The organism is Synechococcus sp. W55.2 (assembly GCF_047461635.1).
GTDB lineage: Bacteria > Cyanobacteriota > Cyanobacteriia > Thermostichales > Thermostichaceae > Thermostichus.
The window spans coordinates 1-57,005 of record NZ_JANSHM010000007.1 but is presented as its reverse complement, the minus strand read 5'-3'; the positions used below and the strand labels follow the sequence as shown (position 1 = coordinate 57,005).

50 protein-coding genes and 3 pseudogenes (1 of these 53 running past the window's edge) are annotated in these 57,005 nt (G+C 59.0%); 35 read left to right on the top strand and 18 right to left on the bottom strand.

Annotation, left to right across the window (positions count from 1 at the left end; translation table 11 throughout):
* Nucleotides 1-340: the end of an HhoA/HhoB/HtrA family serine endopeptidase gene (locus NW828_RS03035; RefSeq protein ID WP_414381374.1), read on the top strand. Its footprint begins 902 nt before the window's first position; the window shows 340 of its 1,242 coding nt (coding positions 903-1,242); its start codon lies off the left edge, out of view; the stop codon is at nt 338-340.
* A gap of 67 nt (nt 341-407) precedes the next feature.
* Entirely contained in the window at nt 408-2,012 is a 1,605-nt protein-coding gene (locus tag NW828_RS03030; RefSeq protein ID WP_414381372.1) for a serine/threonine-protein kinase, read from the top strand.
* A 54-nt stretch (nt 2,013-2,066) separates the two neighbouring features.
* Here the strand turns inward: NW828_RS03030 and NW828_RS03025 are convergent, their stop codons facing one another.
* Nucleotides 2,067-3,419, bottom strand: coding sequence for an FAD/NAD(P)-binding oxidoreductase (locus tag NW828_RS03025; RefSeq protein WP_414381369.1), 1,353 nt, complete (start codon nt 3,417-3,419; stop codon nt 2,067-2,069).
* 373 nt (nt 3,420-3,792) lie between these two features.
* On the opposite strand from NW828_RS03025, the pseudogene NW828_RS03020 reads away from it, so the two are divergent.
* From NW828_RS03020 to NW828_RS03000, 5 genes and pseudogenes are all read left to right on the top strand, one after another.
* Nucleotides 3,793-4,800 (top strand): annotated as a pseudogene (locus tag NW828_RS03020) (HAD-IC family P-type ATPase); the annotation flags it as partial.
* A gap of 692 nt (nt 4,801-5,492) precedes the next feature.
* Nucleotides 5,493-6,680 (top strand): annotated as a pseudogene (locus NW828_RS03015) (HAD-IC family P-type ATPase); the annotation flags it as partial.
* Nucleotides 6,681-7,246: 566 nt separating this feature from the next.
* On the top strand, nt 7,247-7,702 hold the full coding sequence (locus NW828_RS03010; RefSeq protein WP_414381366.1) for an AbrB family transcriptional regulator: 456 nt from the start codon (nt 7,247-7,249) through the stop codon (nt 7,700-7,702).
* A gap of 135 nt (nt 7,703-7,837) precedes the next feature.
* Nucleotides 7,838-9,241, top strand: coding sequence for a 1-acyl-sn-glycerol-3-phosphate acyltransferase (locus NW828_RS03005; RefSeq protein ID WP_414381364.1), 1,404 nt, complete (start codon nt 7,838-7,840; stop codon nt 9,239-9,241).
* 178 nt (nt 9,242-9,419) lie between these two features.
* A complete protein-coding gene (locus tag NW828_RS03000; protein WP_041436260.1) occupies nt 9,420-9,623 on the top strand; it encodes a hypothetical protein in 204 nt (67 codons plus the stop codon).
* 103 nt (nt 9,624-9,726) lie between these two features.
* On the opposite strand, the gene NW828_RS02995 is transcribed toward NW828_RS03000, so the two are convergent.
* Nucleotides 9,727-10,257 carry a hypothetical protein gene (locus NW828_RS02995; protein ID WP_414381362.1) on the bottom strand — a complete coding sequence of 177 codons (531 nt, stop codon included), beginning with the start codon at nt 10,255-10,257 and terminating at the stop codon, nt 9,727-9,729.
* Nucleotides 10,258-10,283: 26 nt separating this feature from the next.
* Here NW828_RS02995 and NW828_RS02990 point away from each other — a divergent pair, with 26 nt between their 5' ends.
* From NW828_RS02990 to NW828_RS02975, 4 genes and pseudogenes are all read left to right on the top strand, one after another.
* A complete protein-coding gene (locus NW828_RS02990) occupies nt 10,284-10,616 on the top strand; it encodes an OmpA family protein (protein ID WP_414381405.1) in 333 nt (110 codons plus the stop codon).
* Nucleotides 10,617-10,939: 323 nt separating this feature from the next.
* Nucleotides 10,940-11,848: a hypothetical protein gene (locus tag NW828_RS02985; protein WP_414381359.1), complete on the top strand. Its 909-nt coding sequence runs from the start codon at nt 10,940-10,942 to the stop codon at nt 11,846-11,848.
* Between the two features lie 158 nt (nt 11,849-12,006).
* A pseudogene (locus NW828_RS02980) lies at nt 12,007-12,777 on the top strand (AI-2E family transporter); the annotation flags it as partial.
* Nucleotides 12,778-12,841: 64 nt separating this feature from the next.
* Nucleotides 12,842-13,261: an AI-2E family transporter gene (locus NW828_RS02975; protein WP_414381403.1), complete on the top strand. Its 420-nt coding sequence runs from the start codon at nt 12,842-12,844 to the stop codon at nt 13,259-13,261.
* A gap of 73 nt (nt 13,262-13,334) precedes the next feature.
* On the opposite strand, the gene NW828_RS02970 is transcribed toward NW828_RS02975, so the two are convergent.
* Nucleotides 13,335-13,562 carry a hypothetical protein gene (locus NW828_RS02970; protein WP_414355629.1) on the bottom strand — a complete coding sequence of 76 codons (228 nt, stop codon included), beginning with the start codon at nt 13,560-13,562 and terminating at the stop codon, nt 13,335-13,337.
* Complete coding sequence (gene rnc, locus NW828_RS02965) at nt 13,559-14,281, bottom strand: ribonuclease III (RefSeq protein ID WP_414381356.1); 723 nt, start codon at nt 14,279-14,281, stop codon at nt 13,559-13,561. The genes NW828_RS02970 and rnc overlap by 4 nt, the downstream gene beginning before the upstream one ends.
* Before the next feature lie 153 nt (nt 14,282-14,434).
* Here rnc and NW828_RS02960 point away from each other — a divergent pair, with 153 nt between their 5' ends.
* Nucleotides 14,435-14,767 carry a ribbon-helix-helix domain-containing protein gene (locus tag NW828_RS02960; RefSeq protein WP_240527902.1) on the top strand — a complete coding sequence of 111 codons (333 nt, stop codon included), beginning with the start codon at nt 14,435-14,437 and terminating at the stop codon, nt 14,765-14,767.
* A gap of 57 nt (nt 14,768-14,824) precedes the next feature.
* On the opposite strand, the gene NW828_RS02955 is transcribed toward NW828_RS02960, so the two are convergent.
* From NW828_RS02955 to lpdA, 5 genes are all read right to left on the bottom strand, one after another.
* Nucleotides 14,825-15,100 carry a hypothetical protein gene (locus NW828_RS02955; protein WP_414381353.1) on the bottom strand — a complete coding sequence of 92 codons (276 nt, stop codon included), beginning with the start codon at nt 15,098-15,100 and terminating at the stop codon, nt 14,825-14,827.
* A 100-nt stretch (nt 15,101-15,200) separates the two neighbouring features.
* Nucleotides 15,201-16,265: an A/G-specific adenine glycosylase gene (gene mutY, locus NW828_RS02950; RefSeq protein ID WP_414381350.1), complete on the bottom strand. Its 1,065-nt coding sequence runs from the start codon at nt 16,263-16,265 to the stop codon at nt 15,201-15,203.
* Between the two features lie 94 nt (nt 16,266-16,359).
* The gene (locus NW828_RS02945) at nt 16,360-16,497 is read right to left on the bottom strand and encodes a hypothetical protein (protein WP_011432392.1); all 138 of its coding nucleotides are present in this window, start codon (nt 16,495-16,497) and stop codon (nt 16,360-16,362) included.
* Nucleotides 16,498-16,892: 395 nt separating this feature from the next.
* Nucleotides 16,893-18,221, bottom strand: coding sequence for a class I SAM-dependent methyltransferase (locus tag NW828_RS02940; protein ID WP_414381348.1), 1,329 nt, complete (start codon nt 18,219-18,221; stop codon nt 16,893-16,895).
* A gap of 163 nt (nt 18,222-18,384) precedes the next feature.
* Entirely contained in the window at nt 18,385-19,767 is a 1,383-nt protein-coding gene (gene lpdA, locus NW828_RS02935; protein WP_414381400.1) for a dihydrolipoyl dehydrogenase, read from the bottom strand.
* A gap of 119 nt (nt 19,768-19,886) precedes the next feature.
* On the opposite strand from lpdA, the gene NW828_RS02930 reads away from it, so the two are divergent.
* The 12 genes from NW828_RS02930 (at nt 19,887) to NW828_RS02875 (ending at nt 30,839) form a co-directional block, all read left to right on the top strand.
* A complete protein-coding gene (locus NW828_RS02930) occupies nt 19,887-20,669 on the top strand; it encodes an HAD family hydrolase (protein ID WP_414381345.1) in 783 nt (260 codons plus the stop codon).
* Complete coding sequence (locus tag NW828_RS02925) at nt 20,666-21,520, top strand: M28 family peptidase (protein ID WP_414381343.1); 855 nt, start codon at nt 20,666-20,668, stop codon at nt 21,518-21,520. The genes NW828_RS02930 and NW828_RS02925 overlap by 4 nt, the downstream gene beginning before the upstream one ends.
* Nucleotides 21,521-21,948: 428 nt before the next feature.
* A complete protein-coding gene (locus NW828_RS02920; protein ID WP_414381340.1) occupies nt 21,949-22,884 on the top strand; it encodes a DnaJ C-terminal domain-containing protein in 936 nt (311 codons plus the stop codon).
* A complete protein-coding gene (locus tag NW828_RS02915; protein ID WP_011432385.1) occupies nt 22,881-23,162 on the top strand; it encodes a chaperone modulator CbpM in 282 nt (93 codons plus the stop codon). Before NW828_RS02920 ends, NW828_RS02915 begins: the two co-directional genes overlap by 4 nt.
* A gap of 36 nt (nt 23,163-23,198) precedes the next feature.
* The gene (locus NW828_RS02910) at nt 23,199-23,957 is read left to right on the top strand and encodes a photosystem reaction center subunit H (RefSeq protein WP_414381339.1); all 759 of its coding nucleotides are present in this window, start codon (nt 23,199-23,201) and stop codon (nt 23,955-23,957) included.
* Nucleotides 23,958-24,242: 285 nt separating this feature from the next.
* On the top strand, nt 24,243-24,668 hold the full coding sequence (gene rplU / locus NW828_RS02905) for a 50S ribosomal protein L21 (protein ID WP_414381337.1): 426 nt from the start codon (nt 24,243-24,245) through the stop codon (nt 24,666-24,668).
* 76 nt (nt 24,669-24,744) lie between these two features.
* A complete protein-coding gene (gene rpmA, locus NW828_RS02900) occupies nt 24,745-25,014 on the top strand; it encodes a 50S ribosomal protein L27 (protein WP_011432382.1) in 270 nt (89 codons plus the stop codon).
* 244 nt (nt 25,015-25,258) lie between these two features.
* Complete coding sequence (locus tag NW828_RS02895) at nt 25,259-26,731, top strand: cellulose synthase (protein WP_414381334.1); 1,473 nt, start codon at nt 25,259-25,261, stop codon at nt 26,729-26,731.
* A gap of 256 nt (nt 26,732-26,987) precedes the next feature.
* Entirely contained in the window at nt 26,988-28,763 is a 1,776-nt protein-coding gene (locus NW828_RS02890) for an MBL fold metallo-hydrolase (protein ID WP_414381332.1), read from the top strand.
* A gap of 54 nt (nt 28,764-28,817) precedes the next feature.
* A complete protein-coding gene (locus NW828_RS02885) occupies nt 28,818-29,573 on the top strand; it encodes an ABC transporter ATP-binding protein (RefSeq protein WP_011432379.1) in 756 nt (251 codons plus the stop codon).
* 202 nt (nt 29,574-29,775) lie between these two features.
* Nucleotides 29,776-30,351: a TIGR04376 family protein gene (locus NW828_RS02880; protein WP_414355617.1), complete on the top strand. Its 576-nt coding sequence runs from the start codon at nt 29,776-29,778 to the stop codon at nt 30,349-30,351.
* Nucleotides 30,352-30,428: 77 nt separating this feature from the next.
* A complete protein-coding gene (locus tag NW828_RS02875) occupies nt 30,429-30,839 on the top strand; it encodes a PipX family protein (RefSeq protein ID WP_414381329.1) in 411 nt (136 codons plus the stop codon).
* 61 nt (nt 30,840-30,900) lie between these two features.
* Here the strand turns inward: NW828_RS02875 and pheS are convergent, their stop codons facing one another.
* Both pheS and nrdJ read right to left on the bottom strand, forming a co-directional pair.
* Nucleotides 30,901-31,902, bottom strand: a complete 1,002-nt coding sequence (pheS, locus tag NW828_RS02870; RefSeq protein WP_414381327.1) for a phenylalanine--tRNA ligase subunit alpha — start codon at nt 31,900-31,902, stop codon at nt 30,901-30,903.
* Nucleotides 31,903-32,035: 133 nt separating this feature from the next.
* Complete coding sequence (gene nrdJ / locus NW828_RS02865) at nt 32,036-35,422, bottom strand: ribonucleoside-triphosphate reductase, adenosylcobalamin-dependent (protein WP_414381397.1); 3,387 nt, start codon at nt 35,420-35,422, stop codon at nt 32,036-32,038.
* A gap of 391 nt (nt 35,423-35,813) precedes the next feature.
* Here nrdJ and NW828_RS02860 point away from each other — a divergent pair, with 391 nt between their 5' ends.
* The 3 genes from NW828_RS02860 (at nt 35,814) to NW828_RS02850 (ending at nt 39,853) form a co-directional block, all read left to right on the top strand.
* The gene (locus NW828_RS02860; protein ID WP_414381324.1) at nt 35,814-37,028 is read left to right on the top strand and encodes a site-2 protease family protein; all 1,215 of its coding nucleotides are present in this window, start codon (nt 35,814-35,816) and stop codon (nt 37,026-37,028) included.
* A 170-nt stretch (nt 37,029-37,198) separates the two neighbouring features.
* A complete protein-coding gene (locus tag NW828_RS02855; RefSeq protein WP_414381321.1) occupies nt 37,199-38,503 on the top strand; it encodes a M16 family metallopeptidase in 1,305 nt (434 codons plus the stop codon).
* 60 nt (nt 38,504-38,563) lie between these two features.
* Nucleotides 38,564-39,853, top strand: coding sequence for a M16 family metallopeptidase (locus tag NW828_RS02850; RefSeq protein ID WP_414381318.1), 1,290 nt, complete (start codon nt 38,564-38,566; stop codon nt 39,851-39,853).
* Nucleotides 39,854-39,856: 3 nt separating this feature from the next.
* Here NW828_RS02850 and cynS read toward each other — a convergent pair whose 3' ends face one another.
* Nucleotides 39,857-40,306: a cyanase gene (gene cynS, locus NW828_RS02845; protein WP_414344350.1), complete on the bottom strand. Its 450-nt coding sequence runs from the start codon at nt 40,304-40,306 to the stop codon at nt 39,857-39,859.
* Between the two features lie 313 nt (nt 40,307-40,619).
* Here cynS and NW828_RS02840 point away from each other — a divergent pair, with 313 nt between their 5' ends.
* Entirely contained in the window at nt 40,620-41,660 is a 1,041-nt protein-coding gene (locus NW828_RS02840; protein WP_414381317.1) for an o-succinylbenzoate synthase, read from the top strand.
* On the opposite strand, the gene prfB is transcribed toward NW828_RS02840, so the two are convergent.
* A protein-coding gene (gene prfB, locus NW828_RS02835; RefSeq protein ID WP_414381314.1) for a peptide chain release factor 2 occupies nt 41,657-42,788 on the bottom strand; the annotation gives its coding sequence in 2 pieces (ribosomal slippage) (nt 41,657-42,715 and nt 42,717-42,788; 1,131 coding nt in all). The genes NW828_RS02840 and prfB overlap by 4 nt on opposite strands.
* Nucleotides 42,789-43,033: 245 nt before the next feature.
* Between prfB and NW828_RS02830 the strand changes: the two genes are divergently transcribed.
* Complete coding sequence (locus tag NW828_RS02830) at nt 43,034-43,435, top strand: DUF4359 domain-containing protein (RefSeq protein WP_414381312.1); 402 nt, start codon at nt 43,034-43,036, stop codon at nt 43,433-43,435.
* A gap of 52 nt (nt 43,436-43,487) precedes the next feature.
* Here NW828_RS02830 and NW828_RS02825 read toward each other — a convergent pair whose 3' ends face one another.
* Both NW828_RS02825 and NW828_RS02820 read right to left on the bottom strand, forming a co-directional pair.
* Nucleotides 43,488-44,609, bottom strand: coding sequence for a methyl-accepting chemotaxis protein (locus tag NW828_RS02825; RefSeq protein WP_414381309.1), 1,122 nt, complete (start codon nt 44,607-44,609; stop codon nt 43,488-43,490).
* Nucleotides 44,610-44,891: 282 nt separating this feature from the next.
* Nucleotides 44,892-46,109, bottom strand: a complete 1,218-nt coding sequence (locus NW828_RS02820) for an HD domain-containing phosphohydrolase (RefSeq protein WP_414381307.1) — start codon at nt 46,107-46,109, stop codon at nt 44,892-44,894.
* Between the two features lie 214 nt (nt 46,110-46,323).
* Here NW828_RS02820 and pth point away from each other — a divergent pair, with 214 nt between their 5' ends.
* The gene (gene pth, locus NW828_RS02815) at nt 46,324-46,998 is read left to right on the top strand and encodes an aminoacyl-tRNA hydrolase (RefSeq protein WP_414381304.1); all 675 of its coding nucleotides are present in this window, start codon (nt 46,324-46,326) and stop codon (nt 46,996-46,998) included.
* Between the two features lie 307 nt (nt 46,999-47,305).
* Complete coding sequence (locus tag NW828_RS02810; RefSeq protein WP_414381394.1) at nt 47,306-48,772, top strand: cation:proton antiporter; 1,467 nt, start codon at nt 47,306-47,308, stop codon at nt 48,770-48,772.
* 1 nt (nt 48,773) lies between these two features.
* On the opposite strand, the gene NW828_RS02805 is transcribed toward NW828_RS02810, so the two are convergent.
* Nucleotides 48,774-49,361: an FHA domain-containing protein gene (locus NW828_RS02805; RefSeq protein WP_414381301.1), complete on the bottom strand. Its 588-nt coding sequence runs from the start codon at nt 49,359-49,361 to the stop codon at nt 48,774-48,776.
* A 214-nt stretch (nt 49,362-49,575) separates the two neighbouring features.
* Here NW828_RS02805 and NW828_RS02800 point away from each other — a divergent pair, with 214 nt between their 5' ends.
* From NW828_RS02800 to NW828_RS02785, 4 genes are all read left to right on the top strand, one after another.
* Nucleotides 49,576-49,800 carry an NAD(P)H dehydrogenase subunit NdhS gene (locus NW828_RS02800; RefSeq protein WP_414375012.1) on the top strand — a complete coding sequence of 75 codons (225 nt, stop codon included), beginning with the start codon at nt 49,576-49,578 and terminating at the stop codon, nt 49,798-49,800.
* A gap of 34 nt (nt 49,801-49,834) precedes the next feature.
* Nucleotides 49,835-50,578 carry a low-complexity tail membrane protein gene (locus tag NW828_RS02795; protein ID WP_414381298.1) on the top strand — a complete coding sequence of 248 codons (744 nt, stop codon included), beginning with the start codon at nt 49,835-49,837 and terminating at the stop codon, nt 50,576-50,578.
* Nucleotides 50,579-50,686: 108 nt separating this feature from the next.
* Complete coding sequence (locus NW828_RS02790) at nt 50,687-51,481, top strand: hypothetical protein (RefSeq protein WP_414381296.1); 795 nt, start codon at nt 50,687-50,689, stop codon at nt 51,479-51,481.
* A 195-nt stretch (nt 51,482-51,676) separates the two neighbouring features.
* Nucleotides 51,677-51,934: a DUF2949 domain-containing protein gene (locus NW828_RS02785; protein WP_414381293.1), complete on the top strand. Its 258-nt coding sequence runs from the start codon at nt 51,677-51,679 to the stop codon at nt 51,932-51,934.
* 246 nt (nt 51,935-52,180) lie between these two features.
* Here NW828_RS02785 and NW828_RS02780 read toward each other — a convergent pair whose 3' ends face one another.
* The gene (locus NW828_RS02780; protein WP_414381291.1) at nt 52,181-55,390 is read right to left on the bottom strand and encodes an efflux RND transporter permease subunit; all 3,210 of its coding nucleotides are present in this window, start codon (nt 55,388-55,390) and stop codon (nt 52,181-52,183) included.
* Nucleotides 55,391-55,453: 63 nt separating this feature from the next.
* Nucleotides 55,454-56,752 carry an efflux RND transporter periplasmic adaptor subunit gene (locus tag NW828_RS02775; RefSeq protein ID WP_011432359.1) on the bottom strand — a complete coding sequence of 433 codons (1,299 nt, stop codon included), beginning with the start codon at nt 56,750-56,752 and terminating at the stop codon, nt 55,454-55,456.
* Between the last annotated feature and the right edge of the window lie 253 nt (nt 56,753-57,005).

Genomic DNA, 57,005 nt, shown 5'->3' with positions numbered 1-57,005 from the left:
CGGTCGGGTAGAACACGCCTTCTTGGGCATTCGCATGATCACCCTCAACCCTGACATTGTGGCGCGCCTCAACCGCGACCCCGCTCGTCCCACCACGCTGACAGTGGAAGAAGGGGTCTTGATCGGGCAGGTGATTTCGGGATCCCCGGCTGAGGAGATTGGCTTGCGGGAGGGGGATGTGATCACTGAAATCAATGGGCAGGCCATCCGCGATGCCGAGCAGGTGCAGCAGTTGGTGGAAGCCGCTGGGGTGGGCAATACGCTGACGCTGCGGGTCATCCGCGATGGACAGGCGCGCACCTTCCAGGTGAAAACTGGAGTGCTGCCCTCGGACTTCTAGGGGGCTCCATAGGCCAGCAACTCTCTGATCCCTGTGACAGAATGGCAGTAGGGGCAGGGATCCAGATATGGCTTGGGCAGTTGGTGAACAATTGCAAGGGGGACGCTACCGCATTGAGGCCATCTTAGGAGAGGGGGGCTTCGGCATTACCTACCGGGCCTGGGATAACGTCCGTGCCGACCAGGTGGTTATCAAAGTTTTGAACGACAGCCTTCGTGAGGATCCCGACTATCCCCACTTCCAGCAGAACTTCATGAACGAGGCGCTGCAACTGGCCCGCTGCCGCCACCCCCATGTGGTGAAGGTGGAAGAGGTGATCTGGGAGCAGGATCGCTGGTGCATTGTCATGGAGTACATCCGCGGCCAGACTCTGCACCAGCTTTTGCGGCAAAAGGGGCCGTTGCCCTTGCCAGAGGCCCTGCGCCTGACGCAGGAGGTGGGATCCGCCCTGATGGCCCTGCACGAACAGGGGATCCTGCATCGGGATGTGAAACCAGCCAACATCATGGTGCAGGAGGGATCCGGGCAGGCAGTTTTGATCGACTTTGGCCTAGCTCGCGGCTACACCCAAGGTCTGATCCAACGCCACACCTCCTACGGCACCGATGGCTATGCTCCTCTAGAGCAATACGACAGCTTGCGCCGCCGCGGCGCCTTCACCGATGTCTACGCCTTGGCAGCAACCCTCTACACGGCGCTGACGGGGATGGTGCCTATGTGTGCGCCAGTGCGGGCCACAGGCCGCCAGTTGGATACCCCTCGCAGCCTTAACCCCAACATTCCCGAGGTTGTGGAGGCTGCCATTCTCAAAGGGATGGCTCTCTACCCAGAAGAGCGCCCGCAAACCATGGCCGAGTGGCTGGCACTGTTACCGGCAGAAGCCTCTCAACAAGGGAGGAAGCCGGTTGCTTTTGAGCCAGCCATCCGCACCCAAGAGCTGAGGGAGCTGGAGCAGATCTTGGCCCAGCCTCCACAACCCCAAGACGAGCTGGAACAGCTCCTGTCCCGGCACTCGGCGGAAGAGCTAGAGCAACTGGTAGCACCTCCCACCCCTGCCACTGCCAAAAAAGCTGGAAGAGAAGAGGGATCCGGATCCCTGATTTTTCCTGAGGTCTGTCCAGAGGAGAGAGGGAAGGGGGGATCCCTGCCCGGAACTCTCTCTTGGCCAGAGTGGGTGGGGGAAGCAGCCCCTGCCTTGCAAGGTCTGTGGGATCGGCTGCGAGCGGGGCAGTGGGGGGAGGCGGATCGCTGGACGACAGCCCTGATGCTGAAGCTTGCTGGGCGCTCGCAAGTGGGCTTTTTTGATCCCAAGGATGTTCAGGCCTTCCCCTGCCCCATGCTGCGGCTGATTGACCAACTGTGGGTGCGGGCCAGCCATGGGCGCTTTGGCTTTACCGTCCAGAAGCAACTTTGGCAGGAGTGTGACCCGGAGGGAAGAGGAGGGATCCGTTCGGGCTCCTTCTCAGCCTTGCCCCGCGAAGACTGCATGGGGGAAAGAGTCGGCTGGCAGGTGCAGGGCCGCTGGCTGGGGTATGGGGAGCTCACAACCCGTCTGGCAGCGCCCAAGGGTCATCTGCCAGTGGGCTTTTTTTGGGGCTACTCAGGTGGCCTACGTGCGGCGCTGCTGATGCTGGATCGGGCGGTATTGAAAAAGTTCAAAGCCTGCCTGTAAAAAACTCCCCCCTCCCAAAGGGAGAGGGGCTGGGGAGTGAGGGGATAGAAAGCCCTAGTAGCGGTGCACCAGCTTGTTGATGGGCTTGAAGATGTCTGCCTCAAACTTTTTGCCCTTGAGCATGCGGTTCCAATAGAGCCAGGGTAATAGATGCACCTTGGCTAGGTACATGGAGTAGCGCTCCCGCGTTGGGTCCAGGGGGAAGGAGGGAGCTAGCTTTGCATTGTAGGCAAACTCAGCCATGATCAGGGAGTTGTAGCCCGTAATCAAGGGGCAGCAGGTGTAGCCGTCGTAGCGGGCCACTAGCGGCTTCGACTGCATGGCGGCCAAGAGGTTTTCCGCCAGTACCGGCGCTTGCTTGCGGGCGGCAGCCGCCGTTTTGGACGTTGGCAGAGAAGAGGCATCTCCCAAGGAAAACACGTTGGGGTAGCGGGTGTGCCGCAGCGTTGCTTTATCCACGTCCACCCATCCTCCAGGGCCAGCCAGGGGGCTGCGCTTGACGAAGTCCGGGGCGCTCATGGGCGGAGCCACGTGGATCATGTCGTAGTGCAGGCTCACCTCTTCTTTGCCATTGTCGGTGGTGACTTCAAAGATGGCTTCCTGAGTCTCAGGCCGGATGGCTTTGAGGTTGTGCTTGAATTTCACCTGGATCCCTCGCCGCTCTACCACCTTCTCCAGGGCAGCACTGTACTCCGGCACGGCAAAGAGAGTGGGAGTGGCTGTGCAAAAGAGAACCTTGGTGTTGACGCCAACCCCACTTTTGCTTTTGAAGACATCGTCGGCCAGGTACATGATTTTTTGAGGGGCGCCGCCGCACTTGATTGGCGTAGCCGGGTACGTGAAGATGGCTGTTCCCCCCTTGAAGTTGCGGATGGTCTCCCAAGTGTAGGGGGCGTAGTCCTTGGAGTAGTTGCTGGTTACTCCTCCTTTGCCCAGCGCCTCCGGCAAGCCCTCGATCAAGTGCCAGTCGATTTGGATCCCTGGGGCAACGATGAGGTAATCATATTCGATGATCTGCCCGCTCTCCGTGATCACGCGGTTGTGATCCGGATCTAGCTCCGCGACTCGCGCTTGGATCCACTTAGCTCCTTTGGGGATCACGGTTTTTTCATCGCGAACAAACTTAGCTAGCGGTGCAATGCCCCCGCCCACCAGCGTCCAGCCCGGCTGATAGTCATGCTTGTCGGATGGCTCGATGATCGCGATGTCGAGGTTACGCTTGCGCTCCAGCAACTGGGCCGCTGCGCTGATGCCGGCAGCCCCTCCTCCCACTACAACAATTTGATGGTGAATGACAGGTTGCGAAGTTCTGGAGGTGGATCCCTCCACGCCAGGGCGCCCGTTCGTTTGGGTGGAGGCGGGTGGGGATTGGGTTTTGAGTTCCATTGGCTTAGTAGTCGTTGACACAGCAGTTTCCTCAAACAGAACTGAACTTGAGCTCAAGAAGCTGTTTAGTTTAATGCGGAAGAACCTGTTAAATGACAGCCAACAACCCCGAACTGGCAATCCGTAGAAGACTCTGCAGATTGCCAGCCTTCAGGAGCTGCAGCTGGGAAACAAGCGTAATCATAACACCCGATAAGAATATAGCCATTTTTTCAAGCTGTCGAGAATTTGAGGCAAATCTTAGCCTAGGACTTAGGCTTTGTTGACGCTGGGGGGAACAGCGGCACTTCTGGGGGGTAGGCGGCGTCGGCTAGGCTGTGGACTGTACGAGGGATTTGCCGTTGAATTCACGGCTGGCTTTCAAGTTCTGTTGCGATTCAACTAGAGACCTGCGATGGCAAAATCCGTCTCCCCTGACTCATTGCCGGCAGCTCCCTGGCACGCCCTGCCCGAAGAGGAAGTTGCCCGCCAAATCGTTGCAGTGGATCTGCTTCTGGCGGCGCTTCTGGAACGGGGTCTGTCTCAAGCTGAGGTGATCCAGCGGCAGAAGCAATATGGCCCCAACGAGCTAAAGGCCAAGGCGGCTACCCCGGCCTGGGTGAAGTTTCTGCAGCAGTTCAACCAATCCTTGCTCTACATCTTGATGGTTGCCGGGGCGGTCAAGGCGTTCTTGGGATCCTGGCGCAATGCCATCGTGATCTGGGCGGTGGTGGTGATCAACGCCCTCATCGGCTACATCCAAGAGTCCAAAGCGGAGGAAGCGATCGCCGCCCTGGCCCAGTCGGTGGTGACGGAGGTCACGGTCATCCGGGATGGGCAAAAACTGCGGGTGCCCTCGCGGGAGCTGGTGCCGGGGGATGTGGTGCTCTTGAGCTCGGGAGATAAGGTGCCCGCCGACCTGCGCTTGCTGAGCGTGCGCAACTTACAGGTGGATGAATCGGCCCTGACCGGAGAGTCGGTGCCGGTGGAAAAACGGCTGGGATCCCTGCCAGAGGAGACTTCTCTTGCGGACCGCCAGAACATGGCCTACGCCGGCAGCTTTGTTACCTTCGGCCAAGGAGCAGGGGTGGTGGTGGCCATCGGCAACCAGACTCAAACAGGCCGTATCTCGGAGTTGGTCGAAAAGGGGGGATCCCTGCAAACTCCCCTAACACGCAAGTTCGAGGAATTCAGCCTCATGCTGCTCAGGATCATCCTCAGCTTGGCCGGGCTCACCTTTTTGGTGGGATTGGCTCAGGGACAGGGGGCGGCCAGTGTCTTTGAGGCGGCAGTGGCGCTGGCGGTGAGTGCTATCCCCGAAGGCTTGCCGGCGGTAGTCACTGTAACCTTGGCGATTGGGGTTTCCCGCATGGCAAAACGCCACGCCATTATCCGCAAGCTACCGGCAGCTGCGAGTTCTGGCCTTTGCCCAATTGACCGGGTGCAGGGATCATGTAGCCGTGGCGATAGGCTCCTACAAGTTCTAGGCCTGCCGCTTCTGCTTTGGAAAACAGAGTCGGGAGCACCACGTAGTTTGGCGCCCAACTTGGGATGGGGATGTAGAGCCTTTTTAGCTTTTTAGCTTGTATCTTCTCTCTCTCTGCTCCTTCCCCTTCTCCTCCTTGTTGTTGCCCCCCTTCTTCTCCTCCCGACTCCTCTATGTACTTCTTATAGACCAGTATTATCCTATCGGCCCTCCAGCTCCCAAGCCGGTAATAGATAATCTCGCGGGTTTCAGTTTCTCCCCCTTCCTCACCTTCTTCTGGTGGGGGTTGACCTCCTTCTTCCTCGGATGCTTCTCCACCTACCTTAATTTGCTTAACTACCTTTATGTCGTCCTCAGTTGCCCGGTCTAAGCCGAGAAGCCTACCAGTCCGCTCTAGGCAACGGCTTAGAATCGGTATCGATTTATACATCCGCCTCCTTGAGCCTTTCTCAGGGTTGATGACCAACACCTTGAGGCGGTGTTCACCTAGTTTATAGACCAACCTTCCGGGCATAGTCCCCTTCTTGCAAGCCGATAGTCTGCGCCAAGGTAGCACGCTTGACCTAACTGAGTCAACTACCCGGCCCATTGAAGTAAGTAATAAGGCGCAATCAAAAAGTCCTTGCGGTAAAACCGTCCCCAGCAGCCAAACTCAGGTGGATCACTCAGATCTAGAGGAAGGGCTGATTTTCTTGGGCTTGCAGGGGATGATTGACCCGCCGCGGCCAGAGGCCATTGCCGCCGTGCATTCCTGTCAAACGGCTGGGATGCAGGTGAAGATGATCACCGGCGACCACGTGCTCACGGCTCAGGCCATTGCCGAGCAGATGGGCCTGGGGGGTGGAAAACCTGTGCAAGCCTACAGCGGTCGAGATCTGGAGCAGCTCAGCCCGGAGGAATTTGTGGAAGCTGCCAATCGGGGATCCGTCTTCGCGCGGGTGGTGCCAGAGCAAAAACTGCGCCTGGTGGAAGCTCTGCAAGCGCGGGGGCAGATCGTGGCCATGACCGGCGATGGCGTCAACGACGCTCCGGCCCTAAAGCAAGCAGATGTGGGGATTGCCATGGGGCGAGGCGGCACCGAAGTGGCCAAAGCTGCTGCCGACATGATCCTGACCGATGACAACTTCGCCTCCATTGAGGCAGCCGTTGAGGAGGGGCGCACGGTTTACAACAACCTGCTCAAAGCCATTGCCTTCATCCTGCCGGTGAACGGGGGGGAATCGATGACGATTCTCCTCAGCGTGCTGCTCAACCGCGAGCTCCCCATTCTGGCCATTCAAGTGCTGTGGCTAAACATGATCAACTCCATCACCATGACGGTGCCTCTTGCCTTTGAGCCGAGCACAGGCCGAGAGATGACTCGCCCACCGCGGGATCCGGAGGCCAACTTGCTCTCTCCTAGGCTGCTGCAGCGCATCCTGCTGGTGTCCGTGTTCAACTGGATCTTGATCTTCGGGGTTTTTGAATACATCGAACAAACCACCGGCAACCTTAACCTGGCCCGCACCATGGCCATCCAAGCGTTGGTGATCGGGCGCATCTTCTACTTGCTCAGCCTCAGCCAGGCCATTCCTACCCTGTTGGGCCGTGGACGTGCCAGCCAATTGGAGCGCCATGAGCGCCTCATGGATACAGCAGCCATTGCCATCGGCATTGGGGCGGCCATCCTGCTGCAGATCCTCTTCAGCCAGTGGAGCCTGTTCAACATTATCTTCGACACAGCACCCCTGTCTTGGGAGCAATGGGGCTTTTGTTTGCTGGTGAGCTTGCCACTCATCGTTGTCTCAGCGGCAGCCAATCGAGTGGATCCTGAATGAATAACTTGCTTTGGGCAACTCGCGCTCACTGGTCTCCTATCTAAAGAAATGTCGAAGAGGGGATCCCTCAGCCACTACTCAGATGTGACCGGCCTTTGCCAAGAGGGGAAAGTGACCGCCGGGCCAGGTGTGATGGCATCCAGCTTCACACCCGCTCTGGCTATCTTTTCGACCCATTTCCGCAAGGCAATCACCATCTCAGCGGCGGTTTTTTGGAAAGTCGAGCCTGTTTTCTGGCTGTGATCAGAGTTTGGGGCAGCCGACGAGTGGGGATGAGGCTGTAGGAAGCGGTGAGTCGGATCTACACCGCGGTACTACCCCCAAGGCGATCTTTTGTCAGCTCCCTCCACGCAAACCCCAGCACTCTTCAGGGCTTGAGTTCTTTTTGCCTCCATCACCTTTTGGCAAGAGCGGGAACATCTCTTGAGTGAGAAGAGGCTTTTCCTTCCGAGCTGCCGGCTCAAGGAACAGGAGAAAAACCTGTCTTCAAAAAAGCCTCCGACTTTCGGTTGCAGGGGTACACCATAAGGCTATGATCTTAGGGGAAGGATGTAGGACATTAAAAAATGTCAGATATACCACCACAACCTTTAACCGGGAAGGCTCTGCTGCAGAAGGTCGAAGCGTTGGGGCATCTTCCACGCCGAGAAACGGCAAAGCGATGTGGCTATGTAACCATGACCAAGACCAACAAGCCTCGCGTCAACTTGAATGAGTTCTATGACGCGGTGCTGGCGGCAAAAGGTCTGAGTCTCAGCCCAAGTTCCAGCCGGGACAAGCGCGGTCGTGAGCCAACCTTTCGGGTCAGCGTTCACAAAAATGGGCAGTTGATCATTGGGTCGGCCTACACCGAAAAAATGAATCTCAAGCCTGGGGATGAGTTTGAGATTCAGCTGGGTTACAAGCACATTCACCTCAAGCAAGTGCTAAACGGCCAGGTGGTGGAGGAGTCAACCCCAAGCAGCAAAGAAGCTTCCCCCAAAGCGACTCGCGGTCGCCGAAAAAAAACTGCTGGGGCTTGAACCTCTCCTGGGGTTGAGGAGAAGGGATCCAGTTGACGAACTGTCACTGTGTGGCTTTCTTCTTGCCTTGCCCTCTTTAAGATGGGATCCAAAGCCTAGGTTCACCGATCTTGCTGACCCTAGATAAGGATCCCTATGCAACAGAAGGTTCAGCCACCCCTCAAGTTTTTGCCACCGCGATTGACGCCTTGGGTCGTTCGTTTTGCTCAAGCAGGCTTGCCCTTTTGGTTGCGATGGACCAAAGGGATCCCTCGCGTTGAAGTGGAGGGAGGAGAGCGTTTGGCTCAGCTTTATCAGCAGTTTGAGGCGGGCAAGATTCGCCTGTTGGTGGCGTTTCGACACCCGACCCTCGATGATCCCCCCTGCTTGATGTACTTGTTCGCCCATCTCCTGCCGCAGGTGGCCCAACGCCAGGGGATCCGCTTTCGGGGCCGGCCCCACGTTTTGTTTGTCTACGACCGCGGCCTACCTCTGTGGCTGGGATCCGTTGCCCGTTGGGGCTTGCCGCGCTTGGGCGGGATCCCGATTTTGCGGGGCCGTCTGGATCGGGCAGGGCTAAAGAGTTCTCGTGAGCAGTTTGTATCGGGCCAATATCCGCTGGCGGTAGCTCCAGAAGGGACGATCAACGGCATGAGCAGTCTTCTCAACCCGTTGGAGCCGGGGGTAGCCCAGATGAGCTTTTGGGCGGTGGAGGATCTGCACAAGGCGGGACGGCCAGAGCAGGTGCTGATCCTGCCGGTGGGCCTTCGCTATTCTTACCTGAGGGATCCCAGTGCCGCTCTGAATAGATTGCTCAGCCGCATGGAGGCCGATTGCAAGCTGCCGCCCACGCGCTCGGCTCACGCCGGTCAAGCCTTTTTGCTGGCCCGTATCCTTCGCTTGGGAGAACACCTGCTCCAGGTCATGCAGACCTTCTATGAGCGCTTCTATGCCCCTGCTCTTCCTGCTGCAGATAGAGCCCAAGTTAAAGAGGGGGATCTGTTGGCGCGTCTTCAAAGCTTGTCAGATCTGGCCCTGCGGGTGGCCGAGCAACATTTCGGCCTAGAGCCTCAAGGAGACTTCATCGAGCGGCGGCACCGCATCGAACAGGCGGGCTGGGCCTGGATCTACCGCGAAGATATTGCCGATATTGCTGGTCTCTCGGCTCTGGAGAGGGGGCTGGCCAATCGAGTGGCTGCTGAGGCCAGTTTTCACCTCTGGCACATGCGCTTGGCGGAAACCTTGATGGTGTTTGCGGTGCGCCCTGTACCTGAGCAGCCCAGTTTGAGTCTGGATGAGTTGGCGGAAACCGCCCTGCGCCTCTGGAGCCTGTTGGCCTGGATCAAAGGAGAAAATCCTGTTGGAACTGCTCCCCCCCGCTTGGGACCCCGCCTGGCCCGTTTCAGCATTGGGGATCCCCTCTCGGTTTCCGAACGCTGGCCCGCCTACCAGGCCAACCGCCGACAAGCCGTACAAGCCCTCACCCAAGATTTACAAGCGGAAATGGAGCGGCTTATCAAAGGGATCCCGTGCTCTCCTGTGGCTCTTCCTGCTGCCTAACATGCCTGGTCGGCTCAGGGGCAAAAAGTGTAACAATTCCTGAGACATCTTGTGAGATATTTCGTGAGAGTAAGACGAACTTTTGCATTATCTGACAAGCAGGTGAAGGAAAGGGGAAGTTTCTGGCTCTTGGGGTAGAAAGGGGGCAGAAAGGAAGTGAGGCTCGTTGACTTGGTCTATGTCTGATGAGCTGCTCCGCGCCATTCGCAGACGCGACCTGGAGGCCGCCACTTCAGCCGTGCAGCATTTGCGTTCTCGCCATTTAAGTGAAGCTGTAATCACCTCGATGGTGATGGTGGCCGTGGAGCGGTTGGCGTGGGATGAAGGCGACCGGGCCGCCGCCAGTTGGTTACTGCGTCGCTGCTCCAGACGACGGCGCTGAAGGGATCCCCCCTGGCCCAGAGGTCATTGCGATACTTCCCCTTTCCCTGGATCCGAGGGGCTTCCCGTGTCAACCTGCCCACAAAGCCCTATCCGCAGAGGGATTAGCTTTCTTCCTTGCCCTTGTTCGGATCGTCGGGATGCTGTCGGTCTTCATCAAGGAACATAAGCCTCTGGCGAACAGCCAATCGGTACTCGGAGGTGCGCCGAGAGAGAGAAGTCCACGCTCCTGCGCTGCCCAATTTAGACTTCTGATATAGCAAGGACGCGCTGGGAGCGAAGCCAACGGTTTGGGCATCCCCAATGGCAGCCAGATCGGCGCTTAAGAAGACAAACTGCCAGCTCTCCTTCTCGGTTTTTTCCTTGATCATCTTCTCAATTTGCTCTTTGCGGAACTCGCGACTGGCATTCTCTTGCCCATCGGTTACCACAACCATCACAACCTTGGCCGGGCGATCTGCCTCGCTGAGGTCGCTGAGGCTCTTTTCTAGGTCGATGATGCCGCGCCCCATGGCATCCAGCAAGGGAGTAGAAGCTCGCGGCACGTAGGTCTCGCGGGTCAGCTCAGGGACCTCGGCAATTGGCTTGAAGCGGTGAATGACTTCATAGGGATCCTGGGAGTCGAACTGAACCAAGGTAAGGGTGGCACTTCCTCTACGGCATTCTCTTTGCCTATGACTCGGATCAAATCGAAGCGGCTGCCGAGCCCACCCTTGCCGAGATCGCCAAGCTGATGCGCGAGCGCACCGACCTCAGCATCCTCGTGGTCGGTCATACCGATGCGACCGGTAGCTTCGACTACAACCTAGGTCTCTCGCGGCGCCGGGCCGAGGCGGTTGTCAACCGGTTGGTTCAGCTGGGTATCGAGCAACGTCGACTCTATCCGGTTGGTGTGGGGTTCTCTGCTCCTGTGGCCAGCAACGCCACCGAGGAGGGCCGAGCAAAAAACCGCCGCGTGGAGTTGGTGGATCTGGCGGGTGGCAGAATCCCCTAGGGGAGAGTTTCTGAGTTTTGGCTCAGGGCAAGCATCGCCGAAACTCTGGACACTGCGGCTGCGGCGAACTAGTTTAGAGGCAACTCTTCATTTCTAGGCTATTTCAAGGGGTGGGATCCATGCTTAGGCCCAGTCTTCTGTTCTCCGGCTCGGCGCTGTTGGGTTTGCTGTCTTTGCCGTTTTTGATTGGAGAAGGTGGCTGGTTGACCTCATCTCGTAAGAGCCAGAGTCCTGTCACTGAGGTTTCTCTACAAGCTTGGGAGCACTCCCTGCCCTCATCCCAGGCCTTGTTTGAAGATGAAGCAGGTTCTGGATCTTGGCTCATGCGGCAAGCCCAGCTGCAAGAACGGGTACAACAGCTTGAGCAGCGCTCTCTCGCTCACCAGCAGCAGGCTCATCAGTTGCTGGTACAGCAGGCAGCTCCCCAGCCCGCCGGGGGTGTTGGCCGTTCCAACCCAAGCCTTGCCGTGCCGGCACGGCCTCAGCGTCAGGATCCCACTCTCTCTCAATCCTCTGCTCCGGCGGATCTTCCCAATGAGCTGGCGCTGCTAACCCAATTCATCCAGCAGGAGCCGGGAAATGCGCAGCTTTATCTGCAACGGGCGGAATACTTCTGGCGTCAGTCTCAGGAGGATCCTGCTGCTTTACCGCAGCCGGAGCATGCTTCTGCCATTGCTTACCTGATGCGCTCCGCTCTGCGGGATCTGGATATTGCTATTGCTTTGGATCCCTATCTGGCTGAAGCCTATTTGCTCAAGGCCAAAATCCAACACGAGCGTTTGCAAGAACCTGAGCAGGCTCTGGCAACCTTGTCTCCTCTGGATCGGATTGCCTATCACAACCCGCAACTGCACTTGATCCGCTCTCGCATCTGGGCCGAACAAGGCCATCTGGAATCGGCGTTTGATGTGTCGCATCTGGCGATTGAGCTGGCCAAGCAAAATCAAAGTGCTGCCGATCTTTTCGAGGCCTATGTCCATCGCGGCCTGATGTGGGCCAGCATCTGCGACTTCAATTTGGCCGTTCAGGATTTCAGCCGGGCTATCGAGGTGCAGCCCCAGCGGGCTGAAGGTTACTACCACCGCGGTATGGCGCGCGCTTACCAGGGAGAGGATAGGGCTGGTGCCGCTTCCGATTTGGGTAGCGCTTTGATGTTGTGGCGGGCTTCCGGCACGGGATCCCCGGGGCTGCTGGAATATGTAGAAGCGGTGCGGAGGGAACTGTTGCGGTAGCTCAGCTCTGGCGGGGTTTTTGCTGAGGATCTGAAGCGCTGGGTTTGGGGTCTTTGCCCAGGAGCATTTGGCAAGTTCGTCCAAGCCAGGCCAGGATGGTAGAGCCATCTGTTACCTAGGGGGCTTGAACGCCCCCCTGAAGAGAACCCAGCCAAGTGATGAGCCGAAGACAACTGACCATCTCCGTATCCTCTGTAGCCCTGGTGGTGGCCACAGGGATGCTGTTGTTGCTGCTGTGGCAACTGCGCAGCTTGGTGCTGACGGTGATGATCGCGGTGGTGGTGGCGGCAGCGCTGGCTCCCCTGGTGGATCTTGCCGAGCGATTACGCATCCCCCGCTGGTTGGGGGTGGTAGGGGTGTACCTGAGTTTAATTGCCGGGATTGCCGGCTTGGCTCTGCTTATTGGCCCAACGGTGGTAACTCAGACCCAGCGGTTGCTGACGAGGCTGCCTTTCTATCTGGAGCAGTTGCAACTGTTGGTGGATACCTGGATTGCCGATCTGGCGGGGGTGGATCCGGCGGCGCTGGACTACTTAAACCAGTTGCTCGATCCTCAGTCGTTGATGAGCTGGGCAGTTCGCTCGGGACAACGGGTGCTGGTGCAGTCTTTCGACTTCACCCGCGGTTTGCTGGGTGGTCTGCTAACCACGGTGCTGACCCTCTTCATTTCCGGCTACATGCTGGTGAGCGGCTCTGACTTGGTGCGAGGCTTGGTGGAGTTGTTTCCTTATCCCTGGAATGACCGGCTGGCTCAGCAGGTACACCCGATGGCCCAGCGCATGGGGGGCTACATTCAGGGGCGGGTGCTGGTCTCTGCCATTTTGGGCGTGATGATCACCGTCTCGCTTCGCTTTCTGGGCCTGTCGGAGTTTGCTCTGGCGCTGGGGGTGATCGCTGGGTTTACCAACTTGATTCCCTTTATCGGGCCGGTACTGGGATCCCTGCCCGCCTTGGTGGTGGCAATCGTTCAGGGGGGCTGGACTTTTTTTGTGGGTGCTGATCCTATACGTTGCCGTTCAAAACCTGGAAACCTATGTGTTGGATCCTCTGTTGGTGGGATCCTCGGTGCAGGTGAAGCCCTTGTATCAGTTGCTGGCGGTGCTGGGCGGTACCCAGTTGTTGGGTATTGTTGGGGCGGTGATCGCCCCCCCGTGGGTGGCGGGTATGGCGGTGCTGCTGGAGAACCTTTATCTGAAGCCCAAGCAGGAGGCAGAGGTTCGAGCCAGGCTGTATGCTCGGGCCACCGAGGCTGCTGGTTCTTTGGCTTTGCCGGGGATGGATCCTGCCGACGCGAGCAGCCCAGAGCCATCTTTTTCCTCTGGTCCGAATGACTCGTCAAACGAGCCGGAAGGGTTGCCACAGAAAGAAAGTCTCTCGCCTGCGGATCCCGTAGCCGGAAGAAGTCCTTATTAGCAAGCTTCTCATCTATTCGCCTCTCTCCGCTCTCGGAGAAGGGCTATTGTGGTTGCTGGATAAGGGGCGCATCTCAGCGGTGACGGGCATCGAGGATAAACAGAGCACTGCCTACGACGAACAGGAGACTGGCTCCTATTCCCAGCAGGGTTTGGACAACCTTTAGATTGAGAAGGGTTGGAGCTGCGGGATCCCACGGAGGGGGGTCGCTACCCAAGGTCATCACCTCGCTCGCCGCAAACAGGCTGCTCCCCAGCAAAAACAACCAACTGGCCAACTCGTAGCGGTGGTTGCCTCTCATGTCTTCTCCGACTGCAAGTGTTCGTAGGCTTGAGCAGCGGCGGCCATTTCCGCAGCCTTTTTCGAGCGACCTTCACCGCGGCCCCAGCACCGCCCTTGCCCCCAAACTTCCATGGTGAAATGAGGGGGATGCTCCTGGGCGGCCACCAGGCGGTATTCGGGCAGGCTACCCCAAAGGCGTTGGGTCAGTTCTTGCAAGGCTGCTTTGGGGTTGCGCCGAGTGGGGTCTTGGAACCATTGCTCCACTCGTCGGTGTAAGTAGGGATCCAGCCAGGGATGCAGCCTGGGCAGCGTGTAAATACCCCAACTGAGATAAAAGGCTCCCAGGAGAGCCTCGAAAGCATCCGCCAGCCGCCGACCCCGCCCGGCCAAGTCGTTTTGCGAGCTGGATCCCACCTCCAGGTAGCGATCCAGGCCCTGCAGATCCGCCAGTTCTGCCAGGTGAGCATCGCTGATCAGGTCAGAGCGAATCGCGGTCAGCTCTCCCACCGACAGATGGGGATAGGACTGAAACAAGAATTCCGTAACCAAAATCCGCAGGACAGAATCCCCCAACAACTCCAGCCGATCGTTGTTCCGCTGGCCATCCAGAGAAGGGTGAATCAAGGCCTGATCCAGCAGATCCCAGCGCAGCTGCTCCAGCAAAGCCGGATCCCTGAATCCAAGACGAGCCAGCAAATGCTCCAAGGCACGACGGCGGGACGGGATCAACTCAACCATACACTCAGGTGCTGACGTTGCCTTAGCGGTCAGAACTGCACAGCTTGCAACCATTTTGACCTGAGCCATCTCACCCAGGCCGGGATCCCCGCTCAGGCGGTAAGCCAGCTATGCTACAGGAGTAGTATAGGCTTTTCGAGGGAGGATCCCTGCATGCCCATCCGCGCCCATTCCCCCATTCCCACGACTCAGATGGAAGTGACCAGCATTCGGCTGGAACGTGAGCTGAAGCAGCGGCTGAAGGCGTTGGCCGGAAATCAGGGTTACCAGGCCCTCATACGGGAAATTCTTTGGAGCTATGTCCTACGCCACTCCCAAGGGGCTGCTGCCCTCAGTCCTGAGGATATTCGGGCCAGCTTCCCGGCCACGGCCCACCAAGCCCAATGCTGTGCTCTCACCGGACGGGCCATTCAACCGCAGGAGCCAATGTTGCTGGGGTGGACCACCGATGGGAAGTTTGTCGCCCTCAGCTCCTCCTGCTTTTAAGTTTTGGAGTCTCTCTTCAGTTGGCGAAAGGCTCCACCCGCCACGAATGCCACCCCTTTAGACGCCACGAATTTCTCGATATTTTCTGGCCCGTTCCTCGGCTGGATCGGGGGCTTGAGCTTTGGCAACTGCCTCCTCCAGTTGGGCCATCACCGTCTCTGCCGGTTCAGCGGAGCGGACGACATAAAACATTAGGTTAATGGCTTCGTTGGCCGTCAGTTTGAGGGTTTCTTTTCCTTTGGGCACCAGCGCGATCTTGCCATCTGTGGTTGTGATGGCTGTATGGGATCCCTTGGCCAGAATCTCCCCCGCTTTTTCCAGAGTGACAAGCATATCCGTAGCTCACGGCAGCAGGACATCTACTATCCTATCGAATGTCTTGGGGCAAACGTTCCAGAAGGGTCTAAGCCATTTGGCGGATTGGGTGGGTTCATCATGGGTTGCCATGCTCTGCCAGCCAAGCATACAAGTGGGGAAACAACTTTTGATTGGCCCCTGGGAAGGGAAATTCCGACAGTTCCGCCGGGCTGACCCAGCGCACCTCGCTACATTGCAGGGCTTGGGCTTCTCCGCCCAGGTAGCGACAGATAAAAGCGATAAGAGTAACGGTGAAATGGGTATAGGCATGTTCGACGGTGGCTAGCGGCGCGACCACCTCGATATCGATGCCGATTTCTTCTTTTACCTCCCGTACTACACACTCAGCAGCCGTTTCTCCCGGCTCGATTTTGCCTCCGGGAAACTCCCACAGCCCGCTGAGCATTGAGCTTTCCAGTCGTCGATCGATAAGGATTTCTTTTCCCCGCAGAACAATGGCAACCGCGATTTGCTTATGAGGACGGGAGGCACGGGGTGCAGACATAGGCAATTGTTGGTGTTGACCTCGATTGTAGGCGCTGCAATCCGCTTGCCAAGGGCACTGGCCACAGTGAGGCTTTTTGGGACGACAGACGGTAGCTCCCAAATCCATCAGGGCTTGGTTAAAAGCCCGCGGCTGCACGGGATCCAACAATTGCTGGGAAAGCTGCCACAACAGGGGCAGACACTGGGACGGAGGCTGCTGCAAAGCCACCAAGCGAGCCAACACCCGCTTAACGTTGCCATCCAAAATGGGCAAAGGCTGATCGAAGGCAGCGCTGAGAATGCCGCCGGCTGTGGTGCGCCCGATCCCCGGCAGAGCCAGCACCTGCTCCAAATCCCTGGGGAACTCGCCGTTCCGTTCCCGCACCAGGATTTGGGCGGCTTTGTGCAAGTTCAGGGCCCGCCGGTAGTAGCCTAGGCCCTCCCACAGTTTCAGCACCTGCTGCTGGGGGGCTGCCGCCAATGCTGGGATCCCGGGCAGGGTTTGCATCCAGCGCTGAAAGTAGGGGATAACTGTTGCCACCTGGGTTTGCTGTAACATCACTTCCGAAACCCAAATGGCGTAAGGATCCCGGGTGCGGCGCCAGGGCAGATCCCTTCCGTGGTCACGGTACCAACGTTGAAGAGACTGCCGCAAGCGTTGCAAAGAAGCCTCGTCCCAATTCCCTACCTTGTCCGGGAGGCTTGCAGTGCAGGAAAAGCTGCCCTTAGCTTCTGGAAGAGGCTGAGACTCAAGCCGCGTAAGCAAAGTGCAAAGCCCACCAGATCAGGGCCGAAACCACACCGGCCACAATCCCTGCCGAGATCAAAACGACAATTGGGCTATCCGCCCCCTTGAACTTCATAATGCCGCGATTGTAGTCAGCCATCCTTGCCTCCTACCAGCTCTGGCGTTGGGGTTGCCATGGATGTTGATTGGGATCCAGATCTGCCAGTTCCATCTACCAAGAAAGCTATGGCCAATATACCCCAGCATGGGTGTTCCGCACCGCCGGCGAGAACATGCCTGGGAAAAGCACTGCCCTTGGTTATGCATGATACAACCTTAGCCTGGAACAGACTCTGACCCTGGTATGCAAGCTGGAGCCCACTGCAGGCCTGCCTCTGGTGAGGGGGCGAGAGCCCATCGGTCGGGCGAGAAGGTCGCTACCGCAAAAAGCCTCGCCAGCCATAAGGCCAGGACGGTGTCGGTGCCGTCAGATCTTGCAGCCGTGGGGTAGTTTACGCTGGAAAGGGGTCTAGGGTATTTCGGAATAACCAAAAGCTAGACAACCCGCAGAACTAACCGGTCTGCTTCCCACTGTCTGAAGAGGTTGAGAAGGTGGTCGGGTCTCTCTTCGTGGGCAGCCAGGATCTCAGCGCCAGAACGGGCTTGATTGGCCAGGGGCAGCAGCAGCTCCACCACCTGGTAGCGGGTAGAGGCTATCATCTTGCCCGGGATCCGGGCGATAGGCCAGAAAATATCCATCTTCTGGGTCAGGATCTGGGCCGGATCCAGCTTGCCCAACAGATCTGAAAAGGGGATTTTTTGATCCCAGTAGCGCACGCTGCCATAGCGGACGAACAAGGGGTTGAGTTGCCAGCGGGAGCTCTTAAAAAATTCGACTGTAAAGGGATCCCAAGTTGTTATCTTTTGACCTTGATGGCAGCACCAAAAGAGATTTTGCGTGTGATACAGAGGCTCCAGATACTCCATGACCCGCAGTTGGTCGATGCGAGCAAGGGCCTCGTAGCGGCGATGGAACTCCGGGTGGGTGGCGGCAATCAACGGCCTGGCATTCCAATAGTCCAAGTAGGGGGCTACATCGATAAACTCCAGCCCGGCTTGGGCAAGCAAGTCGGGAATCTCGCCGATGTCGAAAGGAATATCATTGGCATGGAAGAAATTATCGACAATGTTTTCATCTTGTCCATAGTATTCTTGGTGGGCCTTGGCATGCTGGGCCAGCATGGAAGTAGGATGAGCTGCCTTTAACAATTGCCGCACGAATTCAATTTTTTCCGGAGTGGCCGGCGGAGTAATGCCCAGCAGCTCCAAAGCGCGGCGAATGCGGTAGAGGTGCCAACGGCCGGAACGGTTGTAGAGCATCAGAGCCATCACCCCGTCGGCAGCTAGGCGCGAGGCCAAGTTCCTCAAAGCCTTGACGGGATCGGCAGTGTGGTGAATCACGCCGTAGGAGCTGATCATGTCGAAGCTGCCTTCGGGCCAAGTAGAGGGATCCAGCAGATCCCCGTACTGCACAGAGCAGTTGCGTAGGCCGTGGTGCTTAATTCGCTTCTGGGCCATCTCCAGGGCTGGGCGACTGATGTCGATCCCGACCACCGAACCATAGCCGGGGTTGCTGGCGGCAATGCCATGCACTTCCCAGCCGGTGCCACACCCGGCCACCAAAAACCTGGATCCTGTGGGCTCTTGCAAGGTGCGGGTGCGGGCGTACTGCGCCAAGGTGTAGCTGCCCAGACTGGAGAAGCCCTCAAAGGGCCGGTCGTAAGGAATAGGAGGGTAGGGGAACGTCTCGTACTGGGCCTGCACTGCCTGGGTAATCTCGGCTTCGCTCACCAAAAGCACTTCCTCCCACGCGTTCCCCCCCATCCTAAGGTCTTCTTGACGCTTTGAGCCGGGAGATCTTGCTGGGTTGCCCGTCTGAGAACCTGGCCCTTCACAGCCTGGTTGTAAACCCCGCCGGAGGCAGAGCGGGCGGGACGGAGTCCTCACAAAACCGAGTGAGGCAGGCGACCCTCTGCCGAGCTGTTGGCTAAGGCCCTGCCAGAGCGTGAGTTGCCCGCTTGTAGGCTTCCTCCAGCGTCTCTGCCAAGGTGGGGTGAACGTGCACCAAGCCGGCCAGTTCTCGCACCGTGGCCCGGCGAGCAATGGCCTGAGCTGCCTCGTGAATCAAATCCGCCGCATGGGGCCCGAAGATATGGGATCCCAGCAGTAGGCCGGTGCTCTTGTCAAAGACCAGCTTGACCATGCCCTCTGTCTCTCCCGAAGCAATGGCCTTGGAGTTGCCGCCAAAGTAGGTGCGCACCGTGCCCACGCTGTAGCCTTCCTCCTTGGCCTGAGGTTCGGTCAGCCCCACAAAACCCATTTCCGGGTGGGTGAACACCGCGGCCGGGATGCTGAGGTAGTCCATGTAGGCAGTACGGCCACAGATGTTTTCCACGGCCACTCTCCCCTGAGCTGCCGCCGCGTGAGCCAACATCATTTTGCCTGTCACATCCCCAATGGCCCAGAGGTGAGGCAAATCGGTGGCCATGCGGCTATCGACGGGGATGAACCCCCGTTTGCCGGTGTCGATGCCCAGCTCGGCCAAGCCCAGCCCCTCTGAGACCGGGATCCGACCAGCAGCCACCAAGCAGCCATCCACCTGCAGCGTCTCGCCGTTGGAGAGGTGAATCGTTACTGGCTGGCCAGGGATCACCTGCTTGGCCGTGATCCCCACGTAGGTCTGGATTTGCCTGGGCTTAATCAGCACCCGCTGGGCCAGGCGGGCAATATCGGGGTCAAAGGCCGGCATCAGGGTCTCCAGGGCTTCGATGAGGATGACCTGGGATCCCAAGGCAGTGTAGATGTCGGCAAACTCCTGGCCAATGTAGCCGCTGCCGATAATCGCTAGGCGCTCCGGGATCCACTCCAGCCGCACCGCCTCGTCGCTGGTGAACACCGTCCGGCCATCCACCTCGATGCCAGGGGGCACAAAGGGGCGGGAGCCCGTAGCAAGAATAACATCCTGCGCCGTGTAGGTATAGGATCCCTTCTCTTCCTGGACTTCCACCTGCTGGGGTGCCACCAACTTGCCCCGCCCTCTCAGGATTGTTACCCCCAGCCTCTCCAGGGAGCGGGTCATGTCGGCGCGGATTTTCTCCACCACCTGGGCGGCATGGGCGGCAATCGCTCCCCGGTCAGCCTGGACGGATCCCACTTGGATGCCCAGCTCAGAGCTGTGTTGCAGTTCCCGCAGGCGTCCGGAGGCGGCCAAGAGAGCCTTGGAGGGGATGCAGCCGCGGTTGATGCAGGTGCCGCCCATTTCTGCACCTTCAACGATGGCGGTCTTCAGGCCAGATTCGACCGCATGTAAAGCAGCGCCGTGGCCGCCGACGCCGGCACCGATGATGATCAAGTCAAAATCGAAGCTCATGGCGAGATTGGATAACCAGTGCCTCATTTTCTCACCTTGTTGGCCTTCCCAGAAACCTGGCTAGGGGCACCCAAGCCATGCAGTAGCATAGAGTCGCTTGTAGGCGGGTGGGGGTACACATGACACTCCAAGCTTTGATCTTCGATGTGGACGGCACGCTGGCGGACACGGAGCGGGATGGTCATCGCGTGGCCTTTAACGCTGCCTTTGCCGAGGCAGGGCTGGACTGGCACTGGTCGGTGGAGCTCTACGGCCAACTCCTGGCCATTACGGGGGGCAAAGAGCGCATTCGCCATTTCGTTGCAACCTGCCAGCCGCCGCTACCCCCTGGTGAAGATTTAAATGCCCTCATTGCCCGGCTGCACCAGGCCAAAACCCGCCACTACACTGCCCTATTGGCCCAAGGGGGGATCCCACTCCGCCCAGGGGTGAAGCGCCTCCTGCAGGAGGCCAGAGCTGCTGGGATCCGCTTGGCCATTGCCACCACCACCACGCCGGAAAATGTAACAGCCCTTTTGGAGCACACACTGCCGGAGAGCCTAAGCTGGTTTGAAGTGATCGCTGCCGGCGATATTGTCCCCGCCAAAAAGCCCGCCCCCGACATCTACTTCTACACCCTGGAACAGATGGGGCTGCCCCCCCAGGCCTGCCTGGCCTTTGAAGACTCGGAGAATGGGCTGCGCTCGGCCCAGCAGGCCGGTATTCCCACTGTGGTGACAGTAAACGACTATACTCGGGATCAGGATTTTTCCGGGGCAGCTTTGGTGTTGGATCACCTAGGGGATCCTGAGAATCCCTTTCGGGTGTTGGCGGGAACGGTGGGATCCCACCGCTACTTCACCCTGGAGTTGGCCCGACAGATCCATGCTCAAGTTGCCCGGTCTGGAGTGGGAAGCTCATGATGGCGTCAGATCTCCAAGACCTGCGGCAGCGCCTAGAGGCTCATCTGCAGCAAGTGGCCCAGCCGCGGGATCCCGACTGGTCGCCCCTGGGCCATAGCCAAGTGGAGCGCTACATCCAAGAGCAGCTTTCTAAGTGGGGATCCCTGGAGTCCTTCCCCTTTGAGGCCGGTGGCCGCCTGCACCGCAACTGGATCTTGAAATTGCCGGGATCCCGTTCTGGTCGCCCGCCCATTCTCATTGGGGCCCACTTTGACGCTGCTCCGGCCACCCCTGGAGCCGACGACAACGCCAGCGGCGTGGCGGTACTGCTGGAATTGGCCCGCCATTTTGCTGCTGACCCTGCCCCTTCTCCTCTGTGGCTGGTGGCCTTTGACCTGGAGGAGCGGGGAATGGTGGGCAGCACAGCCTACGCCCGCTTTCTTAAACAGCAGCGCCAGCCCCTGCGGCTGATGCTGTCGTTGGAGATGCTGGGCTACCGGGATCCCACCCCCGGATCCCAACGCTACCCCGCTGGCCTTGAGAAGCTCTACCCCAACCGGGGAGATTACATTGGCCTTATTGGCAACTGGCCCACCTGGGGGGATCTGCTCAAGCTGCAGCGTGATTTTCAAAAAGTGGGGATCCCTTGCTGTTGGTTGTTAGCCGGGCAGCGAGGCTTGATCCTACCTGCCACTCGCCTGAGCGATCACTCCCCCTTTTGGGATGCGGGTTACCCTGCCGTTATGGTTACCGACACCGCTTTCTTGCGCAACCCTCACTACCACAAGCTGAGCGATACCTTGGAAACCCTAGATCCAGATTTCCTGACGGGGGTCTGCCAGGGCTTGATGGCCGGGATCCGCTTGCTGTAGCTCCTCCAAACTCCCCAGTCATTCCGGCAGCAAGTAGCGTGCGTTGAATCCCAACTCCCCTCTCCTGGAAGGAGGCCAGGGGTAAGGGTAGAGTTGGCATCCTCAGTACGGAGATTTCTCCAGGGGGTTCGCGATTCTTCGACTGGATCCTTTGTTGATGAGGGGAGACAATGGATGGGAGTAGTAATGGGGAAAAGGTTAAAAAAACCTGCCTTGGCAGTGTGAAACTCAGCAGGAGCATTGTGTATGAGCACTTTTGCCCAAGCTCCCAAAAAGTGCGTTTCCAAAGTTTCCGAAGTAGTGAGAGCACAGTAAAGCGCCATCTCGCCCTTCTGCCTCTACCTCTTTTGGATCTGCTCTAATTCGCCAACTGCAACTTTGTATTCTGGAAATAGCTCGAAAAACCCTAACCTTGCAGGGGTGAGCCTATGGCTGCGAGTGACTTCAAGGATTACTACAAGATCCTGGGCGTCAGCAGAGATGCCTCTGCCGAGGAAATCAAGCGCGTCTATCGCAAGCTGGCCCGCCAGTATCACCCCGACGTGAACCCCGGCAACAAGGCGGCAGAGGAACGCTTTAAGGAGATCAACGAAGCCTACGAGGTGCTCTCTGATCCAGAGAAGCGGCGGCGCTACGACCAGTTTGGGCAGTACTGGCAGCGGGTGGGTGCCGGCTCTGCTGCTGGAATGCCGGGCATGGAGGGCTTCGCCCAATACGCCAGCTTCGAGGAGTTTATCAACGAGCTGCTGGGCCGTATGGGCTCCCGCCGCAGCGGGTTCCAGGGCTTCGCCGGCGGCTTTGGGCCGTTTGTTTCGGTGGATTTGCCGGGGCAGGATGTGGAGGGCACCCTGGGTCTCAGCTGGGCAGAAGCTTTCCACGGCACCCAGAAACGGCTGAACCTAGATGGAGAAACGCTAACTATCCGCATTCCCCCCGGCGCTAAGCCGGGCAGTCGCATCCGCGTCAAGGGCAAAGGCCAGGTCAGCCCCTTTGGCGGGCCAAGAGGGGATCTCTACCTCACTTTGGAGCTGCCCCCCCATCCCTTCTTCCGCTTTGACGGAGACAACCTGCTCTGCGAGCTGCCCATTACTCCTGACGAGGCGGCTTTGGGAGGGACGGCGGAAGTTCCCACCCCTACGGGTCGCGTGCAACTGAGGATCCCTGCCGGGGTAGACAGCGGCCAAACCCTGCGGCTGCGGGGCCAAGGCTGGCGGGATCCCCAAGGCCAGCGGAGCGACCTGCTGGTGCGGCTGAAGGTGGTGGCGCCCAAATCCCTTTCCCAGACCGAGCGGGATCTCTACGAAAAGCTGCGCCAAAGCCGTAGCTGGGATCCCCGCGCCCACTTGCAGGAGGTGAGTCTATGAGTTTGGCCATTGTGCGGGTAGAAGAACGGCTCTATACCTTCGAGCAGGCCACGGAACTGCTGGGGATCCCTCCCCACCTGCTGGAATGGCTGCTGGCCCAAGGCTTAGTGGAGGCCGAGAGCAGCTACCTGACCCCCCAACAGCTCAGGCGGTTGTTGCAAATGAGCCGCCTACACCGAGACTTGGGGCTTAACTGGACGGGGGCAGCGATGGTCTTGGACATGGCTCAGGAAATTGCCCGGCTCAGGGGGCAACTGCGCCACTACCGCGGATTTTGAGGCTGCCCAGCTAACCCATCAAGGAGATAAACTTCGATGAACCCTATGGAACAGATCATCCGACGTAGCCAAGTGGTGGGCCTGCTGGCCCTCGATGGCAGCACTGCTACCGCATTGGGTACCGTAGAAGAAATCTGGGTTGACCCAACAGGGCGGGTATGCTACTTCACCAGCCAGCAGGGGTACACCCCCCTGGAGCAGATTTCTCTCATCGGGCCAGACGCGCTGCTGACCTACTCTACCGTTTTTGCTACCCCCCTAACCCCCATCAGCTCTCTTTACCGCCGCACAGTGCGCATTGGGAATCGAGAGGTCGGCTGGATTGAGGATTTTCTCTTTGACTGGGAGACTGGAGCGATTGCCGCTTATATTCTGGGTGGCAGCATTGCCGAGCCTTGGGGGGGGCGCGCCGTTCTCCTGCCTGAGGACGTGGAAGCCATTGATGTGGACGCGGTGGTGGTCAAGGAGAATGCTCCGCAACGGCTGAAATCGGAAGCGGAAGGCTTAAAGAACTTTTGGAGCGAAAAATCTCGGCAGGTGAAACAGCTTATCCAGCGCATGGGGGATCGCCTCAAGGCGTTGGTTGGCCCACAGGATCCGCCGGAGGTGGTGCGCGTTAAGGTGAAGCAGGTGCGGGACGAGCTGGCCAAAGGGGGCAAGTTCGATCTCTCCCTACTGGACGAGGCGGCAGAGTTTCTGCAACACAAGTGGGAAACCTGGCAACATCTCCTCAGCCGCGCCGCTCAGCGCATGCAGGCTGCCCTTCAGGCTGCTTGGGAGAAGCTGACCGAATAGCAAAGAATGACTCTGCAACCTCTGGCCTGCGGTCGCCTCAGATGCTGCACATTTGCTTCCCAACTGCTTCCCAACTCCCCTCTTCCTCTGGGAAAGGGGCTGGGGGGCAACAGCATGAGGTGCTTGGGGAGTCCGTCCCACTGCTCGACCGGAACTGTTGCAAGCCAGTCCTCGACCAAACCCAGCTGACGGACGGCGGCTTTTTCGGCTACGATCCAAGATCGCTGTCAATGCTCGGATCAGGTTTCAAGACCCCCGCAGGGCACCTGTACGGCAGGGAGAAAGATGACTTACGCAATTGTGGAAACCGGCGGTAAGCAGCTTTGGGTGGAGCCGGGGCGTTTTTACGAGGTCGATCGCCTAGCGGAAGTGGAGGAGAACAGCCCCTTCGATTTGTCTCGTGTGCTGTTGATCAACCACGAGGGACAAATCACGTTGGGGCATCCCTACGTTTCGGAGGCGGTCGTCAGGGCACGGGTTTTACAGCATCGGCGCGGCGATAAAATCATCATCTACAAGATGAGGCCAAAGAAAAAGACCCGCAAAAAGAGGGGTCATCGGCAACCGCTGACCCGTCTGCTGATCGAGTCTATTGAACTCAATGGGGTGCCCCTAGCCACGGCACCATCCCGTACGGAAGCGGCTCCAGAGTCTAACCCAGAGGCAGCCCCTTCGGCAGCGGCGACAGGGATCCCTGCGGATGAGGAATAAACTCTGAACTCAGGTGTCCTGAATCCCGATTTTTTTATCTCGTTTCTGTTGATCACGCAGTTGCATAGGAGGCGTTATGGCTCATAAGAAGGGAACGGGCAGCACTCGCAACGGTCGAGATTCCAATGCCAAGCGGCTGGGGGTGAAGCGCTATGGGGGCGAGCTGGTGCATCCCGGCCACATTCTGGTCAGGCAGCGGGGCACCAAGTTTCACCCAGGGGTGAACGTGCGCATCGGCGGCGACGACACCTTGTATTCTGTGGTCACCGGCATTGTGACTTTTGAGCGCTATGGCAAGTGGCGGCAAAAGGTGAGTGTCTACCCAGCTGAGGTGGCTGCCCAGTAGGGAAAGGCCCAGCTTTGAAACTGCCTGGGAGAGTTTCTTCCGCAAGAGAAGATTCTCGCTTCTGTCGACCAAGCTGCTTGCCGGGCTGAAAACTGTCTGCTCCAGAGCAGACAGGGTTTTGCTGTTGCTGATTCCTGAACTTTTTTCGTTCTTGAGGATTGGGGCCAGCCGGAAGAGAAGAGGAGCTAGGGATCCCTGACCACTTAGGGGCGAAAATGGCAAAAGCACGGAAGGCAGGAAGTTGATGCGAGTGTATCTGTTTCGCTGGGCAGGGTTGCTTCACCTCATTGCCGGGGTGATGTACCTCTACTGGCGACTGACAGCCGGGTTGATGGATTTGGGATCCCTTTTGTTTTGGGGGGCAGAGCTGTATGTTTGGCTGGCGGCGGTGGGCTTTACCCTCAGCCGCTATCCCCAAGTGCCGAGAGAGACGATCCCATCCCCAGAGGTCCTGCGGCGGTCGTTTTTCCAATTGCCGCGGGTGGATGTACTGGTGCTGCGCCAGTGGGATTCTCTGGAGGCAACCCGGCAAACAGTGCTTTCGGCTCTGCACCTCGACTACCCTTGGGAGCGGTTGTTTGTCCACATTGTGGATCGGGTAGAGGATGAGGAGATGGCCAAGGCGGCCCGGGCCATTCCCTGCGAATACTGGGCCTGCCCTAGCCCCACAGCCGACCCCCTGGCTTATGCAATGGGATCCCCTCACATCCAAGGGGAGTATCTCCTCCTAGTACAGCCGGGCCATTTTCTCGAGCGGGACTTCCTGTGGCAGACCTTGCCCCGCTTTTACGACTCGCCGGAGCGGGCTCCAATTGTCAACCGAACTGGCTTTGTGCAGGCAATGCTGCGCACCCTAGGCCAGCCCAGAGCCGTTCACCCACTGCAGCAGCTCTTGGCGGTGGGATCCGAAGGGTATCAGGCGGCACCCCTGTTGGGTTCTGGCTGTCTCATCCGGCGGGCAGCCTTGGAGGGGATCCCGCAGATCGACATTTGCCGCCCTGTGCAGTTGGGGTGTCAGATGCACTGCCGCGGCTGGCAGTCTCAATTGGTTCGCCAAACCCAGGTTACGGGTGTTTTGTTGCCCTTGCGCAACCGCCGCGTTGCTTTGCTGGCTTTGTTTTCGGCCTTGAGGGAAAATCCCTTCTGGGGCAAGCCGACCACGCAGCAGCAGCGCTTTCAATACCTGTGGCTGGCCCTCTGGGCTGCCGGTGGGATGGCGGAGCTGGTCTACTTGGCGGTGCCGATGGTCTTTCTCTGCACGGGGTGGATGCCGGTGCCGGCCTTTGACCGGGTCTTCTTCGCGTGGTTTTTGCCTTATGCTCTCCTAGGGCGCATCAGTTGGCTCTTGGCCTTTCCCCCGCATTTGTGGGGGGCAGCTTGGCAGTCGGAACGGCAGACGGGCAGCCAGTTTTTCCAGTCCATCCAGGCGCTGGTGCAAAGTCTGCGGGGAGTGCCCCCCTATCCCGAGCAGCCTTCCCAGCTCTCCTTGGGGCCTCAGGCTCTGGCTATTGTGCTGACTTTTCTGGCTATGGGGGTGGGATCCCTGCGTTCTGCCGGCAGTTGGGATCCCTCTTGGCCTGAGCTGCTGTTTGGCTTGGTCTGGGCCTTCTACAACCTGATGATCCTGACGGTGCGCCCCGACGATCACGATTTTGCCGGCTTTGCTTTTCCCAGCAGCAGCGCCGCTGCGGCGACAGAAGAGAGCGCCGACCCATAGGCTGCCAAGCCAAGACAAGTTCATCGCAAAACCAAATCCCCACATCCATTCAGCTGCTGCATGGATGAAATGGCAGGCTGCCGCGGCAGATGGTGGGCAAACGCTATGCTGTGAGAAGTGTAGGATAAGTGGATCGGCACAGGTTGTCTCCAACTCTCCGGGGAGGTGTACCGGTGGAGAGGGGGGATCCCTGGCCAAGTCGCCCCTCCTGTTTGCAGGATTGAACGCGGTCTTCTAGGTTCAGAACGACACACCTGTGGAGTCAGAGAGACCCCCCCTTCGACTGCTCCCCCTGGGTACGGATCCCTGGCAGCAGGGCTGTGCCTATTGGCTGGAGATGGGATCCCACCGTTTGCTTCTCGATTGCGGGCTGCCCGCTCCTGCCCTCTTTAAGGCTCTGCCAGGGATCCCGGATGCGGTAATCTGCAGCCATGCTCACTTTGACCATGTGCAAGGGCTACCTGCTTTTCATCGTCGTTACCCTCAGGTACCTCTCTACGCCACGCCGGTGACTGCTCATTTGGCCGCTGGTCTGTGGGAGTGTGGCGTTTGGCCAGGCTACGACCGGGACATTCGCTTTCCCCCCTTTCGGGCGCTGCCTTTGGGCCGGGCGCGAGAGATTTTGCCCCATCTGATGCTCACTTTCTTTGCGGCTGGGCATCTGCCGGGAGCGGCGGCAACCCTGCTGCAAAATACCCAAACCACTCCGGCCCAAGCCTGCGTGTACACGGGCGACTGTTCCCTGGCCTCAACTCGCTTTGCCCCCGGCTTGGATCTCATTGCTTTGCGCCACTGGCAGCCGGACGTGTTGCTCATCGAGGCTTCGCTGGGATCCACCCGCCATCCACCCCGTCGTCATCTGGAAAATCGCCTGGTGGAGCGGTTGCTCAGCGCCTTGGAAGCGGGGCAAACGGTGCTGTTCCCCCTGCCAGTGTTGGGGTTGGGGCAGGAGCTGATCTTTCTCCTCAAAGCCCACCACCGCTTTACCCAAGCCCCCCAAGAGCTCAAGATATGGGTGGCGCCGGGGCTGGCGGCAGGCTGCAATCTCTACGAGCGCTTGCTCACCTACCTGCCGGAGCCGGTGCGCAATTTCGCCACCTACCAGCCCTTGTTCTGGGAAGACCGCCTGCAGCCGCGGGTTCAGCCCCTTACCGAAGCGGATCCTCTGCCCCAAGGCTTGCTGCTGTGCGACGCCGATGCCGGGCCTGAGGCTTGGGATCCCATCTGGTCGAGATTGCTGGCCCAACCGCAGCGCTCCTGTCTGCTGGTGCGGCTGCCAGAGGTGGAACTGGCTACCCCGTTTGAGCGTTGGCCGGCGCCGCTGCGCTCCCGCATTGCCGTTGAATGGATAACCTGGCACAGCCACAACGATGTCGGGCATCTCACCCAGATCGTCCACACCTTTCGCCCCGAACATGTAGTCTTGGCAAACACTAGCCCCCAGCAGGCTCAAGATCTGGCGGATCTGCCGGAGCTGTGCAATCGCTACCATGTCCACTGCCCCCAGCCCGGACATTGGCTGGAGCTACCCGACGGCCGCCTGCAAACCCCGGTCAAGCTCCCGGATTCTCCTGCCGAGGTCACGGATCCCGCTGTGCGCTACGAGGGGGAGGTGGAAGAAGTTTGGCAGGAGCAGGGGTCGCCGCGGACTTTGGCGGGGGTACAGGTGCGTCTGCCCCCCCAGATTACCCAGGATCCCCGTTGGCTGGCCTGGGCCGATACCGGCCTGGTGGAAGCCCGCTGGCAGGGATCCGAACTGGTGCTGCGCGGCCTTTCTCCACGGGAGCTGATCCGCCCGGCAGAGGCTGCCCCTTCTCCAGCAGGGATCGTGCCGCGTCCAAAACAGCCTTCTGTATCCAGTCATCACGGTGGCAAAAAGTGCCAAAATTGTCGCTTTGCCCGCCAGATCTTGACTTCCCAAGCCCAAGCCTTTCGCTGCGATCAGGAACGCTCTCCCCTCTACCGCCTCAGGGTGGATCCCCAGGGGAGCTGCCCCTACCATCAGCCGCAGGAGATCCGCTCTTCCGGTTAGCCGTCAAGCCAGGGAAGCCCAAAGGCTAGAATGGGGCAAGTCGCGGTGCCAACCATGCTTGAGCAAGATTCCTGGGCAAATCATCGCCGTGGGCCGGTCGGATCCCTGGAGCGCCCAGCCGAGGCCTTGGCTGCGGCCAGCCCGCCCGTAGTGCAGATGGTTGGGGTGAACAAAGTCTATCCACTGCCGGAGGGCAGTTTTCAGGCCCTCTACGATATCGACTTGGCGATCCAGCCGGGAGAGTATTGCGCCATTATGGGGCCCTCTGGATCCGGCAAATCCACCCTGATGAACCTCATCGGCTGCTTGGATCGGCCCAGCTCAGGGCGCTACTGGCTGGATGGGGTGGAAGTTTCCACCCTGACCGATCGCGATTTGGCCCACATTCGCAACCAAAAAATCGGCTTTGTCTTCCAGCAGTTCCATCTCCTGCCCGTCCTGACAGCGCTGGAGAACGTCATGCTGCCCTTGGCCTATGCTGGGATCCCGGAGCCGGAGCAACGCCGGCGGGCCAAGCAAGCCCTAGAACAAGTGGGCTTGGGGAGCAAACTGCAGCAGCGTCCGGCCCAACTCTCCGGCGGCCAGCAGCAGCGGGTGGCGATTGCTCGTGCCATTGTCAACCGACCCCAACTGTTGCTGGCTGATGAGCCGACTGGGGCTCTGGATAGCCATACCGGCCAGGAAGTGCTGAACCTTTTTGCGGAGCTCCACCGGCAGGGCATCACCCTGGTCGTGGTCACCCATGACCTTGAAGTAGCCCAGGCCGCCCAGCGCATTATCCGGGTTGGGGATGGCCGTTTGCTGGATTGAGGAAGACAGGGATCCGCCTGGGGGCAGTTGGGTTCAGGAGAGTTCCCAGTTGCGGTGAACTGGCGTGCCGGATGGATCCCTGGCCTCACTTTGGGTGAAGGTCGAAGGGAATGTCTTAAACGGGCATGGGATAACCCTATCTAGGATGGCCCAGCTTGGGCTACTCTAAACGCAACTGAGGGCTTGGGAAGAGGATCCGTCCATGAAACTGATCGAAGATATCATCCGGTTTTTGGAAACCCGCCTGGAGGAATTTCTCAGGGCCCACCCCGAGATCGAGCTGCAAGCCCTCGATGAGCAGTTGCGCCAGCAGGAATCGGATACCCTGCGGCTGTTGCAGGAAAGCCGCGCCCAAGAGGAAGCTCTCCAAAAAAGCATTCTCAACTTAGCCGAGGAGATTAAAACCTGGCACTTTCGCATTGAGAAGGCGCAGCGGGCCAATCGTCCCGATCTGGCCGAAGGAGCGCGACGCCGGGAGGCTGAGCTGTTGGAGAGGGGCAGCCAGCTATGGGGTCAAATGAAAGCCCAAAAGGAGAAAATCCAACAAATGGAAGCCCTGCTGCCGCAGATTCGCCAGCGCCGCCAAGAAGTGAAGGCTAAGCTGCAGGAGGTAAGAGCCGCGCAAGCCAAAGGCATCGACAACCCGGACCGGAATTTCAGCCCTTGGGGAAAACCTTTCGAGGCTTGGGATGAATTGGAAGAGCAATTTCGTCAGCTAGAGGTGGAAAACGAATTGAATGACACGAAGAGGAAGGTGCGGGAACAGCAGCGGCGGTAACAGCCTGACCCAAAATCTTGTTAGTTTGCTAATGTTGAATCCAGTCGCAACAGCCAAAATCGAGCCGGGCGGAACTTGTGATTCAAACCCTCGGTCTCAAGAGCCGTAGCCCCATCATTTCCGGAACTTTCTCTGGCACCGACCGGGAAGAAAAGTCTCTCCTCTCCCCCAAGAGTGATACGCTATTGGGCATGAATGAGTTGTATCTGAATCACCCCACATTTGGTCTGCTCTACAGCCTGTGTCAGGTCGACGAAAATCAGGCTCTCTTCACCACTCTCTACGCCCAAAGGCTCTTTTTTCGGGTTTACTTCAGGCCGCCGGATAACAGCGGGGATCCTGCTGCCATGGAGGAGTTGGTCTTCGATCCGATTAGCCGTAATGAGGCTCGCCAGCTCATCGAAGAGCAAATGCGCCTGCTGCGCCGTGCTGCCCGCCAAGATGAGCTAGAACAATTGCAGTTGATCTACAAGCAAACCTTTTCCTGACAGAGGTTTTTTCGAAGGTCTGGCACGGCTGAGGGTGAGGGTTTCGTCCCCCAATAGCCACCTAAAACTGAGACAGAAAGCGCAGGTCGCTGGTATAAAACAGGCGGATATCCTGAATGCCGTGGAGGAGCATGGCCATCCGCTCAATGCCGATCCCTGCCGCAAATCCGGTGTAGCGCTCCGGGTCGTAGCCCACCGCTTGAAATACATTGGGATCCACCATGCCGCAGCCGAAGATTTCCAGCCATTTCGAGCCAAAGCGCACGTCCATCTCAGCAGAAGGCTCGGTAAAGGGAAAATAGCTGGGCCGAAAGCGGGTTTCTCGCTTGCCCAATAGGCGGGTGATGAACGTGTTGAGGGTGCCCTTCAGGTCGGAAAAGGTGAGGTTCTCGCCCACCGCCAAAATTTCCATCTGGTGAAACACAGCGGAGTGGGTGGCATCCACGGTATCGCGGCGCATCACCCGACCGGCATGCACAATGCGCAGCGGCGGCTGGTGTTGCTCCATGTAGCGCACCTGCACCGAGGAGGTTTGGGTACGCATCAGATAGCCATTGGCCAGGTAGAGGGTATCCTGCATATCCCGCGCCGGATGGTCGGCAGGGGTGTTGAGGGCCTCGAAGTTGTAGTACTCCGTCTCGATCTCCGGCCCATGCACCACGGTGTAGCCCATTCCCACAAAGATATCGAGCATGCGGTCGATGGTGGCCTGCAGCGGATGGATCCGCCCCAGAGGCCGACGGGGCCCGGGCATAGTGACATCCAGGCGCTCTGCTTCTAGGCGGGCCAGCAGTTGAGCTTCACCAAGGGCCTGTTTGCGCTGCTCCAGACTGGATTGGAGGGCCTCTTTAAAGGTGTTGGCCAAAGCGCCAATGGCAGGCCGTTCTTCTGGGGGCAGCTTCCCCATTCCCCCCAAGATTTTGGAGAGCTTACCTTTCTTGCCCAGGTAGTCGATGCGGATCTGTTCCAGAGCCTCCAGACCGTCAGCTTGTTCCACTTGGGCGAGGGCCTCGCTTTGCAGGGTGAGAAGCTGTTGGCGAAGCGTGTCTTTTTCGTCTTGCATGGGGCCGATTCCAAGGGCAGAAGGGATCCCTGGGGTTGTGAGGAGTCCCTACAAAGGTATCACAGGAGGGAGCTCGGTCGCGCCTTTGCATCCGATGGGGTTGGTCGGCAGCAGGGGGAACCCTTTTGGGGAACTAGCTCTGAGGCGCCGAATCTGGCAACAGACACCCCAGAGCGTCACACCCTGCCGGTCCCTCTGCTGCCAAGGTAAAGTTGCGGTCGTAGCGGGCCAGGGCCGCGAAGAAGTTATCTGTCCGCCGTCTCTTTTTGACCTCGGCCACCAGTCGTTCGTAGGTGGGCTTGTCGATTTTCTCAAAAGGCAGGCGGGGGAAGGGGGCATCGAAGCGGGCCAGCAGCGCTGCGCTGATGTAGCCCTCGTCGTCGCGGATGGCTTCGTAGATACGGGATCCCAGAGCTTCCACCTCGTCCTCCCGCAGCTCGATGGTGGCGGAGGTGTTGTGGGTGGTGTAGTACTTCTGAACCTGCATATAGAAGTCAAACTGGGCCAGGGCCGAGAATTGCTCGATCTCGATCTGGCCAGCACCGGGCAGGTTGGCCCATTCTACTTCCACAGGCAGTTCCACCAGCCATTCGGTACAGCGGGGATCAAAGGGGTCGTTGAGCAAGTTCCCGTTTTCATCTTTGTCCGCCTGAGCAGGTACCACCGAGTAGCCATAGTCCAGACAGGCCAGCGCCACCGGGTCATTTTTGGCAAAGGTGATGCGGCGGATGTAGCGTTGGGCTTTGGGCGGGTGCCAGCCGGGAGAGGCGTTGGTGAGCAGCGACTTGGTGCCGGCGGGCTGAACCGTGGTGCAGCGGTTGGGGCGGCGCAGGCTGTGGCGGTCGCAGTAGTCCCAGACCACGCGGTGGACGATCTCCTTCCAGCGGCTGAGGTATTCCCGCTCCTGCTGCTTGAATTCCTTCCCGATGGGGGTATCGGGTCTCCCTTCCTGCCACCAGCGCAGCCATTCAACCCCAAAGGCTTTGACGCAAAAGTCGAACAGGCCTGTGAACGAGACGCCGACGATGGGATCCCATTCCCGCGAGCGCTGGAAGCGAGGTTCCACAAAGTGGTGGTGGAGTAGGGCTGCCACCGTGAGAGCTCCCGCTGTAAAGGCGTCTTCCTGCTCCTGCCGGTTGTGGGGATCCAAACGGTTGAGGTGGATCTCGGCCAAGTTGCAATGGAATGTGTGGCCAATAATCTCGCCACAGTTGTGGACAACAAACCCATTGGCATCAAAGCACGCTGGGCCGGGGACAGTACAGTCATACACCGGCTCTACCCCGTCTGCCTCAAGGGCAGCAACCGTCACAGCAAACCGCTCTCGGTTGAGCTGGCGCTTGTAGCCATTCAGCAGTGCCTCTAGCTTTTGGGCTTTGTGCGGTTCCCGAAAGCCGACCCATTCCTGGAACAGATGCAAGTTGTCGTTGGCAATAACCAATTCGTGCTGGGCTTTGCAAGCGTATGGTGCAGGTTGGCGAGCACTGTTCGGCAGCAGGCGATATCCAGCAGGACGGCGATTCTCATACAAAACTGCAATGATGCCCAGCCGCGCCAGCATGCGCTGAACCGCTTTGAGGGTACCCAGATGGCTTTGAGAGAGCCGCACGCTAACCCCTTTCTCCTGATTACCTTGCACGCTGCCATCCGCATCAAAGAGCCCGCACAAGAAGCCTCGATGAAACTGGAAGCTGGTGGCTTCGAGCGCCTCTGTCATCTGCTTTTGTCCGGGCCTCATGCCGAACTGGGCCGCCAGTTTTGCCAACCCCCTGGAGCCGATAACCCGCAACCCAAGCTGCGCATAGTGATATGCCTCTGGCTGGCGGGGCTCGTAACCCACTGCCGTTTGCAAAAGCTGAATCGCATACTGGCTCATTTCGGCTTGGGTATCTTGCCAATAGCGTAATAAAGCCGTGTCGTTCCACGGGGTTGCCGTAAGGCTACCGTCACCCAGCAAATTCCCCAAAAGCCAGCCTTCTTCCCAGGTACCCGCCCCATCCCACGGGGTGAGATCGCGATGGTTGTGCAGCAGGATGCGGTCGCCCGGTTGTAGGCTTTCTGCCGGTACCCACTCGGTGTATTGTGCCTTTTGGGTTTGAGCGGTGACTTTGAGAACCCGATGGTTGCCTGTCAGCCGCAGAGAGAACCCTTCCTTGGTCAAAAGCTTCAGCACAGGCTTGGTACCGGAGTAGAAGAACCCCTCCGGTGTGGTACTGAATAGTTCTCCATTGACATAGGTGCTGTGCTGCTTCCCAATCAGGTCTCTCACCTGGCGCGGCCCATCGCCCGTGTGCACCCAGGTATCGGCTGTCACGCAGGGGTTCAGCCCATAGCGCCACAGGCGATCCTGAAGTTCCTCTTCCCCTAGGGAGGGATCCCGTCCCTTTAGCCATTCTCGGGCCGTTCCTGCCTCATAGGCTTTGAGAAAGTCGGGTTTTAGGTCGGGTGGGATAAGGTCGCAATTGGCCCGTGCTACGGCTTCCCCGGCCCACTGGATGGCCCCCTCGCCTGAGTAAAACTGCTTGCGCACGGCCTCAATACATTCTTCCCGCGTCGGCTTGCGGTGAAACACCCGCGTGTGGTTGGCCATGCGCAGGGCATCTCGCTCGGGATCAATTCTCCAGTTGCCGTTTTCGTCCTGCTGCCAGAGGTTGTCTTTGGCGGTGGCTCCCAACTGGTCGTCGGCAGCAAACTGACGAATGCCAGCGCTACGACGAATGTTTCCCGCCACCACCACCACCGCCGCCTCGTCAATGAGCAGGCAGCATTCCACGGAGTTCAACTGCCGCCCTACTGCCCTGTTGAGAATGGCGGCACAGCGCTCGTACAAGCCGGGCAGCTTAATGGGGTTGGCCACGCCCCCAAACCCTTTCAGCCGCTCCCCAGCCGGGCGGACATCGCTCAAGTCCACTGTCACTTCCACCTGGCCCCCAAAGCTGGGATCCGACGCCAGCTCCAGCAGCGCTTGGTAGGACTCCACCCAGCCGCGGCGACTGTCTCCCACCTGGATGTGCACCTGGGATCCCTGCCGTTGGATGCGGGTGCGCTCCTGCCGCTCTTCGGGAGGGGTGGTGCCGATGGATCCCTTCACGTGAACCCGCAGGCGGTTGACAATGGGGGGCAACTGGCGGATGAACTGGGGTTCCAGCACCGCTCCCGTGCCGCAGCCCATCATGGCCAGATCCATCATCAGGCCAAAGGCCCGCCAGTCCACCACCGCCAAACTGGTGCAGTTGTAGGCACCGGAGAAGTTTTCCGGCTTCTGGATCCAGTCGGTGCCCATCACCCACAAGGCTCGACCGGAGATCAACGCCTTCAACTGCTGCTGCATGCGCTCTACCAGCTCCCGCTCCTGAGGGGTGAAGCGCCCCAGCCGGGCGATGTCGGCCAAGGTGCGCTCGCAAACTTCGCCCCAAGTCTCGCGGTTGCCATCCGGGCGGCGACGGCTGTAGGTGCGGTAGAACACCGGGCTGGCCGCCGGGGCTGTGGCCGGAAACTCGCCTGGAGGCGCGGCTCCCATCGTCTGGGCGGGATCAAGTCCCTGTACTTCTTTGCTCTGTTCGCCTGAGCGGGACGAAGTCCACACCATAGCCACACCTCTTCTGCAAAGCTCGGTAGTTCCGACTCTTGAGCGCCGGTTGGCAACCCCGCCGACCCAATGCCCAACCACGTTATCACAATCTTCAGGGATCCGGTGTTGTAGGTAGTGTTGTGCTCTGAGAAGATCTTTAAGAGCCTCTAGGGATAGGGCAGGCCCGCTGTCTGCCGGGGGAGCCGCAAGGGAACGGAAGGCCCGGCAGAAGGGCTACAGTGGAGGAGAGGGATCCCAAGTTAAGGGGCTGCTTGTCGTCTTCAACGGCACCTTCCTGGGCCTTCTCCCCAGTGAGAGCTGTGTAAGGAGTTGTATCGTCATGACCAGTCGCCTGCGCATTGGTAGCTTGTGGGGGATCCCCTTTTTCATCGACTACACCTGGTTCCCGGCGGCCCTCCTGCTGGTGCTCTCCTACGGGGTGTTGACGGCGATGGGGTTGTTTCTTTCTCTGCTGGCCCATGAGTTGGCCCACAGCTTGGTGGCCCGCGCCTATGGGGTACGGGTTAACTCGATAACCCTATTTATTTTTGGGGGTATGGCGGCGATTGAGCGGGAAGTTCCCCGCCCCCTTGGGGCTTTTTGCGTGGCGGTGGCAGGCCCTCTCCTCAGCTTGGGTCTGTTTGTTTTCTTCAGCGTGGCCCGGGCTTGGGCTGTGCCGGAGTCGATGCTGGCCTCAACCCTCACCAGCTTGGCTGCCATCAACCTGACGATTGCCCTGTTTAACCTGCTGCCGGGCCTGCCTCTGGATGGGGGGCAAATGCTCAAGGCGGCCATCTGGGGTTGGACAGGGGATCGGCAAAAGGGTATGCTGTGGGCGGCCCGAGCCGGCCAGGGGGTGGGCTGGGGTTTGGTGGGGCTAGGTCTGCTGGTGGTATTTTGGGGGAGCCTCAACGGCCTCTGGGTGGGGTTGATCGGCCTGTTTATTTTGAACACCGCCCGCCGCTACAGCCAGTACGCGCAACTGCAGCAGGTGCTGGCCCGCCTGAAAGCTGCAGATGTGATGACCCGCCAGTTTCGGGTTTTGGACGCGAACATGAGCCTGCGGGAGTTTGTGGATCGCTATCTGGTGCCTTCTTCTCTCAGGCCGGAAGCCCCAACTCAACCGGCGGACGTTTATTTTGCTGAGGAAGATGGCCGCTACCGTGGGCTGGTCAGGCCAGAATTGCTCAACGACATCGAGCGCAGCCAGTGGGATCGCCTCACCCTCAAGGCTATTCTCAAGCCGATGGAGCAACTGCAGGGGGTACGAGAAGAGACCCCCATTCCCCAGGTAATTCAGATGATGCGCCAGGCAGAACCCCGCCGCATTTTGGTTTTCACGCCCACCGGCGCCATTGCTGGCTTGATCGACCGGGGGGATGTGGTGGCCATGGCTGCCCGGCAGTTGGGGGTCGTGCTGCCCCAAGAGGTGGTGCAACGGGTTCGAGACAGCCAAGAGTGGCCCCCTGGATTTCAGGTGGAGGACAATCTGGCAAGCGAGGGATACCCCAGTCTGGCTTGGCAGGGATCCCCGGATCTGCGCAATGAGCCTTAGGGGGATGTCTGGACAGGGAGCAGCCCAAGGTACCTAGGTTCTCCCTCTACCACAAAAGGGGTTGGGATCTGCAAGGTGGGGAGAGAAGGCCGAGAAAAGTAGTCTCAGATACTATTTCCCGGAGACCCTCTCCATCTACAATTAAGACTGTTCTCCATCAGTTAAGAATTTTGAACCGCTCTCCTCGTCTTTTGCCCGCCTACACCCACCGACTGAGCAACGGGTTAGGCGTTATCCTTCATCCCATCCCCATTGCCGATTCTGTAACCGTTGATGTCTGGGTACGGACAGGCGGACGCCATGAGCCGCCGGAGTGGCTGGGCCTATCCCATTTTCTGGAACACATGGTGTTTAAGGGTAGCGAGCGGCTGGCTCCTGGTGAGCTGGATTGGGCCGTGGAAGGACGGGGAGGAGTTACCAATGCTGCCACCGGCCAAGACTACACCCATTACTACATTACGGTGGCTGCTGCCGACCTGGCGGATACCCTGCCCTACCTGGCAGAGGTGGTTTTGCGGGCCGGGATCCCGGATCCAGAGTTTGAGCGGGAGCGGCAGGTGGTTCTGGAGGAAATTCGCCGCGCTGCCGACAACCCGGACTACACGGCCTATCAGCTCTTGATGGAGACCGCCTATGGGGAGCATCCCTATGGACGACCGGTGTTGGGCACACCGGAAAGCTTGATGCAACTGACCCCTGAGGTGATGCGCGCTTACCACCGCGCTTGGTATCGGCCTGAATCCATGACGGTGGTGGTGACGGGTGGCATCGATCCCGAGCGGGCGTTGGCCTTGGTGGAGGAGCAGTTTGGCAGCTCTGCTGCTGGGCCAGCACTGGCCAGCCCCCCCATCCCGCCCCAGCCTCGTCCCCAAGGGATCCTGCGCCGGGAGAGCGACCATGCCCGCTTGGAGCAAGCCCGTCTGAAATTGGCCTGGCCTACCGTTGGCATTGACGATTGGCAACAAGCCTGTGGCCTGGAGATGTTGGCTTCTCTGCTGGGAGATGGCCGTACTTCGCGGCTGGTGCATCTGCTGCGGGAACAGCGGGGCTGGGTGAGGGCCATTGGCTGTTCTTCGCTGGTGTTGAAGGAGGGGGGACTGTTTTGTATTGGGGCTCAACTGGAGCCGGAGGATGTGGCGCGGGTGGAGGCGACGATTCTGCACGAGATCGAAAAGCTGCAGCAGGATGGCATTGGCCAAGCAGAGTTGGATCGCACCCGGCGTATGCTCATCCATGAGTTTCTGTTCTCCGCCGAGTCCCCCAGCCAATTGGCGGGCATCTATGGCTACTACGAGACGTTGGGCGGGGTGCAACGCATTCAAGAGTACCTGGAGCTGTTGCAATCTTTTACCCCGGCTCAGATCCGGGAGTTGGCCCAGCAGTACTTGTCTCCGGAGGCTTATGTAGTCACCGTTCTCAAGCCGACTGCCCTGGGTACAGCGGCGGCTTCGGAGCTGCAACTGGCTTGCCGTTAAGCGCCGCCTTGGCGCTCCGGACTCTTGATTTTCGGATTTTGGACGGGATCCCTTGCCTGCATGAACTCTGCTCTGCTTGCCACCCAACGTGGCCGTTTACAGCGCGTCCTTTTGGCCAATGGCATCACGCTGTTGCTGGGCCAGAACCCAACGGTGGAGATCTTGGCTGCCCACTGTTTTTTCCGCGGCGGCAGCCGGGCAGAGCGGCCGCAACAGGCGGGGGTGAGCCACTTGATGGCGGCTGTCCTCACCAAAGGCACGCATCGGCGCAACTCCCAGGCCATTGCTGCTGCGGTGGAATCGCTGGGAGCCTCGCTATCGGTGGACAGTTCTGCCGACTATTTCGAGGTGAGCCTGCGCTGTGTGTCTGCCGATTTCCCGGAGTTGCTGGATTTGCTGGCGGAGATATTACGGGATCCCAGTTTTCCTGAAGAGGAGGTGGCGCGAGAGCAGGCGTTGATGCTGCAGGCCATCCGCGCCCAACAGGAACGGCCCTTCAGCTTGGCTTTCGAGCAGGTGCAACAAGCCCTCTATGGGGATCATCCCTACGCTCTGCCGGGGTTGGGACGGCTGGAAACGGTGGGATCCCTGACCCGCGAGGATTTGGTAGCCTATCACGCGGCCTACTGTCGTCCCAATGGAATGGTGATGGTGGTGATCGGCCCAGAGCCGCCGGAGCAAATGGCTGCCCAGGTGGAAGCGGCTTTGGGGGACTGGGTTGTTCCCGGCCCCTCTCCAGAGGATCGGGATGTTTCCCTACCCCCTCTGAGGGATCCCCAACTGCTGAGGTTGCCCCAGCCCACTCAGCAGACGACGATCTTGATCGGGTTTCGCGGATCCCCTGCTGCTTCTGCGGATTATCCGGCCCTGAAACTGTTGGCCACCTACTTGGGCAGCGGTCTATCCAGCCGTCTGTTTGTGGAACTGCGGGAGCGCTGTGGCCTGGCCTATGAGGTCTCGGCTTTTTTTGCCACCCGCCGGGATCCCGCCCCTTTTGGGGTTTACATGGGCACTGCGGCAGAGAATACTCAGGTGGCCCTGGAGCGCCTACAAGCAGAAATCCACCGTCTGCAGGCCAATCCGCTCGACCTGGCAGAGGTGGAAATGGCGCAGCGCAAACTTCTGGGCCAGTATGCCCTCAGCAAACAAACCAATGCCCAGGTGGCTCAACTGGCGGGCTGGTACGAGATTTTGGGCTTGGGCATGGAGTTTGACCGGCAGTATTTGCAGGGGGTCAGGCAGCTCACCCCAGAGCAGCTCCACCAAGCCGCAAAGACCTACCTGACCCCCCCGGCCATTGCTCTGGTGGGGCCGGAAGCGGCCTTGGCAGAAGCAGAGCCGATGTTTTAACTGCTACCACTTTTTATAGGGCAGGAACTTACCAGACATAATCACCTTAACACGATCTCCTTTAGGATCCTCTTCCTTTTCTATGTCTAGGGTGAAGTCAATAGCGCTCATGATTCCATCGCCAAACTTTTCATGAATCACGGCTTTGATTGGCATGCCGTAAACTTGAACAATCTCGTAAAAGCGGTAAATTAAGGGATCCGTCGGCACCACTGGCCCTAAGCCTTTCAGTGGGCATTCGGTCAATTGTTTAGCGACAGCGGCGTCCAAGCCTAAGATTTCGGCAATTTTGTTTGCTTCTTCTGCGGAAGCACTGGCCTGACGATAGAAGACCGCTGCAATCCACACCTCATCCCGGCCTATTTTCTCTTCCAAGTCAGCAAAAGTTAATCCCCTTTCAGCTTTGGCTTCCAAAAGCTTTTTGGTGATTTCGGGAATGGCTGTACTCATCATCGACTCCTAAGTTTTAGCTGTGCAGGCAACTCAATCTGGATTTACCACCCAAAACCGAACTCGCGATTTCTCAGTGGCACAGGTTTATTGGGAAAAGTGATGCTCTATTCAGAATCTGCTGCTTTTTTCCTTAATCATACGTAAGGAAGCACTTCTTAGGGCAAGAAGATACGCTATGTCTTCAACTCAATTCTGTAGTTTCAGCTACAGCAAGAACATCAGTCCCGCTATCTCGCTTGCAACATTTCTCTAATCTTTGAGATGCTCTACTTGTAGCTCCTCACTCTGAGGATCCTTGGAAGCGGAGAAAAAGGTGCTAGGCTTTGCGTTCTGCCTGTATCGGCGTCCCTTTCGGCGGCCCCTGCGCACCCACCACGGACTGTGGTCCGTGCGCGAAGGGATCCTGATCCGACTTACAGATCGGGAGACAGGCTGTCAAGGATATGGGGAAATTGCTCCCATCCCTTGGTTTGGCAGCGAAACCCTGGAGCAGGCTCTGGAGTTTTGTCGGCAGTTGCCCCCTCTTTTGTCGGAGGCGCATATTTTGGGGATCCCAGAAGCACTGCCGGCCTGCCGGTTTGGGTTGGAAGGCGCTTGGCTGGCCTGTCGGGATCCCGATTGGTTGAACAAGGATCTCTCTCTACTCTCTTTCTGTGAACTTTTGGGGGAGACCCTGCCGCCGGAATCTTACAAGGACTCCTACAAGGACTCCGTCCCACTCACGCGGTCGGTGTACAAGCTCAAGGTGGGGAGGGATCCCATGCAGCAGGAGTTGGAGAAGCTGGAGCAATGGCTGGAGCGGTTGCCACCAGGATCCCATCTGCGTTTGGATGCCAATGGGGGGTTAACGCTTGCGGAGGCCCACCGGTGGCTGATGGTTTGTGATCGGCTCAACCAGGCCTCGCCGGTCAAGATTGAGTTTTTGGAGCAGCCTCTGCCGCCGGATCAGCACGTCCATTTGGTGGAGCTCAGCCGCCAGTACCAAACCCCCGTTGCTTTGGATGAATCGGTGGCCTGCCTGGAGCAGTTGCAAGCGATCCATCGCTCAGGATGGACAGGGATCCTGGTGGTGAAGCCATCTTTGGTGGGCTCCTGCATCGCGCTGCGGGAGTATCTCAGCCGACATCCCGGCCTGGATCTGGTTTTTTCTTCGGCGCTGGAGACTGCCATCGGCGCTTGGCATGGACTGGCTTGGGCGGGATCCCTGCAAGCCAAAACCGCCTCTCCCCGGGCCGTGGGATGGGGGGTAGGGGAGTTTTTCCAGGAAGGGGATCCCCTGACCTTGACCCAGCTCTCAGCCCAGGAGCGGGCTGCCCTCATGCAGGCGGTGTGGGAGCGCTACAGCCGGCCCTAGACTGCGGCGGCCTGTTGTTTGGCGTATTCCTGCCGCAGATAGGCCTGGATAAAATGCATCAGCTCCTCCGGCTCGCCGTTCATAAAGGCCTCGACATTGTAGGTTTCGGCGTTGGTGCGGTGATCTTTGATCAGCTTGTAGGGATCGAAGGTGTAGGTGCGAATACGCCCCCCAAAGCCCTGAGTCACCATCTCGCCGCGGATCTCGGCCAGCTTTTGTCTGCGTTTTTCCTCTTCCATTGCAATCAGCTTGGCCTTCAAGATCTGGATGGCCCGCTCTTTGTTTTGCAGTTGGGAGCGCTCCTCGGTGCAGCGCACGGCAATGCCGGTGGGCTTGTGGATCACCCGCACCGCTGTTTCCACTTTGTTCACGTTTTGGCCACCTGCCCCACCTGAGCGGGAGGTCTCGAACTCCAGATCTTCCATCTTCAGCTCATACTCGCTTTCCTCTTCCAGAATCGGCATCACCTCTACGCCAGCAAAGCTGGTTTGCCGTTTGCCGTTGGCGTTGAAGGGGCTGATGCGCTCCATGCGGTGGTTGCCCTTCTCGGCAGAAAGATACCCATAGGCGTAGGGGCCTTCGATCAGCAGGGTGGCGGACTTGATACCGGCTTCGGCGCCTTCGGAGTATTCCGAGAGGCTGACCTTGTAGCCCTGGTTTTGTGCCCAGCGGGTGTACATTTTCAAGAGCATTTCCGCCCAGTCCTGGGCATCGGTTCCCCCTGCACCGGCGGTGATGGTGACGATGGCACCGTTTTGGTCGTAGGGGCCGGAGAGCAGTTGCTGCAGCTCCCATTGGCTCAACTCCCGCTCCACCGCTGCCAGGGATCCTGCTGTCTCGGCTAGGAGTTCCGGATCGGGCTCTTCTTGGAGCAGCTCGAGGGCGCTGGCGGCATCTTCCAGGCGATCCTTCCAGCGGTGCACCTGATCCCAGGAGGCCTTGAGGCTGTTGAGCTTTTGCAGGTGGCGGCGGGCTGCCTCTACATCATTCCAAAACTGCGGCTGCGAGGCTTCTTGCTCTAGGATGGCAATCTGTTGCTCCAAGTGGGGCAGGTCAAAGATAGTCCTGAGCGTTGCTCAGGCGCAAGGTGAGCGATTCTAGGGTGCGTCTTAGATCGGCAAGTTCCATAGAGAGCAGCAAGCTGTTTGCGCGTCGGATCCCATCCTAACCTGTGGGCCGGCAACTCAATCAAGGGATGGAGCCCTTCTGTGGGGCAGTTCCTGGCCGTTCCCATTGCAACAGCATTGCGATCCCTTGTCCATAGCAACAACCCCGCCAGAGGCAGGACGGAGTCCTTTGGCTTCTGCCGGAAGATCCCTGTTGAGGTGGCTCAAGCCTGTAGCAGAATGGAAAATTTGGTTTCGGAGGCTGCGATGCTGAAGGTCTTTTCCTTTCTTTCCGGGCTGGTTTTGGCGGGAGGAGTGGCTGCTTTGGCCATCACCAATCCCACCTTAGAAGAGTACGGAACCTATGCAGGGGAACAACTGGCTGCCTACGCTACGCGGGAATACTGTGCTCAGATCCCGGCTTTCCTGGTCACTTTGATTGAGGAATGTCATGCCCTTGTCCGAGAGCTCCAGCCCGAACTAGAAGCTCTGTTCATGCGCCAAACCCGCCGGCAGAATTTTATCCTTTTCAGCCTCTACACCACCGATTTGTCGTTGCTCAACTTTGGCCCACGGGGGATCTCCTTGCCCACCTACCACTTTGAAACCCTTGCCGTGGCTGGGCAATTTTATACTTATGAGATTCGAGAGGGGAAAGCTGCCCCCTAGCCACCATGGCAACCTCAGGCTCTCAGGATCCAGAAGAATCTCAAAAGGGAGGCTAGATTTGGGCTCGTTCCAACAGGGTTTGCAGCTCTTCCAGGGCCAACTGGGCCGACTGGGCCTGCTGGTAAAGGGATTGCACCACCTCAGCGCTGCTCTGGGCCGATTGCAGTGTGGATTGGCTCTGGCGCTGGATACGCTCTGCTAGGCCGCGAATGCGGTTGCTGGCCTCGGTGGTTCGTCCCGCCAATTTGCGGATCTCCTGGGCAATGGCTCCAAAGCCACCGGCACCACCGCTGCGGTTGGCCTCTACAGCCGCATTGAAAGAGAGCAGGCGAATGTATCCTGCCACCTCCACGATCAAATCCACGATGGTGTTGATCTCCTTGAGTTCGCGGGATAGCTCCTGGTTGTTGTCGGCAATTTCCTGGAAGAGGGTGCGCACCGCTTCTACCCCAGCAAAGGTGGCGGCAAAGGTGGATTTGCCTCTCTCAGAGAGCACAGAACTGATTTCAATGATGCGGGCGTTAAGGCGAGCCAACTCCTCGGAGCGCTGTTGGGCCCGGCGACGTTCCATGTCTAAGGCCAGGTTTTGGTTGAGGATCTCGGCTTTTTGTCGCTCCAGATCCCGGGCATACTGGAGGCTGCGGCTTCTTTCCTGCTCCAGCTCTGCCAAGATCCTTTTCATCTCTTCCTGCTGCTCTTGTAGCTTGCGCTGGGTGGCCAGATGCACCTGGGCCTGGGCCACCAACAACACCGGCACATCGAGAAGGCGGTAGTCCTGGGATCCCAGTTGAACCACCACTGGGTCGTAGACGGTCTCTTCGGGCCGTTGGAAAGCTCGGTCGGCTGCTTGGATGACATCGCAGTCGCCGGGGAGCAAGAGAAAATCCCGGCTATGGAACTCTACCATGGAGCTGATGGGCCGCTTCAAAAACACATCCAGGCCGTAGGGCTTGCTAAGCATCCACTCCAAAATGGCGCGGCGGGTCAACATTCCCCGCACCTGCGACCGCTCGTCCAGCACGATGACTCCTGAAAGGCTGCTGTCATCTTCCAGGCGGCGCACCACATTCTCGCAAGGGGTGGACTCGTTCACCTGAAACTCCACCAAGGCCAAGTCACGCAGCTTGGTGTTGATCGATAGGGTAGGAGTGGGTGGATTTGTCAGGGTAGCCATCACAGGGATCCTCGGCACACGTTGGGTACAGATGGGTTGGATGCCAATGTGTAGAGCAACACAAAAAGTCGGCCCTAAATCGGCCTTTGATGGGGTGATTCCTGCAGAAAATCGACCACCTTCAGTTTGCCCTGGGATCCCACCTTTTGCCCATAAGATTCTGCGGGATTGTACGGAAAGGATGGCCTGGGATCCCTTCTTTGCGGTTTGCTGGGACGGATCCCTTTGGAGCTGAATGTTCTGGGTTGGTATCTTGGATCCCTGATTGATCTGGAGCTGGATTTAGCGGGTTTCTGGATAGCGGTGGTAGATTTCCAGAATTTCGCTGCGTCCTCGGTTAAAGGCGGCCACCACTTGCGGGTCGAAATGGCTGCCGCTGTTGTCTTCTACAAACTGAAAGACCTCATTCAAAGCCCAGGCTTCTTTGTAGGGGCGACGGCTGGCCAAGGCATCGAATACATCGGCTAAGGCCACAATCCGCCCTTCTAGAGGGATCCCTTCTCCTTTGAGGCCGCGCGGATACCCACTGCCGTCGAACTTCTCGTGGTGGGTCAGAGCGATGATGGCGCTCTTTTTCATCAGCTCGGAGTCGGACTTGCTGAGGATCTCATAACCAATCTCAGGGTGACGGTTCATGATCTGCCGCTCTTCTGGGGTCAGACGCCCCGGCTTTTGCAAGATGGCATCCGGGATCCCGATTTTGCCCACATCGTGCATGGGACTGGCGTAGAAGATCAGCTCTTGCTCATGGCTGGATAGGCCCAAGTGCTTGGCGATGATGCGAGAGTAGTTGCTCATCCGCTTCAGGTGAAAGGAGGTATCTTGATCCCGGTATTCTGCGGCCACAGACAGACAGAAGATGGTCTCGAAGTGGGCAGATTTGAGTTCTTCCCGCAATTGGACGTTTTGATAGGCAACCGCCGCCTGGGAGGCTAGGGCTTCTGCCACGCTGACTTCCAGCTCAGAAAAAGGTTGGCTCCACTCGGCCACTTGGTCAGGAGCTAGGGGGGTGGGGTGATCCGGCTTTAGGCGGTTCAACAGTTGTAGGGCGCCGAGGATCTTTCCTGAGGGATCCCGCATGGGCACAGTGAGCAAGGAGCGGGTGCGATAGCCGGTCTGCTGATCCACCTGTGGGTTAAAAGCATAGGGCTGATCGGCGGGCAGGTGGTAGACATCTGGCAGATTCAGGCTCTCCCCGGTGAGCACCACATAGCCCACAATGCTGGAAGGGCTGAGGGGCAGGCGCAGATCCCGCAGCTCCTCATGGCGGTTGACCACGAAAAAGCGCAGTTCCTCCCCCTCTCGGACAAAAAGGCTGGCCCCATCACAGTGGGTCAGTTCTCGGGCTTGAGCAACAATCAACTCCAGCAGCCGCTGCAGATCCGTTTCTGAGGAGAGGGCGATCCCCACTTGAATCAGACACTGGCTGAGGCGCAGGGCATCCGAGGCATCGAATTCGGTTGTGCTGGGGTGAAGACCGAAGGGGGTGGGCAGGCTCATAGCAGGGTTGGTCAGAAGCGTTCACAATGAGCGTTGACAATAAACAATGGCAGAGTCATGGGCGGCGAGCCATTTGCCCCCAGGGATCCTCACCGCTGTCCCGACTCAGTCCGGCTGGGTATCCGAACCTCCGGGGCGACCAGCAGCCCGAAAACACGCCAACACCACTCAAAGCAGCGATGCCTTACTTTAGCTCGAGGAGGCGAGAAACGTTGTGACCCAGGTCAAGCCCAAGGGAACCGATGAGATTTCCCTGCAGCTCGTTGTGGGCCTGGGCAATCCCGGCCCTCAATACGCCAATACCCGCCACAATTGCGGCTTTATGGTGGTGGATCGGCTGGCGCAGCGCTGGGGGATCCCGTTGGTTTTGGAGAAGCGATTCCAAGGTAGCTACGGAGAAGGGTTTGCCCTGGGAGGAAAGCGACGCTTGCTCAAGCCGGAAACCTACATGAACCGTTCCGGCCAATCGGTGCGGGCGGTGCTGGATTGGTACAAGTTAGATCTCGCCTCTGTGCTGGTGGTGTACGACGACATGGACTTGCCGCTGGGTCGTCTGCGCCTGCGGGGATCCGGTTCTGCCGGTGGGCACAACGGCATGAAGTCCATCATTCAGCACTTGGGGAGCGAGGCGTTTCCACGGCTGCGTTTGGGGGTGGGCAAACCCAAGGGCAGCCAAGATGTGGTCGGGCATGTGTTGGGTGGATTCGCCCCTGCAGAACAAGAGGTGCTGGAGCGGGTGTTGAATACGGCGGTAGAGGCCGTGGAGTGCTGCTGGCAAGAGGGACTGATGACGGCCATGAACCGCTTTAATCCTCTGGATCTGTCTGGGCCATCGTCCGATTTGGATGGATCCAACCCTGCACCGGGCCAAGGCGAGGCTTCCTCCTGAGGAGCAGCTTGTCCTGGATTGCCGGTTCTGAGGGGTTTTCCAGGAGAGGAAGTGGTAAGGGCTTCGTCCTGCTCATGGGAACGTCTGTGGAGACAATACTCCAGATAAGTATCAATTATCTGGAGTATAAGAGTGCCTACCTGGGCGTTGCCAACAGTTCCCAAGGGAGGTTAGCTTCTGTAACAGTCTTCCAGCAGAAGGGCGAAAGGAATGGGAACGGCAGCGTTCCCACCAGGGCCGGCCCGAGACAAAAAGCTGTTCATCATTTGAGGGTGAGATCTTGCTGTTGAACAACCTAGATTCAGTGTTGCTTGCTGTTGAAGCCGCTGCCCCCCTTGAACCGGAAGGGGCTGCCAATCTTTTACCCCTGATCTTGGCGGCGGTGCTGATGGCTCTGGTGGTCATCTATCTGGCCAGCCGTATCGCCGGAGAAATCGCCGTTCGCCTCGGCTTTCCGCCGGTGCTGGGAGAATTGCTGGGGGGCGTCGCGGTAGGGGCCTCCGCGCTGGGGTTGTTGGTCTTCCCGGAAGGACAAGTTTCCGGCCAAGAGCTGCACGCCTTGGCCCAATCCTCAGCATTGATGCAATTTTTGCAAGTCACTGCCGGCCTCGACGAGGGATCCCTGGTGCAGGTGTTTTCCTCCCAAAGCCAGATCATCGACATCCTCTCCGAGATCGGGGTGATCGTCCTTTTGTTTGAAATCGGCCTCGAGTCGGATCTGGCCGAGCTGTTGCGGGTCGGCCCTCAAGCCGCAGCCGTAGCCGTCATCGGGGTCGCTGTGCCTTTCCTGGCCGGAACCCTGGGCTTGCTCTACCTGTTTCATGTGCCCGTTATCCCCGCCATATTTGCCGGCGCTGCCCTCACAGCAACCAGCATCGGCATCACCGCCCGCGTCTTGGCCGAGCTGCAAAAACTCACCTCCCCAGAGGGGCAAGTGATCATTGGTGCCGCCGTCTTGGATGACGTGTTGGGCATCATCATCTTGGCCGTAGTGGCGGGCTTGGCCAAAAACGGAGAAGTCAACCTTTCCGATATCGGCATCATCATCCTCAGTGCCATCGTCTTCTTGGTCGGCTCCATTGTTTTGGGGCGCCTTCTCAGCCCCTACTTTGTTGCCCTTCTCAACAGCCTGAAGACCCGAGGTAACCCCCTTCTGCCCGCCCTTGTGCTGGCCTTTCTGCTGGCTTATGTAGGGCAAATCATTCATCTAGAAGCGATTTTGGGCGCTTTTGCCGCTGGCCTGATCTTGGCCGAAACCGAGAAACGGCAAGAGCTGGAAGAACAGATCAAGCCCATTTCCGACCTATTGGTGCCCATCTTCTTCGTCTGCGTCGGGGCCAAAACCAACCTTGCCGTACTCAACCCCACCCTCCCCGTCAACCGAGAGGGGCTGATCATTGCCGTCTTCTTGATCGGAGTTGCCATTGTGGGCAAGCTAGCAGCGGGCTTGGGGGCCTTTGGCAAGCCGGGCATCAACCGCTACGCCATCGGAGTGGGCATGATTCCCCGGGGTGAGGTGGGGCTGGTGTTTGCCGGTGTGGGGGCCGCCAGTGGAGTTCTCTCCGATGCCCTCGATGTCAGCATTATCGTCATGGTGATTGCCACCACCTTTGTCGCTCCCCTCTGGCTGCGGGGAGTGTTGATTGGGGAAGCCAACTCCCCCTCCCTCCTGGACTTGCAGGCAGAAGCGTCAGAGCAAGACCGCAAAGACAGCGCCGACGAGACTGCATCAGCGCTCCCAGACTCAGAACGGGTGGGCATTCCTGAGGGCTAAATTATCTCAGCTTTCCCCTCAAACGCCCCCAGAGGGTCTGGAACAGCAGCCGCAGCGGATTGCGGCGTTGAGGCTTCACGTCAATTCTCTCCGTCGTCTCCTCTTGGGGCAAAATTGCCTGCATCGAGGGCGGATCAAACCGCTGCATGGTTGTGGAGCGCCGATCCACCACCTCCGCCTTCACGCTGCGAAAGCTTACAGACTGGAGATACCGCTGAAAATCTTCGTCTGACAACTGGCGAATGCAGTACTGCATCCGCACCTGATTCCCCAACAGGATCTGATCCCCATCCTTGAGATCCCAGCTCAAACATCTCTGCCCATTCACCGAGACGCCGTTGGTGCTGCGCTTGCCCTCGATATTGCCGTCCAACAGCCGGTAGGTATATTGGCCATCTTTGTGGGGTAGCCGCAGCAGCAGCGCGTGTTGCCGGGAAACCGCCGCCGAATCGATGACAATCGCATTGCTGGGATCCCTGCCGATGGAATAGGTGGCAGCACTGAGGGCCACAGCCCGCCGTCCTTGTTCATCATCGATCACCAACACATGCCAGATTTGGGAGTGGGAAGACTGTGCGCCGGTAGCCATGGTCTGGGGCCTTGAGGGGGAGCTGGGTTGACCGTCGAAGTTGCAGTACAGGCTCCTTTCCCGTTAGCGGGCTGGCAGCCACGCCTCAGCCATTGCCCAACCCTCGGCGAACCGCTGTGGGAAGAAGCTCAACGAGGGGGAGACTCGGCAAGAGAGGGGCTTTCCCCCATAATAGTAAGGCAGAGCTTCTGCAAAAAAAGAGGATAGCTGAAACGTGAACACGACTCCAACCCCAACCCTCCTCGAAGCCCTTCCCCCGATCTACCCCGGCGTTGCCGTGCGGGTCATCAACCCCAACGACACCTACTACTGCTTTGAGGGCCAGGTACAGCGGGTTACCGACGACCATGCCGCTGTCCTCTTTGAAGGCGGCAACTGGGACAAATTAGTCACCTTCCGCCTCACAGAATTGGAAGTGGTGGACAAATCTCGCCCCTAGCCCTGCTCTTCCCTGTCCCTCTTGGAACTTCCCCATGCGCAGCCATTGGCAGGAACCTTTCCTCTGGATCCATGCCGCCGGGATCCTCATCCTCCCCTTCTGGGTAGGGCTGACCCTGATCGGGCTGGCCACAGGGGATCCCCTCCTGCCGGTGGGGGCGGAGCAGGCTTGGGTGGCCGTGGTGGGCATTGGGCCGGTCTTTGCTATGCAGTGGCGCAAACCGTTTGACATCTTTAGCGTGTGGGTGGCTTCTGTCCCCCCAGAAGAACTCACCCTCGAGCAGCGCCGCATCTTAGCCGCCTTCCTCAGCCCCGAACATAAGATTTTGACGCTGTTGGCGGCAATCCTGATGCTGGAAGTCGGTGAGCGCCTCTACGACTTTGCCCCCCTCTTTGCCCTGCTCACCCCTGGCAACGGCACCCGTCTGGCAGGCCTAGCCATAGCTGCCTTTGGATTTTGGGGATCCAACCTGTTCTTGCAGATCCCCATTGCAACGATACGGGTACTCCTCCTCAGCGAGCCGGAGCTGGCCCAAATGGATCCCGTCCCCGTCGAGGAGATTGAAAGCCGCTTCTCCGTCATCGGCAATCGCCGCAGCCCACTCCTGCAACGGCTGCTGCGCCGCATCTCCGGCCAGGATTCAGAAGGCACCTCGAAAGACCAAAAAGACAAGGTTAAAAACAGAGCGGCAGAAAACCCCCAGCCGGAATCCGAGAAGCGGGATCCCTCTGGGGAAGTTGCCATGCCGGCCCCTGAAACTCCCCCCGATCCCACCTAAGGCAAGCTTCCGCAAAAGCTGTAGCTCAATGTTAGATTGGAAGCAATCCAGACATCGTGAAATCGAACCATCGGCATTCCCCTGATCTTCGAGGCTACCGCACCGGCAATGGCGAGCAACTTTTCTTTCCGCTTCAAGCAATTTACCCAACGCCTCAGAGAAACCACCCAACTTCCCCAGTTTTTCACCGATCAAGCCACCAGTGAAACCCAAAACCTCGCTCGGGAGTTGGCTTTGGTTGGGGAATACGCCACTCAGCTTAGCCAAGTGGTGATGGAGGTGGACTTTCTCAACCAGCTCTACACCCGTCTTTTGAACGAGCGGGAAGTGTTGCAGCAGGAAAAAGATCACTTGGAAGCGCGGGTCTTTGAGTTGCAACAGGAACGCAACGAGACGGAGCCCCAGGTGATGTATTTGCGAGAGCAGCTCAGCCAGGCCAGCTTTCAACTGGAACAAACTCAAAACCGGGAACGCAGCCTTAGCGAGCGAGAACGACAGTTGTCGGAAATTGTAGCCCAACTGGAGCGACGGCGGGCTGTACTCAACCAAGCCATCGAAAACCTCACCAATCAAGAGGCCGATTACACCGTTCGCACCAAAGAACTGGAGGCGGTCGTCCAGGAAAACGAAAAGAAAGCCAAGCAGTACCTAGAAGCTGCCAACCACTACCGCGCCTACCTGGAAGAGCTCAATGCTCAAGTGCAAGAAGCGCAAGCCAAGCTGAGAAGCCTTGGTGTTGAGCCCAAGCCCGCCGACCTGCCCCGACTTGAGGAGCTGGAAAAACCCACCCCCATCCCAACACCGCCTCCTGCTTACACGCCGCCCCTTCCCCAACAGCCCCCTCCACCCCAGCAGAGTGGCTATTGGTCAGATAGTCCTTTCGACGACGACCCCTGGGGATAGACTATCCTGCCAGGATCTATAAGCCAGCTTTGCAACAAAGCTCAGTGCTCTCTGCCCGAACTGGCCTTGGGGATGCCTGGGCGCTCACGTACCCTGGAAGAAACCTGTTGCAAGGGATCCGCAGGATCTCCACTGGGGATCCCGAGCCTCGAGATTCAATATTCAATTCGATGGGTTTCCTGCCCAGCCAAACCTATGGAACCGACCCTGCCGGATTTACAGGCCCTCAGCCAATGGGATCGACAGTTCTGCCAGTTTGCTGCCCAGCAGCAGCTCCTCAAGCCCAAACAACTGGCTTTGGCCCTGAAGATCCAGCGGCAGCAGCACGGCCCTCTAGCCTTGATCCTCTGGCAGTTGGGCTTTGTGGGCCTGCAACACCTGGCTCAGTTCTGGGAAAAAATGCCCAGCGAAGCCGAGTCCGAACTGCTCGAGGACAGGGCCTGCGGTGGATGAGAAAGCGATGAACGAGAGCCTCCCCAAACCTGTGCAAAAGCGCTGGAAGTCCTTTGCAGTACGGAACCAAGGTGTACAGTCATTTCAAGTTAGACTAAGACACTTCTCAACTGCTCCGCGGTGCCGCCCAAACGCCCTGCGCCGCTTCCGCGACCACCCCCAATCTCTCCCGAAGGGAGAGCTAGGAAGCAAGGCAACGGAACTTTTCCGCCAAAAGACAAGCATCAAGCAGATTCCCCTGGCTACCTACCCAACGCTGTCGCCACCAGGCAGCACCTCTTTGGGATCCTCCGGCGGCGGCAAATGCGCCAGATCCACAGGTGAAGGGGATCCCCCCAAAATTCGCACCTGGATCCCCTTGATCACGACATAGAGCACCGGCACCACCAGCAAACTGAGCATTGTCGAGACGAACATGCCGCCGATCACCGCCGTGCCCAGAGACTGACGGCTGGCGGCCCCGGCCCCGCTGGCCACTGCCAGAGGGAAAATACCCAGGATAGTGCTCAGGGCGGTCATCAGAATGGCGCGGAAGCGGGTCTCGGCTGCTTGGGTGGCAGCTTTGAGCAGTGGGATCCCTTGGGCAACCAACTGGTTGGCAAACTCCACAATCAAGATGGAGTTTTTGCTGGCCAGCCCGATCAACATCACCAACCCGACTTGGCAGAAGACGTCGTTGGTCAAGCCCCGCAGCAGTTGTGCCAAAAGAGCCCCAAGAACTGCCAGCGGCACCGCCAACAAAATGATCAAGGGATCCACATAGCTCTCAAATTGCGCCGCCAGCACCAGGAAGACGAACACCGAGCCCAAAGCAAAGATCAGCGGCGCCTGTCCTCCCGACTCGATTTCTTCCAGCGACAGGCCCGACCACTCGAAGCCAAACCCCTGCGGCAACAACTGGGCGGCTAGAGTTTCCATAGCCCGAATCGCTTGCCCTGAGCTAAAGCCCGGCAGGGCGCTGCCCTGAATTTCCACCGAGCGGAAGAGGTTGAAGTGGTTGATGATGGCCGGGCTGGTGGTCTCCTCCACCTGAACCAGGGTGCTCAACGGCAAGAGCTGCCCCTGCCCACCCCGCACGTAGAACTGGCCGATGCTTTCCGGGTTACCTCGGAATGCTTGATCCGCCTGCACATAGACCCGGTAGTTGCGGTTGAACAGGTCGAAATCATTGACGTAGGTGCCCCCCAGCAGCGTCTGCAGCGTGCCGAAGACATCCAACAGAGGGATCCCCAACAACTGGGCCATCTCCCGATCCACCTGTACTTCTAGCTGCGGCGAATTGGCGTTGAAGGTGGGCGGGTTAATCCGCAAGCCCAAGGGGGGTTGGCCCGGCGGGGGCGGCAAGTTGCCCACAAAAAACAGGGTGTTGGCCGTCTGCTCCAAGAGGTTGAAATCGTTCACCCCCCGATCCTGAAGCTGGAAAGTAAACCCGCCCGCAACCCCCAAATTGGGAATGGCCGGCGGCAGGATCGGGATCACCAATGCGCGGCTGATCCCGCCCAAAAAAGGCCCAAATAGCCGGTTGACAATCGCTTGCGCCGATTGCTCCGGTTGCCGCCGCTCTTCCCAGGGCTTGAGGGTGGCAAAGATCAGCCCATTCCCCGGCGAGGGCCCGGTAAAGCTGAACCCCCCCACGATCACCCGATTTTCGATCTCAGGGATCCCCTCCAAAATAGCGGCGGCCTGCCAGATCACCCTGTCGGTATAGTTGAGGGAAACCCCCGGCGGCCCCTGGACAATGGTGATGAAAAAGCCCTGATCCTCATCCGGCACAAACCCCGTCGGCACAATTTGGAACAGCCAGTAGGTGAGGCCCAAACAGGCAATAAACCCCGTCACCACCAACAGCCGCAGCTTCACCACCAGCTCCAGCAGGCGGCAGTAGGCCGCTCGGATCCCTTCCACGGCGCGGTCAAACCAGCGCAGCAGCCAAAACATCTGCTCTGAGCGGGGGCGAATTAGCAGCGCCGACAAAGCCGGAGCCAAGGTAATGGCATTAAACGTGGACAGCGAAACCGACACGGCAATGGTGACGGCAAACTGCTGATAGATGCGACCGCTGGTGCCGGGAAAAAAGGCAATCGGCAGGAATAACCCCAACAGCACCAACGTAGTGGCAATCACCGCCCCCAACACCTCATTCATCCCCGCCGAGGCCCCCTGCAGAGGCCGCATGCCGCGGTCGCGGATGTAGCGGGAGATATTCTCCACCACCACAATGGTGTCGTCCACCACCAAGCCAGTGGCCAGGGTGAGGCCGAACAGAGTCAAAGTGTTGATGGAAAAGCCAAACAGGCGCACAAAGGCGAAGGTCCCCAGCAGCGCCACCGGAATTGTAACGGTGGGAATGAGGGTGACGCGCCAATCTTGCAGAAAGATGAACAGTACCAGCACCACCAGGGCAATAGCCTGCAGCAGGGTAAAAATCACCTCCTGCACCGACTCGGTAATGAACAGGGTGGCGTCAAAAGGGATCTCGTAGATCAAGCCGGGCGGAAAACTCTCCGCCAGCTGCGCCAACGTCTGCCGCACCTGCCGCGACACCTCTAGGGCGTTGGCATCCGGTTGTTGGGTGATGGCGATCCCCACCGCCTCCTGCCCCCCGATGCGGAAGAACGTATCGTAGCTTTGGGCCCCCAGCTCTACCCGGCCCACATCGGCAATGCGCACCAAGCTGCCATCGGCGTTGGCCTTGAGAACGATCTGGGCGAACTCCTCCGGCTGCGACAGCCGCCCCGTGGCCTGGACGCTGATCTGAAACTCCTGATCCGGGGGGCTGGGCTGGCCGCCAATTTGGCCGGCGGGCACCTGGATATTCTGCTGGCGCACTGCGTTTACCACATCCAGAGCTGTCAGACCATAGCTGGCCAGCCGCGTCGGATCCAGCCAGATGCGCATGGCATAGGTGCGCTCCCCGAAAATGATGACATCGCTGACGCCGCGGATGCGCCGCAAAGCATCCCGCACAAACAGCTCCGCGTAGTTGCTCAAAAACAGCTCGTCGTATTCCCCCGCCTCTGAGCGCAGCGCCAACACCAGCACAAAGGCGCTGTCGCCGGCCTTTTCCACGCTGATGCCGTTTTGGATCACCTCCGCCGGCAGCCGGCCCTGGGCCCGCGCCACCCGGTTCTGCACATCCACAGCCGCCGTGTCCAGATCCCGATCCGGGCTGAAGGTAACGGTGATCTGGCTGGTGCCGTTGCTGCTGCTCACCGAGGCGATAGACCGTATACCCTCGACGCCGTTGATCTCCTGCTCCAGCACATTGGTTACCGCCGTCTCCACCGTCTCGGCGTTGGCCCCAGGATAAACAGCAGTCACCCTCACCGCTGGCGGCGCCACCTGTGGGTAGTAGTCCACCGGCAGTAGGGGAATGCTCACCGCCCCCACCAGCACGATCAGGATGGAGCAGACGCTGGCAAAAACAGGGCGGCGAATGAAAAAGTCAACAAACATAGTCCAGCGCAGTGAGGAGTGAAAGGGGATAGCTGAGTTGGGAAACCGCCGGAGAGAGAGGACCTAGGGCGGGGATCCAGGAGGTCTCCCTCCCCCTTGTGGCTGCATCCTCTGCTGAAAAAGCACCTCATCGACAATCGGGGCGCCATCGCGGATTTTCTGTAGGCCGCTCAGCACAATTGGCTCATTGGCCTCCAAACCCTCCAGCACCTCATAGCTGTTTCCGTAGATGGATCCCAGCTGCACCGGCCTTTGCACCGCCACCGCCCCCGGGGGCATGCCCTCTGCTGGCGGCTCCGTTGTCTGCACCGTGTAGACAAAGGTTTGCGCCCCCAAGCGGGCCACCGCCGTCACCGGCACCAGCAAGGCCGGCCGCTCCTCCCAGATGACCCGAGTCCGCACAAACTGGGCCGAGCGCAACTGGCCGGCAGGGTTCTCCAGAAGAGCCTTGGCCAGCACCGATTGCGTGGCGGCGTTGGCTTCGGGAGCAATGAAAGAGATTTGGCTGCTGCCGATCACCTCGCCGCGGCTATCCAGGATCTGCACCGGCGTGCCAATGCGCAGCTGGGGGGCCCGCTGCAACGGGATGTTGAGGTTGAGCTCCAGCGCCTGGGTTTGGGTCAAGGTGGTCAAAACCGTCTGAGGCGTCACGTAGTCCCCTTGCCGCACCAAAACATCCCCCACAATGCCGGCAAAGGGAGCTGTAACCTGGAAAAACTGCAGTTGCACCTGTTGCCGCTCCGCCTCGGCCTGGGCTCGCTGCACCTCCCGCTCTGCCCGCAAGATCGCGGCCTCCTGAGCGCGGATCTGCTCCTGTTGCGCCGCCAAAGCCGCCTCCGCCTGGCGCAGGTCGCGGCTGGATTGATCCGCTTGCGCCTGGCTGATGGCCCCCTCGGCCAAGAGGCGCAGGTTGCGCTCGTGCTGCTCCCGGGCAAACTCCGCCGCTGCCTCCAGCCGCAGCCGATCCGCCCGCAACTGGCTGAGCACGGCCCGGCCGCTCTCCAGGTTGGCTTGGGCTGCGGCAATCCCCGCCGTTTGGCCGGCCACCGCCGCCTGTTGCTGCCGGCTGTCGATCTCAAAGAGAGGGGCTCCGGCAGCCACCTGGGATCCCAGCTGCACGAACACCTGGGTCACCTGTCCACTGACCTGAGGGCGGATACTGGCCACCTGCTGGGATCCAAGGCTGGCCATGAACTCTGAGGTCTCTTCGATTTGCTGTTCCTCTACCCTGCCGACGGCCACTGGTGTGGGTTGGCCTTCTCCGCCCCCTTCACCCCCCATGCTGCGAGGTGGCCCGCCGGGCCGGCAAGCAGCTACCAAGAGAGAAAGGCACAACAGCGGCAGAGCTGTTCGCAGTTGCATCGTGAACCTGCCTCCCTAACGGCTATCCCAACAGAGGGATCCCACCTCTGCATTGACTCAATCAACCAGGGTACTGAGACTGTGCCCTGCTGCGCCTGTGCAAAAGCGCTGGCCATCCTTCCCAATCCAGAGCTAGGGTGGATGCGTGACATCCTCCCGGCGCTCGTCCTGTGGATAGAGCGCGGGCCACCCTTCCCGTCAGCAGGACGGAGTCCTTACCTCGCGGTCGGGCATTCCTGCCCCACGCCACTTG

Bases quoted from the DNA above. Each gene is read 5' to 3' on its own strand.
- NW828_RS03030 (WP_414381372.1), top strand. From the start codon at position 408: ATGGCTTGGGCAGTTGGTGAACAATTGCAAGGGGGACGCTACCGCATT.
- NW828_RS03010 (WP_414381366.1), top strand. From the start codon at position 7,247: ATGTCAGATATACCACCACAACCTTTAACCGGGAAGGCTCTGCTGCAG.
- NW828_RS03005 (WP_414381364.1), top strand. From the start codon at position 7,838: ATGCAACAGAAGGTTCAGCCACCCCTCAAGTTTTTGCCACCGCGATTG.
- NW828_RS03000 (WP_041436260.1), top strand. From the start codon at position 9,420: ATGTCTGATGAGCTGCTCCGCGCCATTCGCAGACGCGACCTGGAGGCC.
- NW828_RS02985 (WP_414381359.1), top strand. From the start codon at position 10,940: ATGCGGCAAGCCCAGCTGCAAGAACGGGTACAACAGCTTGAGCAGCGC.
- NW828_RS02970 (WP_414355629.1), bottom strand. From the start codon at position 13,562: ATGAGAGGCAACCACCGCTACGAGTTGGCCAGTTGGTTGTTTTTGCTG.
- rnc (WP_414381356.1), bottom strand. From the start codon at position 14,281: ATGGTTGAGTTGATCCCGTCCCGCCGTCGTGCCTTGGAGCATTTGCTG.
- NW828_RS02960 (WP_240527902.1), top strand. From the start codon at position 14,435: ATGCCCATCCGCGCCCATTCCCCCATTCCCACGACTCAGATGGAAGTG.
- NW828_RS02955 (WP_414381353.1), bottom strand. From the start codon at position 15,100: ATGCTTGTCACTCTGGAAAAAGCGGGGGAGATTCTGGCCAAGGGATCC.
- NW828_RS02945 (WP_011432392.1), bottom strand. From the start codon at position 16,497: ATGGCTGACTACAATCGCGGCATTATGAAGTTCAAGGGGGCGGATAGC.
- NW828_RS02940 (WP_414381348.1), bottom strand. From the start codon at position 18,221: ATGGGGGGGAACGCGTGGGAGGAAGTGCTTTTGGTGAGCGAAGCCGAG.
- lpdA (WP_414381400.1), bottom strand. From the start codon at position 19,767: ATGAGCTTCGATTTTGACTTGATCATCATCGGTGCCGGCGTCGGCGGC.
- NW828_RS02930 (WP_414381345.1), top strand. From the start codon at position 19,887: ATGACACTCCAAGCTTTGATCTTCGATGTGGACGGCACGCTGGCGGAC.
- NW828_RS02925 (WP_414381343.1), top strand. From the start codon at position 20,666: ATGATGGCGTCAGATCTCCAAGACCTGCGGCAGCGCCTAGAGGCTCAT.
- NW828_RS02920 (WP_414381340.1), top strand. From the start codon at position 21,949: ATGGCTGCGAGTGACTTCAAGGATTACTACAAGATCCTGGGCGTCAGC.
- NW828_RS02915 (WP_011432385.1), top strand. From the start codon at position 22,881: ATGAGTTTGGCCATTGTGCGGGTAGAAGAACGGCTCTATACCTTCGAG.
- NW828_RS02910 (WP_414381339.1), top strand. From the start codon at position 23,199: ATGAACCCTATGGAACAGATCATCCGACGTAGCCAAGTGGTGGGCCTG.
- rplU (WP_414381337.1), top strand. From the start codon at position 24,243: ATGACTTACGCAATTGTGGAAACCGGCGGTAAGCAGCTTTGGGTGGAG.
- rpmA (WP_011432382.1), top strand. From the start codon at position 24,745: ATGGCTCATAAGAAGGGAACGGGCAGCACTCGCAACGGTCGAGATTCC.
- NW828_RS02895 (WP_414381334.1), top strand. From the start codon at position 25,259: ATGCGAGTGTATCTGTTTCGCTGGGCAGGGTTGCTTCACCTCATTGCC.
- NW828_RS02885 (WP_011432379.1), top strand. From the start codon at position 28,818: ATGCTTGAGCAAGATTCCTGGGCAAATCATCGCCGTGGGCCGGTCGGA.
- NW828_RS02880 (WP_414355617.1), top strand. From the start codon at position 29,776: ATGAAACTGATCGAAGATATCATCCGGTTTTTGGAAACCCGCCTGGAG.
- pheS (WP_414381327.1), bottom strand. From the start codon at position 31,902: ATGCAAGACGAAAAAGACACGCTTCGCCAACAGCTTCTCACCCTGCAA.
- nrdJ (WP_414381397.1), bottom strand. From the start codon at position 35,422: ATGGGAGCCGCGCCTCCAGGCGAGTTTCCGGCCACAGCCCCGGCGGCC.
- NW828_RS02860 (WP_414381324.1), top strand. From the start codon at position 35,814: ATGACCAGTCGCCTGCGCATTGGTAGCTTGTGGGGGATCCCCTTTTTC.
- NW828_RS02850 (WP_414381318.1), top strand. From the start codon at position 38,564: ATGAACTCTGCTCTGCTTGCCACCCAACGTGGCCGTTTACAGCGCGTC.
- cynS (WP_414344350.1), bottom strand. From the start codon at position 40,306: ATGATGAGTACAGCCATTCCCGAAATCACCAAAAAGCTTTTGGAAGCC.
- NW828_RS02830 (WP_414381312.1), top strand. From the start codon at position 43,034: ATGCTGAAGGTCTTTTCCTTTCTTTCCGGGCTGGTTTTGGCGGGAGGA.
- NW828_RS02825 (WP_414381309.1), bottom strand. From the start codon at position 44,609: ATGGCTACCCTGACAAATCCACCCACTCCTACCCTATCGATCAACACC.
- NW828_RS02820 (WP_414381307.1), bottom strand. From the start codon at position 46,109: ATGAGCCTGCCCACCCCCTTCGGTCTTCACCCCAGCACAACCGAATTC.
- NW828_RS02805 (WP_414381301.1), bottom strand. From the start codon at position 49,361: ATGGCTACCGGCGCACAGTCTTCCCACTCCCAAATCTGGCATGTGTTG.
- NW828_RS02795 (WP_414381298.1), top strand. From the start codon at position 49,835: ATGCGCAGCCATTGGCAGGAACCTTTCCTCTGGATCCATGCCGCCGGG.
- NW828_RS02790 (WP_414381296.1), top strand. From the start codon at position 50,687: ATGGCGAGCAACTTTTCTTTCCGCTTCAAGCAATTTACCCAACGCCTC.
- NW828_RS02785 (WP_414381293.1), top strand. From the start codon at position 51,677: ATGGAACCGACCCTGCCGGATTTACAGGCCCTCAGCCAATGGGATCGA.
- NW828_RS02780 (WP_414381291.1), bottom strand. From the start codon at position 55,390: ATGTTTGTTGACTTTTTCATTCGCCGCCCTGTTTTTGCCAGCGTCTGC.
- NW828_RS02775 (WP_011432359.1), bottom strand. From the start codon at position 56,752: ATGCAACTGCGAACAGCTCTGCCGCTGTTGTGCCTTTCTCTCTTGGTA.